Below are 57671 nucleotides of genomic sequence, written 5' to 3' on the forward strand. Positions count from 1 at the left end.
GCTTTGTCGATACGTCCGGCAAAGGCAGACCCGACATCCAGTTCCATGTGACGCCAGCGCTTGTCGGCGATGCGCTGCGCGGACAGATGGAAGGACACGGTGTGTCGATCAATCCCTGCATCCTGCGTCCGCTATCGCGTGGCAAGGTTTCGCTGCGCAGCCCTGATCCGCAGGACCCGATTGTCTTTATCGGCAACAACCTGACGCATCAGGACGATGTCGACACGCTCGTGCGGGGCATCCGGCTGGCCCGCCGCATTCTGGCAGCCCCATCCATGCGTGCCCTGGGTTTCCGCGAATTTTTACCAGGGCCAGGGGCGGAAAGCGATACACAACTGGTGCAACACGCCCGCTCTATGGCCAAGACGGTCTATCACCCGGCTGGCACCTGCAAGATGGGAAATGATTCACTGGCGGTCGTGGACAACAGGTTGAGGGTCATTGGCGTGCCGCGCCTGCGCATTTCCGATGCCTCGGTCATGCCGACCCTTGTCAGCGGCAACACCAATGCCCCCTGCGTCATGATCGCTGAACGTTGTGCCGATTTCCTCCTCGGACGGGACAACGGCCAGTCATGATCCCACGAAGGAGAATGGAAGCATGGCAGCCGGACAGATATTGCATAACGGAAGAATTCATACACTCGATACGGCCTCCAGCGTTGTTGATGCCATCGCCTTCGGCCGGGACGGCAAAATACTTGCGCTCGGCCGACTGCACGACATGCAGTCGTTGATCGATGAAACAACCGAAGTGTTTGACCTGCAAGGCTGTTTTGTGATGCCGGGTCTCATTGATTTTCATCTCCATGCGCTGCCGGGCATGATCGTCAAATTGTACAGCACCCGGCTTAAGCCGACTGACAATTTTGCGGCCGTTCTTGAGCGTATCCGGCTTGCCGCTCTTGAACCGGGGGAACGCGAATGGATTGTCGGCAGTGCGTTCGGGCCATCGGCACTGGCGGACATGCAGCAACTGGGCGCCCAGGCGTTGCATATGCTCGATGCCGTCAGTAATGGACGACCGGTCGTCCTCGAACATGTCAGTGGGCACGGCATCTTTGCCAATTCAGCGGCCTTGGTCCGTGCTGGTATCACCGCGCATACGCCCAATCCGCCGGATGGCGAAATCGTCAAGGTGGCCGGCCAGGTGACTGGCTTGCTGCATGAAACTGCCGCATGGCTAGTACAGGACAAAATTCCAGCCCTTACCCCGCAGCAGATGATCGATGTCGCCGGAAAGGCTGTTGCATTGTTCAACAGTGTGGGAATGACCGGCTTTTGCGATGCCAGCAGCACGATAGACATGCTGAACACATTTCGCGCCCTGGATGATCAGGGCCGCCTCACCTGCTGGGCGGGCTTTACCCTTGCGCTGAGCAGCACGTGCCCGGGCTACGATCCGGCGGCGGCCGAACACCTGCTGGCCGAACACCGGAACATTTGCGGGGAACATATGATCGCCGGCGCAGCCAAGATTTTTCTTGACGGTGTTCCCTCCCTGCGTACGGCAGCCATGATCGACCCTTACCCGTCCGATGATCCCGATGTCCTGCCGGATCATCGCGGTGCCATGGCTCTTTCACCCGAGGAGTTGGAAGAGGAAATTGCGCGCTTCGACAGGCTGGGGTTGAGTGTCAAGGTACATGCAATCGGAGACCGTGCTGTTCTCACGGTTATCGACGCGGTCGAAGCGGTTCGGCGAACAAATGGCCCCAATGGTCCACAGCATCACATCGCGCATGGCCAGTTCATTCGGCCGGACGATATCGCGCGTCTGTCGCAGTTGAATATCCTTGCCGATCTCAACCCACCCTTGTGGTTTCCCAGCAGCGCAAGTCTGACGCATAAAGGGATCGTCGGTGATCAGCGGTACGCCTCAACGTGGCCGGTGCGCAGCCTGCTCGACACCGGTACAGACGTTGCCGTCGGGTCGGACTGGTTGACCATCTTTGCGGATATCAATCCGTGGCTCGCACTTTCCGGCTTGCTCACACGCCGCGACCCCACCGGAAAATTTCCCGGTGTCCACGCGCCGGAGCAGGCTATCAGCCTTCACCAGGCTCTTCCGCTTTTCACCAGAAACCCTGCCCTGGCCATGCGGCTTGGCGAGAAAACCGGCCAATTGGCCGTTGGCCTTTCTGCCGATCTGATTGTGCTCGATCGCGATCTGACCACGATATCTCCCGAACATATTGCCGGCACAAAGGTCCTGGCTACATTCTTTCAGGGGCGACTTGTTCATCCTGCCGATAAGCATGTAAAAGGAATCTTCAGACTAACAACCCATGTATAGTATCAGTTTTCTACATATGGCGCATTCAGGCGTTCGTTTGACAATGCCGATAATAAGCAAATTTCGAGCATTTGAGATGGTAGCTCAAATGTCTACAAACATAGCCGACCATCAAGCGGCAAAAGTCGCATGGTCATGAAGTGGTGTTTTGCAGCGAATTCGCGGGATGGCTGTGAAAAGCTTGAATTGACGGCTTTCAGTGGTGCGGCGACACTTGCAGTCCATAGCAATACACGAGGGAAAACGACGGATGAGCCAAACCGCTGGCGCCACATGGCAAACGCACCGAAAGACGGTAGCCGAATCCTCGTAACGATCCGTCCATCCGAACAGGGGCAGCCCCCAGTGGATGGATACTGAAAGACAAACCATCAGGACAGCAGGATAAAAGCCCAATTTAACCTGGGTACCTCAATTTTACGATATCCGGTTAGCTTTTCTCGCGGGTTGACTTTAGGGATTGCTTACCCAACTATACCGAGATGAAATATACTGCTAAAACCATTTGCGATTATCTATATCGGGTTTTCCCCATCGCGGGATATTAACCCCCGGCTCGGTTGCCCATGCTTCGAGTCGAGGGGCGCCACATAACGACTGCGATCAGGATGAAAGGGGCTTTGGGCTCCCGCGTCCATGACACATTCATAATAAAATAGTTACACTGAAAAGCCGGCACTGAATCCCCACCCTAAGGGCGATGTGCGGATCGAAAAGAGATGAGCATTGAAATGCAGCACATGCGACAGACCAAACGCAAACCCAACATCCGTATATCGCAGACTGATCATTCAAGATTGACTGCGTTAGCGAGTAGCTCGATGACAGAAAATCCGGAAGTTTCCGAGGAATTGCTAGACGAACTTGATCGCGCCAAGGTTGTCGCCGACGGATCCATTGCTGCCAAAGTGGTGCAGATGGGCTCGACCGTCACGTACAAAGCTTCGACCAATGACACAAAAACCGTCAAGCTCGTCTTCCCGGGAGAAGCGGATATAACCCAAGGCAAGGTCTCTATTCTCACGCCGATCGGGACGGCGTTGATCGGCTTGTCCATCGGGCAATCCATTTCGTGGACTGCCCGCAACGGGCGTAGTCATGAACTGACGATCCACGACGTCATTCACCCACTCAGCGTGGACCAACAACCAATCTCGGAAAAATCCGTTAGGCCCTCCAACGAGTAGTAGAGAGGGGATTGCTGCAAGACGAATCCGCACAGACTGTTCTAGCGGCAGTCTGGCAATGTCGTTCCCCGGCTGACGGAGGTAATGGCTACCCGGCAAACCCGGTGCGGTTCACTTGCTCGTACCAGGAACAACTTATTGAGGATCCGCATCTAATTCTGCAGACGCTCGCTCAATCGACAGAGGAAACAAAGCTCGCTATGCACTGGTGCCGTTAGTCCTGCAAAAATGATCGCCCCATCATAGGGCATCAAAATCTCGCTGCCATCCGCACGTTTCCCGATGAGTTCACCCTTGTTGACGGGTTCGCCAGCTGCAAATTGTTTTACCAGATGGTCCTCATCATGATCGGCGAGGATGGCATCGCATATTTCCAGCACACGCGGTGTTTGGGCTCGTGGCCGCGCGTCCGCAACCATACCCAGAGATGCCATGCCATTGACGAGACAGTCATAACCAACCTGTGGTCCCTTTGGGTCCAGATGCTGGCCACATTCAACCGTAACCCCATAGCCGCCGGTAAAGCGCATATATTCGGTTGTGCCTATACCATGCAGTGATGACAGGCCTTCGATTACGCCTGCATCGCGTTTTTGCTTTAGTGCTTTTTCATGCGCAGGCAGCCAGCCATGCACAACGAGCGGAAGATCGAGTGCTTTCGCCAGTTTAGTCTCTGCCGCTTCATGGGCAAAAGGTTCGAGCGATCCGTTGTTATCCCGTGGGCCGATCAGTGCGAAAGCGTCACCTTCCGAGCTGAAAGAATGCAAATCCATCAACACATCATGAGCCCGTAGCAGCGGGCACATGATATTGGCCACGCGATCTTCATTGTCCTGCGGCATGGCACTTTCCGCAAGATTGCGATTAAAGTTGCGATCTCCGATGCGCGTATTCCTGCGGAAGGCAAGCCCGTTGACCACCGGCACAAAAGTAACCATGCCGCATTCCAGTTCTCTTTGTCCTGTGCGAAACTCATTGATCAGACGGCTGATCGCATAAGGGCCGGCTGGCTCGTTGCCATGGACAGAACCTGTAACAATCAAACGCGGCCCAGGTTTCATACCGTGAAACGTAACGCTCTCAATGGATTTTGGCGGCGCGCTAACAAAGGGTGCGAGCAGCGTCACCGGATCGTCAATTGAAGCGATGTCGACGACCATACCGGGGCACAGACGCCGCGCCAGTTCGATCAAATGCTCATGTGCCACGACCACGCAGCCGGATGTGCCGCTGTAATCCGGTCGTGCCGTGTGCATGAAAATGGCTGAACCGCCGCGAGCCTCAGGCAGCGCATCGTTCCAGCCAACAGGTATGATCAGATCAAACAGTCTCTCGCCACGGCGTGAAGCTTGTGTTTCGTCTGTTTCGAACACCAGCTGATTATAGAAGGGGCTGTCGGCATCTTCGATCCAGCGGTAATTTTCAGGCTTGGGCAAAAACGGAAAATCAAAGCCACGAGGCTCGTCACCGAAAACCGTCGGATCATAAAACCCATAACGCAAGGGATGACGGCCACGCGGCGTTTTACCGTCGCCTTCCCGTTTCAACTGCGGATCCACCAGGCCGTTACGGCCGATGGCGCACTTGACGGTCCAGTCACCTATGGTCAGCAGACCAATATGCGGGGTTTGTGGATCATACCCTGTACGCACGACAATTGTGGGTTGTTCGAGTGTTCCGACCATAAACGGGTTTTGACTCATGGGATTAGCCTTGTTCTAACAAATGGCAACGGGCGCGGTGGAAATGCGCCCCGGACGAATTGATAAATGACGGAATATCGCCCTCGCGGCATTTGTCGAATGCGGAAGGGCAACGCGGATTGAACGCACAGCCAGGCGGGGGATTAAGCGGTGATGGTGCTTCACCCTGCATCCGGCGCTGGCGCGCCATGGGGGCCAGTGGATCGGGGATGGCGGCGATCAAGGCCTGCGTATAGGGATGCAGCGGGCTCGTGAAAATATCACTCCATACGCCCTCTTCAACGATGCGGCCCAGATACATCACTGCGATGCGGTCACTCATATGTTCAACGACGCCGAGATCGTGCGAAATCATCAAAAGCGCGATACCGAGTTCGTCTTTCAATTCCAGCAACAAATTGATGATCTGTGCGCGTATGGATACATCAAGAGCAGAAACAGGTTCGTCGCAGACAAGCAGTTTCGGTTGAACAATCAAGGCACGCGCGATGCAAATACGCTGCCTTTGGCCGCCAGAAAACTCGTGTGGCTTGCGATCCGCCGCTTCAGGTTTCATACCAACCTTAGCCAACATGTCCGTCACGCGGACCTCGACCTCGGCACTATCTTTCATACCATGGAGACGCAATGGCGCGGCAAGAGCCTCGCGCACGGAACGGCGCGGATTGAGCGACGCAAACGGATCCTGAAATACCATCTGCACATTGCGGGCCTGAGCGAGTGGATCGTTTTTAACAGCTGTCGGCACATCCTGCCCTGCCACATGCACCGATCCGGAAGTGATGGGGACAAGTCCCATAATGGCGCCGGCAAGCGTGGATTTTCCACAGCCGCTTTCGCCGACCAGACCGAGGCATTCGCCGGCTTTGAGAGAGAGATCAATTCCGTTGACAGCTTTCAGTGTCTTTTTTCGAAAGCCTTCGCGAACAGAATAATGAATGCACAGATCTCGAATGGCGAGTACTTCGGCAGTGCTGCCGTTCTTGCCGCCATCTGTTGGTGGCAACGCGATGCTCTGCTCAGTCATGATGGAAACACCTAATCGAACCCAGCTCATCAAGGGACGCTACGGGCGGCATAGCCTCCCTGCACGCGTCGGTGACACGCGGACAACGCGAAGCAAAACCACACCCGATATCGCGCTCCATCAAGCCTGGAACGACACCTTTGATTTCGGTTAATCGGGAGCGGCCTTCCCGCAAACGACGGCCGAGGAGCGGCAAAGAGGCTACAAGCCCATGCGTATAAGGGTGGCGCGGATCGGTAAAAATCTCACTGGCAGGACGCTGTTCTACAATGTGGCCAGCATACATAACCGCCACCCGATGACACATGCGCGCAACAAGCCCCAGATCATGCGAAATCATCAGAACTGCTGTGCCCCGGGCTGTGCACAAATCAAGAATGAGTTCAACAATTTCTGCCTGAATGGTCACATCCAGTGCGGTCGTCGGCTCATCGGCAATCAGCAACGCCGGGTCGCAAGCCAGCGCGATCGCAATCATCACACGCTGGCGCATGCCACCGGAAAGCTGATGCGGATAATCCTTGATGCGCCGTTCCGGGCTTGGAACCTGTACCTGCTCCAGTGCCTCTATGGCTTTGAGCCGGGCCTGACGAGTGTTCATGCCTTTATGCAGCACGAACATTTCGCCGATCTGGTCACCGATTGTCATCAGAGGATTGAGCGAGGTCATCGGCTCCTGAAAGATCATGGCGACGCGGTCGCCGCGCAGGCGGCGCAAATCTTTGTTGGGCAAGCGGTTTATATCCTGCCCCTCCAGGAGTACGCATCCCTGCGTGACATTCATCGGGGCGCGCAGCAAACCCGCAATCGTCAGCGCACACAGACTCTTGCCGCAGCCGGACTCTCCAACAAGCCCGAACACTTCACCGGCTTGGATAGAAAAATCAATCTGGTTGACCGCCGGAAAGTTTCGTCCTTGAGCGCGCAGCGCAATCGAAAGATTTTGGACCTGCAGAATAGATTTGTCAGCCATCAGCGTTTTGACCTCCCGTGCGGATCAAGCAGGTCACGCAAGCCGTCGCCCAGCATATTGAAGCCAAGCACGGTGATGAAGAGCGCCATTCCCGGAAAAATCGCAACCCATGGCGCAACCATGAGCTGCTCGCGTGCCCGTGCCAGCATACCGCCCCAACTCGGTGCAGGCGGAACAACACCCAACCCCAGAAAGGACAGTGATGCTTCTGCCATAATGGCCGATCCGATACCCATTGTGGCCACCACAATGAGCGGCCCGCCAATATTCGGCAGGATTTCACGCAGCATGATGTAGAATTTACCGAAGCCAAGCGTGCGGGCCGCCTGCACATAGTTTTGTGATTTTTGAGTGAGAACCTGCGCCCGCGAAATACGGCAGCTATAGGCCCAGTCCGTCAAACCAAGGGCTATCAGCAGACTGAGCAGTCCGGGTCCAAGAACCGCCATGAGAGCCAAGGCAAACACAATGGTCGGAATGGATAGCATCAGATTTGTCAGGCCTTGCACAAACTCGTCCCACCAGCCGCCGAGATAACCGGCGGAAAGGCCAAGCAGAACGCCTATGCACGTGTTCATCGTCTGAACAGCAAGTCCGATCATAAGCGAGATCCGCGCCCCATAGGCAATGCGTGAGAAAATGTCCCGGCCCTGCTCATCGGTACCAAACCAGAACTGCGCACCTGGTGCTTCTTCTGCATAAAGAAGATTGGAGTTGGAAACCGGATCGTAATGGGCAATCCACGGCGCAAACAGCGCCACCAGAATGATGGTCACGAAGATTGTGAGCCCTATGACAAGATTGGAGCGGAACATCAGTGCTGCCTGTTCTGTTCAGAATATTTGCATGATTGCAAAGAACGCTTTCCCATAAGCACTCAGCGGTATCGAATGCGCGGGTCGATCGCGAGATAAGCGATATCGACAAGCGTGTTGATGATGAGAAAGAAGAGCACGATCACAAGAATGCAGCCTTGAACCGTTGGTATGTCGCGCATGGAGACCGATTGCGTCAAAAGCGAACCGATACCCGGCCACGCAAACAAGTTCTCAATGACGACCGAGCCACCCAGCATGGAGCCGAATTGCAGGCCGATTGTCGTCAGCACCAATACAAAGGCGTTGCGTGCCATATGTTTGGTAACAATGCGGAATTCCGAGTTTCCTTTTGATCTGGCCGTGCGGACAAAATCAGCATTCATGGTTTCCAGCACAGCTGCGCGGGTCGTGCGCGCCAAAAGCGCCATAGGGGCGATACCAAGCGTCAGGGCAGGCAGCACCAGATTCCTGATATTGCCGTTGCCATAGCCAAAAGTGGGCAACCAGCCCAGTTTGAGCGATATGAAATACATGGCCAGCAAACCAAACCAGAAACCGGGCAGCGAGAGACCGGAAACGGCTGTGATCATGGCCGTTGTATCCAGCCATGTGCCCTGTCGTACGGCTGCCAGAAAGCCAAGCGGCAAACCGATGACGATGGCAAAGGCAATCGCCGCAACGGCGAGTTTGAATGAGGCGACTATGCGGGTGGATAGCATCGTGGTGACAGGGCGTTGTGTGGAAAAGGACGTGCCGAGATCACCTGTTGCAAGCCCGGAAATATATTTGCCGAACCGCTGTGGCAACGGATCTTTCAAACCCAGTTCCTTTTCAAGGCGTTCAGCAACCGCCGGATCAATGTCGCGTTTGTCGCTGGAGAGCGAAGACACAAATGTGCCTGGCATGACGCCGAATAGAAAAAAGATCAGCGTTATTGCAGCAAAAACCGTGACCAGAGATTGTAGCAGTCGCCTGCCAATCACCACCAACATAGGAATATCCATAAATTGTGGTTAGAGGGACCCGGCCGATGTTACGGCGGCTTGGAAAATCGACCCTTGTCGGGAAATGTCGAACCCAGGGTCTTTCAGCTTGTTTCGTGATGTTCTGGCAGTTCGGCATATTGCCGGACTGCCAGAACGGAGCAACAGCTCGATTAACGGCCAGGCGCGTTGGCGTCGAGCCAAAGCGAATCCACTTCGATGATGGCGGCTTCGGTCACGTTGCTGTCAACGCCGTGAATCCACGGCTGGGTTGCCACTACTGCCTTATTGTAGTTGTTGAACCAGACCGGCGCCTTTTCAAAAATATAGGCATCCGCTTTCTTCAAAAGCTCAATGCGTTTGGCCGGATCCGATTCAGCCGAGGCCGCGTCCAGAATTGCGTCATAAGCGGGGTCTTTGAAGGCACTGCGGTTACAGCCCGGACGGCTGATACGGCTGTCGAAGCAGCGCAAAGCGGTGAGCGGATCAGGTCCCGTGCCCGCAGAACGAAACCATGCCATGGCCGATCCCTGATTCATTTCATCAACAAGCGTGTTGGAATCCACGACCTTGGCTTTGGCGGTGATGCCTACCTCTTTGAGAAATGGCATCATGGCTTCCAGAACACCGAGGCTCGATGTACCTTCCGTCACGGATATTGTCACTTCAAAGCCATTGGGATAACCGGCTGCCGCCAGTAGTTCCTTGGCTTTCGCCGGATCATATGGATAGGGCGCGCGGTCTTTGTCAAACGCCGGGGATGTTGTTGGTAGCCAACCCGTCGCCTTATACGCTTTGTCTTTGAGAAGTTTGTGGATGATGATGTCACGGTCAACAGCATAGTTGATTGCCTGCCGCACACGCACATCGTCAAATGGCTTCTTTTCAGTGTTGAGGCCCATATGGCGGGTGAACACCTCCGAAATTTCAATCAGGCCCTTGGAAAGTTCTGGGTCCGCCTTGTAAAGAACATAAGCGTTTTCTGACAGAACGGTGGCGTCCAGCTCGCCAGCGCGAAACGCCATATCAAGCGCGCTGTTATCACCGGATATGGTGAAATCCACTGCATCAGCATAAGGCTTGCCCTGTTTGTAATATTTGTCGAATTTTTTGCCCGAGATTTTCGAACCTTCGACGTGATCCCCAAAGGCAAACGGTCCAAGACCAACAGGGTGGCTGAGGAAATTGCCGCTTTCTACTTCTTCTTTTGGCAGAATAGCTGTGATGGCTTCGAAGAACTGCGTGCCCGGATCGACTAGGTCTTTGAATGTGAGCGAGAAGGTGCGGTCATCGATCTTTTTAATGCCGCCGATTTCTTTGACTTCACCCTTGGAATATTCCTGCGCACCGACGAGTGTACCGACCTGCACTGCGCCCGGATAGCCCTTCGTCGGGTCCATGATACGCGTATAGGACCAGACCACATCATCTGTGGTCAGCTTACGACCATTGTGGAAATAGATGTTGTCAAACAGTTTGTAAGTGAACGTTTTACCGTCATCACTGGTTTTAACCAATTCAGCCAGATCAAGAGCAGGCGCGTTTTTGGCTGAATCCCATGTATAAAGGGAGCGGTGAAACGCTTTGGAGACCACCATGTCCTGTGAGTTGTAAGTTGCATGCGGGTCAAGACTTTTGAGGGCCGCGCCATAGGGCGCTGCCAAATGCAGCGTCCCGCCGGGCTTCGGCTCATCGGCCCAAGCTGAGCTTGCAGGAACAGCCGCGGACAATGCGGCGGCAATCAATGCAGCTTTTATGATCGAGCGATAGTTCATAATTTTCCCCTTTTTCATTGATTGGCTGGTCAGCTTATTTTTGGAAGGCATATCGGTAAAAGTGCTGCGCGAAATTGGGCAGAAAACTTTTGTCATTCGCTGACCATTCCCCATCGCACATCACACAGAGAACAAAACTTTTCCCGTCAGGCGTTTCCCCGTAGACCAGATCGTGCCTGGTCCAGGACGTATGACCCGCTTTCGACCACGTCATGACATCCCGCGGCAAACCCTCAACCAAAAAACCACGGACCTGATCACCCTCAGGATCGCCATCATTGGAATGGCGCTGAAACTCACGGTTCATCAGCCCCATCATCCAATCGGAGCGCGCATGCGCACCGCGCGCAATGTCGTGCATCAAAGCTGCTGCGGATAAGGCGGTGAGACGATTTCCATTTTTGCCATTGCGGATCTGCTGCGCGCGGCCATACGGGCTGTCCTCATATGTGCCATGCAATACGTTGATACCCGCAAATTCCGGACGGTTCTGCGATTCATACCATTGCTGAACGCGGTGGCGCGCCGCGCACCATTCTTCAAGCGCTTTTCCCTGCAATGGCGCGCCATCATCAGCACCGGTCAAACGTCCCACGAGATAAACCGTCGCCTCGTTGGAGGAAATGGCCATCATCTGTTCGGCGGCACGATCATCTTCCGCGTGTTCAGCCAAGCGGCCTTCTTCACGGAAAGCCGCCAACGCATTGAGAAAAAACAGCTTCACGACACTTGCCGGATAAAGCGGTTTGATTGCCCGATGTCCAAACCATGACAAATTCAGGAATGCGCCGGGATCAACCAGGCGCAAGGGAGCATCGAAGAGACAGCCAGCCAGACTGACACGGCTTTCATCACGAGCGCCATTTGTCGATTGCAATGCGTCTGACAGCGCGCGTGACGCCGGATGCGTCTTCGGCATTTGGGCAGTGGCGTTCATTTATGTTCCCTATTTTTAAAACAATTTAGTCATGAAAATTTTTTCGTTGATATAGAAATATCATTGGAACTTCATGCAGCTACGATATGATCTGGCAAAAATTGCAGCAATTTCAGAGGGTAAAAAGGTGAGATCTGGCAAAGATCATATCAGTTTGCGCCAAGTAGAGATTTTTCGCGCGACCATGAAGTTTGGCACCGTCACAGCTGCCGCAGCGGCCCTTGGTTCTTCGCAGCCAACCATTACGCGCGAGTTATCACGGCTGGAGGAACATATCGGCTTTCGCCTGTTTGAACGGCGTCTGCAAAGACTGGTGCCAACGGCCAGAGCGCTCAAGCTTTTTGAGGAAGTGCAAGCCTCATTCATCGGTCTGGACCGTATCAATGATTTTATCGATCGTCTGCGCGATGCTTCGGAAGAAGTGCTGACGGTCGCTTCTCTGCCGGCCTTTGCACAGGCGATTTTGCCTGAAGCGGTCGCGCGATTAAATGCTACCCATCCTGATTTGACACTGCAAATCAGTACGGTCGACCCCCGCAATCAATCAAGTATCTCCGGCTTCAATTTTGATGTCGGCCTGATCGAGGGTGTTTATACCGAAAGAGATGCGGAATCGCGAATATTATGGGTGTTCCAGCTCGTCGCCATCATGCATCCAGATCATCCTCTGGCGCAACGAAACTATGTTGAGCCGCACGACTTTGAAGGCGTCAATTTCATCAGTCTCGGTTCTCAAGACCCGTACCGGCTGAGTGTGGAACGTGTATTCGACACGGCAGGCACGCAAAGACGGCTGTTCCTGTCATCGCAGTCGGCCAGCAGCGTGTGCGAATTGGTGCTAAAAGGGTTGGGTATTTCAATAATCAATCCGCTTACCGCGTTAAGCTATGAAAAACACGGCCTTGTTCTAAAGCCTTTTTTGCCTGCACAGGATTTTGTCCTGTCCGTTTTACGTCCAATCAATCGCCCTGTCGTCGCCAGTTCTGATGCGCTCGTGATGCATCTGTCCCAAATATGTGCGCAAAGACATCACAATCTGGTCCAAAAACGCTTGGCTGTGGACGATAGAGGACGGCATTGATGAATGGCAGGCTGGTGACTGGGCCGAATCCAGGATCCGCCAAGGCAACCGTTGAGACGATAGCAGATCTCCTCCGACTCAGAGGCAAAAGGCCGTTGCATTAGTCGATCGCAGAACTCAAACTTGAATCGGCATATTTCAATAAGCAATTGGCGATCCGGTCTCGATTGTTTGGTGTCTTCAGGACAATGGCGGGCAGATACAGAACGATTTGGTATATTTTTCCAGCCTGCTTGATCCTCCCGCTGCCATCAAGCAGCGTCATGCCCTTGAGGAGCTATAACTGCCACATTTCGTTTCATCCTGCCGTCCATTGTTGTACCAATGTAAAAACAGGCACCTTTAACTTTAGGGACGGACGACCATGATACGCTACCGCCATTTCATAAGCTTCATTGCTGCCGCTTCGCTGAGTGCGTTCATGGCACAGGGTGCCCTCGCCCAATCGAACGGGAAAGCAATGCCAACGAACAACCCCCGTGCTTATCTCGCAGTGTCGAACGGTACTTCGGCAACGCTTGGAGACACAATGAAACTCAGCCGCACCTCTGCACATTTCTCCCTGTTAAAAGGACAAATGATACTTCGGTATTCCGACGTGTGGAAAAGCGGCAGCGATACAGAATTCGGTGGAGATGTCTATCAGGTGCTGAATGCCGACAAGTTTTTTTCACTGAACAAAGGCAAGAACGGCTTTTGTGACAAGCCGGTTCGATGGATCACCATCAAGAATTCAGAAAATACCCTGGGTGAAGGGACTATTCGCCTTGGCATGCTGAGCATCGATGACTGGCGCAAATATAATCCCAATGCACTCGGTGCGTGCAGTGCGGATTCCTTCCAGCTCAAATAGCCCTCGTTCGGCGGGCGTACCGGTTAGGCCGAGCGGCGATTGAGTTTTGCCAGACACAATATGGCATCGGCATAGGCGTGGCCAAGCCGGCTGCCGAGTGCATCTTGCAGTGGGGAAACCACTGACGCACCCAAAAGCACAGCGTAAAGAACAAAGACCCAGAACCAGTCTCTGTGGAACGATCCGTAGTGAAGTCATCGAGTTGTCGAGAAAATATGTATGGCACGATGACCGACAGCGCAGAGCTGACAAAAATTGTGAGCGTGATCATTGCAATAGAAAAGGCAGAGCTGCGCAAATATTGAACCAGTATCGCTTGGAGTGGTTGTAGAACGATCCTCATACTTGGTCGTCCAAAGTGAACACTTAACGGACGGTTACGTAGATCCAATAGAGCGGCAAGAAAATTCGCCGTCTTCTCTCCGGTTGTACGAGCAGGTGCTATATATTTTTTTCTAACGTGGGAAAGGCAAGATCGATTAGCGTCAGACTGCGTCTGCACGAACGCTCCGCAATTTTTGTGTTGTGAGGACTAACTTAGTTATCCTCGAGCATACTTCACCACGGCGGTATTTTAAAGGACAGCGAGTATTTTATTCCCGTCATGCCAATCAGGGTGGTCTTCTTCTCGGCGCAAAAGAGTTTGTCGCCAGTGGAGCGCTGCTTCGGATTTCAGATGGCCTAAACATTACGGTGGCGGCTGTCTCACAGCCTGGTTTCGGCGCTTCTGATGGGCCCCTAAACATTAAAGGGGCACAAATATGCGGTTGAAAGCTCAAATCATAAACATCGGCCCGTTTCGGGCCCCAGTCCCGCGCGAAATCGAAGGGCGCAGAAGGGTGGGGAGCAGCCACTCAATGCGATGAGCACGAAGCGGAAGTTGCTCCAGTCGCAAGCCTCCGCAGTCTTGAAGGCTGTAGCTTCAACCGAGCATTCCGCGACGCCAAAGTCTCAGTCTGAAAGCTCGACTTCCGCCTTTAGTAGGTCACAAACGCTCCAAAAGCAGACCTGCCGCCAAGGCGTGAAAAGCCGCGATCGCCTTCGGCAGCACGCTCTGCGGGTTTTCGCTCGCGGCGATCCAGAGAGCAGCATTGAGAGCCGCGCCACTAAGCAATCGGGCCGCCGCCTCTGCGTCAAGTGGCTTGAGGATGCCTTGTACGATTAGGCGCTCCACAGTGCTCTTGGTCACCTGTAGACAACTGTTCTGGCTCGGCCACTGCGAGGGATCACCTAACTCCGCAGGTCCGTCGAGCAGAACGATGCGTTGGACTTCCGGATTTAGCGCCATCTCGATATAGGCCACCCCCTCGGCAAGCAAGCCCTGCCAATCGTTACCCGCCCGAGCCCCAATCTCTTTAGCGCGCACCGCCATTTCCATGTCAATCTGATCGACAACCGCCGCCAGGAGCCCGCGCTTGTCACCGAAGCTGTGGTAAAGCGCACCCCGTGTCAGACCGACGTCAGCCGTCAACTCGTCCATTGACGCTGCGGAGTACCCCTTTTCCGCAAAAGCCTTTCGCGCAGCCGCTATCAACTTGACGCGGTTTTCCTGCATCGTTTCGCTGCGTGTTTTCGCCATTCAATCCCTCTTATTCATATACGAAGCGTATATGGACTTGACATACGATACGTATGTCGAATACCCAACATACGTATCGTATATCAAATGAGGTGCGAGCTTGTGAAGCGTTACTCCGGGCTCAGCGGCCGTTGCCAACAATAAAGAGAGATCAGAATGACCCAACGCGAAGCAATCTTTCCTGCTAACAGGCACACTCTTTACGAGGAGCATGGCTATTCCGCTGCTATCAGATCCGGTGATCTGCTATTTGTGTCCGGACAGGTTGGCAGCCGTTCCGATGGAACACCCGAACCCCATTTTGAACGCCAAGTACGGCTGGCCTTTGAAAACCTGAAGGCCACGCTGGACGCAGCGGGCTGCACGATGGATGATATCGTGGACGTAACCACCTTCCACACTGACCCTGAAAACCAGTTCGGAACTATTATGGCTGTCAAGCAACAGATTTTCAGCAAGCCGCCCTACCCGAATTGGACTGCGCTCGGCGTAAACTGGCTCGCCGGCTTCGACTTTGAGATAAAGGTCATCGCCCGTATTCCGGTAAATACTTGACATCGCCACACCCCTGCTGCCCGGGAAATTGCCATATTCTGTCGCACGCGCGTTCCCGAAGAAGGCTCTTGCGATGGAGTTTGCGAAAGCTCGATGACCGCTATGGGACTCAATCCAGACCCTTCATTGTGCTTGTCCCGAACGGCGGTGACGGGTCGAAGGCGGCGGCAGCAATCTTGTATTCGCCCTCTGTCATCCGCTCGGCTTCGCATTCGTGCCGCGCATCTCCGATCTCGACGGGCGATGTCTCTATGGCTTCGAACCGGCCAAGCAATATGGAATTCTTCAGAATGTCATGGTCTCCGTATGGCGGCCATGGCCGCTGCCGCGATTGGCTCACCGGGGAATTCCGCGCACTTAGCGCCGGCGCTCGGGTTAATGCGCTGGCCCTGCATCTTGTGTCATGGTTGCAGGGGGAGCAGCCGTGGCTATGGCCTTCCGCGACGAAACTTTCATCCGCAGCGAGGTGGCCGGAATCGAACACTGGCTAACAGCTTTGCCGCACACTACTCCATCCAACTGACCAAGGCGCGTCGATGTTCGTCACCTTACTGAAAATTTGCAACAAAGTCCTATTCTCTACGCGCATATTCAAGTTGGAGTGCAACCAGATCTGCAGTTTCGTGGCCGTAGCGGGCCGCAATCGTTTCAAGCGTGGTGTCGAGAGACTTCGAAGAAGCGGCCTTTTGGTCAAAGAGTAACTCGACATAGCCCTTATTGTTCTCCTTATCCGGCACGAGGACAAGGCCATGCCGCGATTTCACACGGTTGTTTCCTGATATAGCGATCGCTTGTGAACGATATGTTCTCGACCATGCATCGGCACTGAGAGCCAGTGCGATTTCGTCAAAGCCCTCTGTAATGGGAATGGCTAAGATCTCGTGTGTCCAAAATGCGAGGTAGTTTCGAGCAATGAGCCCTGCGCGTCCCACCGTCAGGTGAAATGGCGCGGAAACATGCGCTGAAGTCCAGTCTTCAATACCGAGTTCTGTCGCCGTGGCTTTGGCTCTTGCATATCCCGCCATTGCTTCAACCAGGGCAAGGCTTGCCGGGATAGACGCGGTAACGCCGGTGGTGGTCATGACGTTGTGGTCTACGACATAACGTTTGTCGCGAATCCATCTTGTCTTTGGGAACTGTCGCGCAATACCATCGAACGCATACCAGTGCGTTGTTGCACCCCGTCCCTGCAGAATACCTGCCCGTGCGGCGATCCATGCTCCCTCACAGATAGCGACAACGAATGCTCGCTTTTGCGCTTGCTCCTGCACCCAGTTGACGATGGCGTCACTTCTGTTGTCGTGCATGGCCGGCACAATCAGAACGTCCGCACCTGCAGGGTAAACTTTGTCAAATGTTTCCATCGTCATATCCGATTCAATGGCGAGCGCTGGCATCAGGTTGATTGTGCCCGCTTGCGTGGAGACGATGACGATATCGGCAACGTCAGCTGACTTCAAAACACCGTAAGGCACAACGAGATCAGTCGTCTCCGTGCCCGCATTATCCGCCACAATCGCAACGAGTGGCCGAACCCGTTCAGCCTTAACGGCAGGCAGTTGAATGCGGTCGATATCTGCGGCCGCTGAAGGCCCAGACAAGATGAGGAGACATAGGAGAAAGGTTTTCCAGATTGGCTGACGCATGAAGGTTCCCAACTTTGAAGACGGCATCCCAACATATGCGTACATTGCCTCTGGCGAAAATGACAAATTTATCGCATTTTACGCCAATGAACACGCAATCTGGAACGACAACACGAATCCTCCTGATCGGCTACGAAGGTGTGCAAGCCTTGGATGTAGTCGGTCCTATGGAAGTATTCGCAGCAGCAAATCTCTTTAAGTCCGAACACACTCCGCCATATGAACTTCTGCTCGCATCTCCGACAGGAGGATCGATTAAATGTAGTTCGGCAGGCGGTATTCATCTTGGCGATGCCATCGCGCTCGATGCCGTTCCCAATAATATTGATACGGTCATTGTGGCGGGTGGCAGCGAGGATGCACTAAGGAAGGTAATCTTCGAGACCAGCCTGATCGAATGGCTGAAATTACGTGTCTCAAGCACTCGCCGTCTGGCCAGCGTATGCACTGGGGCTTTCGTACTTGCTGCAGGTGGCTTTCTGGACGGAAAACGCGCAACAACTCATTGGAATTCAACCGGCTTGCTCAAACAGTTGCGACCTCAGATCGAGGTCGAGCCAGACGCGATCTTTGTAGCCGAGCCACCAGTTTACACATCTGCCGGAATTACGGCGGGAATTGATCTGTGCCTCGCTTTGGTTGAAGCCGATTGCGGGGCGCAAACGGCTCTGTCCGTCGCCCGTCAGTTGGTGCTGTTCATGCGCAGGCCTGGAGGGCAGGCTCAGTTCAGCTCGAGCCTCGCGGTCCAAGTCAGAGCGACGCCACGACTGCGAAAGTTGGTCACCGAAATTCTCGAAGATCCCACCGGCGATCTATCCGGCCCTGTTCTTGCTATGAGAGCTGGCATGAGCGAGCGAACCTTTTCGCGCTCATTCCATAAGGAAACAGGCACGACTCCAGCCCATTTTGTCGAGACCGCACGGATCGGGCGAGCAAAAATGTTGCTAGAAACGTCAAACTGGCCATTGGCCCGCATTGCCGAACATTCCGGCTTCGGCAGCCTCCATGCCTTGCACCGCGTATTTCGGAAACGACTCGGAATTACGCCTGCCTTTTATCGTGATTGCTTCAGCGCCATTTAATTTTCCCCAATTACCGACGGGATCCTTAGCGCAGTACCCCCCTCCCGCAAACAACCCCGCCGCCGCCGCACATCCCCGTTGGCAGATTTGGTACCTTGGTCTTTCGCAGTTTGAAATCAACCATCGCAGCTTCGGGCCGGCAGGGCCACGTAAATATCCCATGGTGGTGGTAAGTACCCGGACCGGCAATTCAATTGTCAATCGGTCACTTCGATCATTGATTGAGAATGTTCGGAACGGATGGCGCGAACTCTTACCCTTGAACTAGGCACGTTGTCTAATTGGTCTCAACGTGGGCACTCCGCGTGCTCGTTACCATGACGCGCACTATGTTTCATTGACCGCCAGAAGATAACTTCCTCCGATGCAGATTGCGCCACTGGATCGTAGAAGCCGGTCGGTTTGCTTGATGGCCGTCCCCGTGGAGACGTGCACAAGGACCTGCCTGGCATTGCGTGAACGAGACCAAATCACGATCCCGCGGAGCAATCTCTTGAAGACCTTTGCCGAGAGAAAAGGGCCACATTCCTCGGCATCAACGGCAAGCAGGTGTGTTGTTGTCATCACGCCTCCATCCCCCAGTGCGTATTCTCCTGCGGTAATCCATGCCAGACCGACAACTTTGCCTTTGGCTTCCGCAACGATCAAACACTGGTGTGGGGCTGGATTGCGGGCTTGGTGTTCAATAGCAGCGTACTTCTTCTCGGAAAATGGAATGTCTGCGAATACTGTCCTGGCATGATGTTTGCGCACGAGCTGATAAAAACTCGCCCAATCCTCATCCTTGGGTAACCTGACATTGATCGTGCTTGTTTGCTGTGTCATCAGAACCTCAGTGGATCACGGGATACAATTACAATGAATGCTGTCTTTCTACTGTGGCCGGCAGCATCTCCCCTCACCTTTCCTGCATAGCCTGTGACGAGATTTCGGCGAGCGGCGAGAACAGATATTCGAGAATGCGGCGCTTTCCGGTCTTCACCTCCACGGTCACGGACATGCCGGGGGAGAGCGGCATGGGTTTGCCATCAACGTTGATGATGGTCACATCCGGCCGGATGGTGACGGGGAAGACCAGATTCTGCATGCGCTGGGCATTGCCGGTGGGAATGATGCTCTGCAGCTCCTTGGCGGCGGCACCTTCCAGCGCTTGAGCATCCGGTTCGGGAATGGCGTCGGTGGCAACGCGGGTCACCTTGCCTTCGATGATGCCGTAGCGGGTGAAGGGGAAGGCCTCGACCTTGATGACGGCGGTCTGGCCGCCTCGCACAAAGCCGATGTCGCGGTTGGGAAGATAGGCCTCGATCTCGAGCGCAGCGTTTTCCGGGACAATGCGCATCAGTTCGCTGCCTGCGGTGACGACCTGGCCGATGGTGGTGACGGCCGACGCTTGCACGGTGCCATCGATCGGGCTCAGAATGGTCATGGAGGAGCGGCGCTTGCTCGCCTTGATCAGCTGCTGTTCGAGTTCATCGACGCGGCGCGCCGCTTCCGACTGCTTCTGCACATTGTCGGAGAGGAAGCTGCCCACGAGCTTTGCCGCCTCGCTGACCGCGACCTCAAGCGCGGCCCGCGCCGCGGCCAGCTGGCCGGTCTGGGTGACGAGACTGGCCTCGGCCTCCTGCTGCGATTGCAATGCGTCGATGACCTGGGCGCGGGAACCGGCCGCCGTCGGGATCAGCTCCGTGCGCATAGAGACGCGTTCGGTCAGGGTTTTGACCAGAGCCGTCTGCGCGGCGATCGTCCGGGTCAGGCTGTCGATCTCGGTCTGGCGCTGACGCCGCGTCGCGTCGAGATTGGCAAGCGACGAGTGCAGCTGCGATGTATCGGCCCGGTAGATCAGCTGTTCGCGGCGGCGGATCGGTTCGGAGATCCCATCCGGAAAGGCCAGCGGCCGCTCGGTGATGCGGCCGATGTTCCAGATACCTCTCTCCTGCCATTCGGTAACGGTCGCCAGCACCGCCTCGCGGCGGGTGACTTCGGCGCGAAACGCCTGAAGGCTGACGGCAAATGCCGTTTCCTCCGACTTGATCTCCGTGTCATCGAGCGCAACCAGCATATCGCCCGCCTTGACCTGGCTGCCATTGGTGACCTGAACGGTCTTTGTCCGGCCGAGCTCGATCGACTGCACCATCTTGACGCGTCCCGCTGGCTGCACCTTGCCCTGCGCCGTTGCCACAATGTCGAATGTACCAAAATAGCTCCAGACAAGCGCACTCGTCGCCAGGATGCAGATGAACCAGATGAAGGCGGTGCGGATGGGCGAGGCCGGTGTTTCCAGGATCTCCAGCGCCGCCGGCAGGAACTCATTGTCGGCGCGCTGGCGTTTGATCGCCTTCAGTGCTTTCGCCGTGACTTTTTCCTGTCCGGGTTCTTGCCGCGCGGAAGCGGGTTGATCAGGATCGACCCGACCGGCCTCAGCGCGTTCCAGCTTTACCTGTTCAGGTTTTGAGGGCGCGGCCTCCAGAGGTGCCTCGAGAGGTTTCATGCCTGATTGCTCCCCGACTGCAATTGCCACAGATGGGCGTAGAGGCCATCCTTTCTGGCCACAAGCGTCTCGTGCGTTCCCTCTTCGACAATCCGCCCATCCCTCATGCCGATGATGCGGTTGCAGTAACGCACGGTGGCAAGCCTGTGGGCGATGATGATCACGGTGCGGCCGCGCACGATCTCGCGCATATTGGCAAGGATGATCCGCTCGCTCTCATAGTCGAGCGCACTGGTGGCCTCATCGAGAATGAGGATCGGCGGGTTGGTGGCAAGCGCCCGGGCAATGGCCAGCCGCTGGCGCTGGCCGCCGGAAAGATTGGCACCGCGCTCCTCGATCAGCGTGTCATAGCCGCGCGGCAGTTTTGAGATGAACTCGTCGGCACCCGACAATTGCGCCATGCGCATGGCCGCTTCGCGTGACATGGCGGGATTGGCCAGCACGATATTGTCGTGGATGGTGCGGTTGAACAGCATGTTCTCCTGCAGCACCACGCCGATATTGGAGCGCAGCCAAGCGGGATCGACCTGGGCAATGTCCTGCCCGTCCATGAACACCTGGCCATTGCTGGGGATATAGAAGCGCTGCACCAGCTTGGTCAGGGTCGACTTGCCCGATCCCGACGGGCCGACAATGCCGATGACTTCGCCGGGTCTGACCGTCAGGTTGATATCCTTCAAAACATCCTGCGCATCGGGCGCATAGCGGAAGGTCACCGCCTTGAAGGTCAGGGCACCCTTGGGTGCCGGCAGCGAGACGGCAATGGCCGGGCGCGGCTCCTGCGGTGCATTGAGAATATCGGCAAGGCGCGAGACCGAGACCTGCACCTGCTGAAAGTCCTGCCAGAGCTGCGACAGGCGCAGGATCGGCTGCGCCACCTGACCCGCGATCATGTTGAAGGCGACCAGCGCGCCGACGGTCAGTTCGCCATTGATCACCGCCTGCGCCCCGAAGAGGAGAAGCGCGGCACTCGTGACCTTGCTGACATATTGAATGGCATTCTGGCCCTTGGCGGCCAGCATGGTGGCGGCAAAGGACGAACGGATATAGGCGGCAAGCCGCTCCTCCCACTGCGCCGCGACAACCGGCTCGACAGCGGCCGCCTTCAGCGTCTGCACCCCGACTACCGTTTCCACCAGCAATTGCTGGCTGAAAGCACCGCGGTCGAACTTCTCGTCGATGCGTTCCTTCAAAAACGGCCGGATGAGAAAGCCGATGGCGAGATAGAAGGGAATAGAGGCAACGACGATCCAGGCGAGCTTGGCCGAATAGGCAAACAACACGAAGATGAAGATGATGGTGAAGATGAAGTCGAGGCCGGAGAACAGGCCCTGCCCGGTGAGAAAGTTGCGGATGGTTTCAAGCTCGCGCACCCGCGCCACGGTCTGGCCCGCCGCCCGTGTCTCGAAATAGCTGAGCGGCAGGTTGAGCAGGTGCCGGAACAGCCGCCGTCCCAGCTCCACATCGATGCGGTTGGTCGTGTGCGACAGCGCATAGGTGCGCAAATATTGCAGCACCACGTCGAACAGTCCGATGGCGGCAAGCCCCACCACCAGAACGATCAGCGTGGAATAGCTGCGATGCGCCAGCACCTTGTCGACCACCACCTGGAAGAACAGCGGCGTGACCAGGGCAAACAGCTGGACGAACAGCGAGGCCAAAAGCACATGGCCGAGCGAGCGGCGATAGCGCCACAGCGAGGGCAGGAACCATCTGAAGCCGAACGTGTCGCGCGACACGCCTGCCCCCGCGAACCGCCGCTGCACCAGGATGAATGTGCCGCCGGTCAGCTGCAAAGCTTCCGCAACCGGCACCTCGCGCGAGCGGAAATCCACCGGATCGACCAGCCGGCACATCCCTTCCGCATTCGCTCCGCCAAAGATCGCAAACGAACCGTCGATAAGACAGGCAATCGCCGGCACCGGCAGCGCCGCGATCCGCTTGCCGTCCCGCGCCACAACCTTGCGCGCCTTCAGGCCGATCGAACTTGCCGCCCGCAGGATATCGTCGGCCCCCGCCGCACCCGTCAGCGCATATTCCCGCGCCAGCGTCTCCGGCCGCGACGCAATCCGGTAAAAGCCCGCAATCGCCACAAGCGCGGACAAGCCGATGTCCGCTGCACGCGCCTCAGGCACACCGCCCGCCGCCGGTGGATCCACATCCCCCGAACTTACCCTGTCCATTTCAACGACCACCCCGTGCGGGCCATTCTTGGCCCGTCATTCCTGCCCAATTGCTTCATTCATCCGTCGCGGCAGATCAGGAGGTGCCCTGCCCCCGATCATCGCGCGATTCATGCGGCCGATGCCGTGCGATAGGTCAGCGTTGCATCGCCGACCAGACGGGTTGTCCCATCCATCATCTGGACCGAACTTGTACCGGTAATTGCCGATCCGTCCGGGAACTGGGTAGATCCCGTTGGCGAGGGCAACAGATTGATAAGCTTGATACCCGCCTCCGACATGGTCTTCAACTCGCCGGGATCCGTGATGCCGTTCTGGTTCGCGTCCTGCCAGATACGGAACTCGTTCCAACGCGCATCCCTGTCATCAAGGACGGTGTCGTGGTTGGTATCAAAGGCAAGGCGCAGCCCCTCAAGATCGCTGATCGGACCGCGCTGTGCGATTTCCTCAGGGGTTGCCCACAGGGAGAATGCAATCTCTTTCGCCTGATCGATCAGTCCGTCGCCGCCAGCCTGACCGTTGGCTCCAAGATCGATGACCAGAAAACCATCCTGCGGTCCCGCCCAGGCAGTTGCATCGCGAACACCATCCCCATCCCAGTCAAACATTGGACCAGTATGTGCGGCCGCCTGCGCCGGATCAAATGGACGAAGATCAATGTGATCATCCCCATTCAGATCAATGATGACGGGCTGGCCATGCGTGCCGGGACCGCCCCCTCCGCCGCCACCGCCTTGGGGAATGATCCTGCCTTGCGCATCATATTGTACAGACTGGTAGACCTGCCCCGACGAGTTGTAAAAATACTGCGACCGGGTGCCATTATCATTGTACTGATTGGTCTCCTTGATTTTACCCGCCGCGTCATAAGCATCCACGATTTTCTGCCACGGCTGGGCATTCGAGGGATCGTAGAACGTCTCCGTTCTCGAACCGTCATCGAATGTCGGCTTGTCCAGGGTCAGCCGGTGCTGTGCATCATACCAGTATTCAAGTGTTCGCCAGGACTGAGTGTTGGATGCGTCATACGTGATGTCATAACGCGTGCCGTCATCGAAATCCTGATATTGCGTAACCATCTGGCCGGCAGGATTGAAGGTCTGGCGGAAATGCGACCAGGTCTGCGTATTCGCCACGTCGTACGTATCGACGGCTTTGGAACCATCATCATTGAATTCAACGTGGTAATAGAGCTGGTTGGCGCTGTTGTAATAATATTCAACGCGTGACCAATAGGCGATGTTGGTGGGATCAAGATTGACGTCAAAACGCGATCCGTCGTCATTGATCTGGAATTGGGCGGTCATCTGGCTGGCCGCATTGAAGGTCTGTATCAGCTTCGACCAGGACTGCGAATTGGCCACATCATACCAGTTGTTGATCCGCGTCCCGTCGTCGTTGAATGTGACCTGATAGGTAAGTTGGCCCGACTGATTGTAGGTGGATTCGTAATGGGACCATGTGGCGATGTTGGTTGGATCGAAGCCAAATTCGACCCGCGTTCCGTCGTCATTATAGGTATACTGTGCCACCATGCTCCCCGCCGCATTGAAGTCCTGCCGGACACTCGTCCAGGGCTGGGAGTTATTCACATCATAGGTTTGCGAAATGCGCGTATTGTCGTCGTAGAAGGTGTTTCTATAGGTCAGCTGGCCTGCTGGATTATAGGTTTCCTCGACACGCGACCATGGGGCGGTATTGTTGGCATCGAAGGTAAAGAAAACGCGCGTTCCATCATCATTATAGTTGGTTTGCGAGAACAGAACCCCCGCAGCATTGAAGTCTTGCCGGACGCTCGTCCAGGGCTGGGAGTTATTCACATCGAAGGCTTGCGATATCCGCGTGTTGTCGTCGTTGAAGGTGGTCTTGTAGGTCAGTTGGCCTGCCTGATTAAAGGTTTCTTCATAGCGCGACCAGGGGGCAGTATTGTTGGCGTCGAAGGTGATGAGAACCTGCGTTCCATCATCATTGTAATTGATTTGCAAGAAGACAACCCCGGCTGCATTGAAGTCTTGCCGGACACTCGTCCAGGGCTGGGAGTTATTCACATCGTAGGTTTGCGATACGCGCGTGTTGTCGTCGTTGAAGGTAGTCTTGTAGGTCAGTTGGCTTGCCGGATTAAAGGTCTCTTCATAGCGCGACCATGGTTGTGTTTTGGCGAAGTCATAGGTGATGACATTCGTCACCTTGCCGTTCACATCACAGAAGAACACTTGAGACAGCTCACCCGATGCAGCATCGAAATAGATATCAACCCGCGTTCCGTCATCCTTGGACTGTCGTTCAAAGACCTTCTTGCCATCGGCATTGAATGTTTGCTCAATCTTGCTCCACGGATTGGCATTCAATGGATCGTAAAGCGTCGATGCAGTAAGAATTCCTTTCCGGTTTAGCGTTCCAACCGTCAATGCCTGTCCGCTTGGCCCGTCAAAGGTCGACACAGTCGTTGTACCGTCAGCGGCCAGCAGCGTTTCGGCCGTCTTGCGCCCCTGCGCATCGGTTGTCAGGCTGCGCAGGAGTTTGCCCGACGCCGTGAAGCTATCGATGACTGTCTGTTTCAGCGAGCCATCGGCATTTTTGTCGACGGCTGTCAGTGTGATCGAACCATCCCGGCGGCTTACCGCCGTTTCGATGCGGTCAAAGATGCCGTCATTGTTGGCATCCTTGCTCAAGACCGTGGTGAGACCATCGGCGCTTGTCGTCTGCGTACCGCGCGCCTTGACCGAGCCGTCGGCATTGGTCTCGGTGATCGTCGAAATGACTGAACCATCAATCAGTGTCTTCGACACCATGACGACTTCATAGGTGCCGTTGCCGTCATAATCGGAGCGCGTAGTTGTGGTGAGACCATCGGCCGTTGTCGATGTTTCGACCTTAGCCGCGATGGCCTTGACCCAGTTCACCGAGCCGGACACAAGGTTCGAAACATCCCTTGCTTCGGCATTGTTGACAATCGTTGTCACCGTTGCGCCTGTGGCATCGACAACCCATGTCTCGGTCCGATCGGCAGTGCCGTTGCCGTTCACATCCTTGACCGTGGTGCGGGTCTTGCCATCGGCGCTGACACTGATCGTGGTCTTTGCAACCAGCTTGCCGGTATCATCCGTATCTGTGAGTGTGCTGCGCTGGCTGCCATCGGCATTGTAAACACCGATTGTCGTGCGTTTGCGATCCGTGACACCATCGCCATCGGTATCAAATTCAATGGTCGTGGTCAGACCATCAGCCGACGTCCTTGACGTCGTCCGGTTGGCAATCGTTCCATCGACCCGCAGCCCGGTGGTGATTGATGTCACCGAGCCGTCAATGGCCTGGATGCGCTGTTCGGTCTGATCGACCTTGCCATCACCATCGGCATCCCGCTCGATGGTCACGCGGCGCTTGTCCGCACTTGTTGTGACGGCAGTCTTGTCAAAGAGCTGACCGGCCAGGCTGGATGTGGTTATCGTGTTGACCACGGATCCATCGGCCAGGACATTGCTGACGTTCTTCAGAATGCGCGATGGCTGCCCTGCCCTGTCCTCCTGCGTCGTGACTATGCGCCCGTCCACACTTTGGGTGGTGACGGTCTTTGCGATGAGGCTGCCATCGGCTTTGGTGCTGTTGATGGTTCGCGTCGTCGTTCCGTCATTGTTGAAGGTCGTCACATCCGTCGAGATCTGATCGAAACTGCCTGAGCCGGCCGTGTCCCAGTTGGTGGTCACCGAATAGCCATTGGCGCTTGTGGTGGTGACAAAGCGGTTGACGAGTGTGCTTCCTGAGAAAATACTGACGGTGCGTGTGCGCGTTGCATCGGCATTGAGGACCGTCACATCCGTGCTGGTTCGCCCAAAGCTTCCCGTACCTCCGATATCCCATCTGGTGGTTTTGGTCAGCCCATCGGCCGACGTGTCGGCCACCGTCTTTTCCTTCAGGACCAGTCCACTCCCGCCGGCCGCAAATGTGCTGATCGTTTCGGTTTTGCTGCCATTGGCATTGAGCACGATGATACTGCTCGTTCTCGTATCGGTCGTTCCGTTGCCGTCGGCATCATAGTCAATGGTCTGCGACAGGCCATTGGCACTTGTGGTCGTGATCCGCCTGGCGACAATGGTCGATCCATCGGCCGCATAATCGGTCAGTGTGGTCACAAGACTGCCATCGGCATTCTTCACAGACACCGAACGTTGATCCACCACACCGTCGCCATTGATATCACTCGTGATGGTTTTGGTGAGGGCATCGGCGCTCAGCGTCGTCGTTGTCCGGCTTTCCAGCGATCCATTGGCTCTGAAATAGGTCTGAACCTGAACCGTGCTGCCATCGGCATTGATGGTGGTGGTTTGGCTGAGCGAGCGCAGCGAGGCTCCCGACCCGTCCGTCCAGCTCGTTGTTTTCGTAAGCCCTGTTGCGTTCGTGACAATGACAGTTTTGCCCGTTAGCGCATTGCCGGCGTCAAACTCCTGAATTGTCCGGGTTTGGCTGCCATCGGTGTTCAGCGTGATGATGTTGGTGGTCGTGCGGTCAAAGGTGCCATTGCCGTCGAGATCCACCCTGGTCATTGCCGCCAGACCGTTGGGCCATGTGTCGATCACCGCCTTGCTGTTGAGCGAGCCATCGGACTTAAGTTCGCTCACCGTCCTCGTTGTCGTGCCATCGGTGTTGAGCACGATCGTCGTGCGCACATCGATGACGCCATCGCCGTTCAGATCATCCTCAATGGTTATGTTCCGGCCATTGGCCGAGGTGGTGGTTACGGATTTTGCAATGGTGCTGTTGTTCCACGTTGTCGTCAAAGTGGTCTCAACAGTCGACCCATCGGCATTGATGGCTTTGGTCGTCTGCACCGTCCGATCCATCGTTCCATTGCCGTCAAAATCGGACTGCATTGTTTTGGTCAGGCCGTTGGCACTGATAACCGTTTGGCCCTGGCTCGTCCACACACCCTGAGCTATTCCATACGCCGCAGTTCCACCACCTCTTACGGTTTCACCAGATGAATACAAACCGGTCTGATCCAATGTGGCAGCATCTCGAATACCATCGCCATTGCTGTCAAATTCCGTTGTCCGGAGGAGACCATTGGCGCTGATATTGACCGTCGTCTTGTCGAGAAGCGTGCCATTGCTGCTTGTCGTCGTGATCGTCTGCGTTCGGCTGCCATTGGCATTGATGACGGTCCTGTCGGTGATGGTCCGGTCATAGACACCATCGCCGTCGAAATCTTTCAGCGTCGTCACGGTCAGACCATCGGCGCTGACCGTGGTTGCGGTCCTGGCATAGACCGAACCATCGGCATTTGCCTCCGTGACCGTTGTTGTGGTGCTGCCGTCCGCATTGAAAACGCTGACCTTTGTCTCGTCGGTCTTGCCGTCACCATTGTCGTCCGTTGTCACGGTCGTTGTCTTGCCGTCACCGCTGACAAGCGTCACTGTCTTGCCGAGCAAAGTGCCACTGCCGGCCTTTGTCGTGACTGTCTGGCTGCGGCTGCCATTGGCATTGATAACAATGCTTGTCGTGGTCACCTTGTCCGCAACGCCGTCGCCGGTCAGATCCTCTTCGACCGTCTTCGAAAGTTCATCCGCCGAAAACGTGGTGACAACCTTGCTAACGATCGCGCCCGTGGTGCCGGTGATGGTCGTCGTATTGGTCTTGCTGCCGTCGACGTTAAGGACGGTGACATCGGTCGTGATTGTGTCCACCGTGCCATCGCCATTGACATCAACCGAGGTCTTCTTTGACAGCCCATTGGACGAGGTTTCGACGATCGTCCTGCCTATGAGCAAGCCGTCCGGCGTGAATGTGCCGGTGGTTTCGGTTCGCGTGCCATCCCCTCCCAGCACGATCGATTTGCGCGCATCGATGGCGCCATCGCCATTCAAATCCTGCTCGATCGCGATGCTCTTGCCGTCTGCACTGGTTGTCGTGGTCGACTGCGACAGGAGCGTGCCGTTGCCGCTCTTTACCACCGACGTCACACTGGTCGAGCCATTGGCATTGAGCAGTTTGGTCGTGGTTGCAACCCTGTCAATCGTTCCGTCACCATCAATATCGGTCTGGGTCGTGGAGACCAGACCGTTGGCACTCACCGTGGTGATGGTCCTGGCCGTATTGACCGATCCGGCCTGTTCTTGTGCTGTTGTCGTCAGAGATTCATCGGGATTGATCACCGTCGTCTCGGTCGTACTGGAATCGATTGTCCCGTTGCCGTCGATATCAACCGTCGTTGTCTTGACGAGGCCATTGGCGCTCACCGTCGTCACGGTTTGGCTCAAAAGCGAGCCATCACCATTGGTCTCCGTGATCGTCCGTGTGCGGCTGCCATTGGCATTGATGACCGTCGCATCGACCGTCTTCCGGTCGATTGTGCCATCACCATTCAGATCCTCCGACAACGTTTTTGTCAGGCCGTCGGCACTGACCGTCGCAACGACCTTGCCATAGACCGTGCCGGATGCAGTTGTCAGCGTGGTGGTTGTGGTCGTGCTGCCATTGCCGTTCTGGACCTGGATGACTGTTCGATCGACAATGCCATCACCATCCGCATCCGTCGTAACGGTCGTGGTCTTGCGGTCGGTGCTGACCAGAGTGACCTCACTGGCAAGCAGCGTGCCATCGCCGCTCCTTGTGGTGACCGTCTGCGTACGGCTGCCATCGGCGTTGAGAACAGTCACGTCCTTGACGGTCTCGTCGATCACGCCGTCGCTGTTGATCCACTTGTCCGTGGTCTTGGTCAGTCCATCAAGGGAGTAACCGGTCGCGGTTTTCCCCTTCAGCGTGCCATTGTTGCCCTGCAGGGAGAAGGCGATATGCCGCGTCTGATCGCCAAAGATGTAGATGCCATCGACCGCGATCTGGTCATAGACGCCGTCGCCATTGAGATCGACCGAGATTTTCCGCCCGATCGCATCGGTCAAAGCTTCGGTTAGCGTCTTGCTGATCAGCGTGCCATTCGGATTGAAGGTCTCCACCGTTTGCGTCGTTGTGCCATTCGCATTGATGAGGGTGGTGGTTCGTACATCCACCACGCCGTCGCCGTTCTGGTCCTCCTCGACAGAGATGGTCTTACCGTCGCCACTGGTGCGGGTGACCAGGCGCGAGAGCAGTGTTCCATCCGCGCTCTTCTGGTCCACCGTCTGGACACGACTCTTGTCCGCGCCAACGACTGTGACATCCGTTGTGATGCGATCGGCGATGCCATCGCCAGTCAAATCGCTAGCGGTCGTCTTCGACAGGCCATCGGCGCTGAGGGTCACAACAGACTTGTCGCGCAGCGAACCATCGCTGTTGTAGCGCAGTGTCGTCGTCGTCACATTCCCGGCGCTGTCGACGGTGGTAACAATGCTGTCGCTTTCGTCGAATGTGCCAGTGCCGGTGTGATCATATTGGACCACCTTCGCCCGGTTGTCTGCACTCGTTACGGTTTGCGTCCTCGAAATCAGCGATCCATCCGAATTGCGTGCATCGACCGTCCTGGTCCGGGTGCCGTCGCCGTTCAGCACCGTCGTTTCGCTGCTGACGCGCTCAAAGACCCCATCACCATTCGAATCCGTCCGGGTGGTCTTGGTCAGACCATCTGCACTTGCCGTCACGCTGATCTGTTTGGTGAGTGTCCCATCGACACTGAACGCCTTCGTCGTCGTAACGGTTGATCCATCGGCATTGGTAACAAATGTCTCACTCTGATCGTTCTTGCCGTCACCGTCCTGATCGAGATTGGTCGTGATGGTCTTCCTGTCGGCACTCGTGATGATCGTGGTCTTGTCGGCCACCGACCCATCCTGGCGGACATTGGTGATGGTTCGAGTGCGGCTGCCATCTGCACCAATGACCATATTGTCATATTGCGAGCGATCCGCGACACCATTGCCGTCATCATCATAATAGGTGAATTTGTTCAGCCCATCGGCGCTTGTCGTCACATTGTTGCTGAACGCCAGGCGGCCGTCCCTGTCATAGCCTTGAATGTTCTCGCTCGTCGAACCATCGGCATTGGTGACTTTCGTGCGCTTCAGCACATAACCATCAGATTCCGACACCAGGACCGCATCGCCAACAGTTCCTGTCGTTCCATCTGTTCGTGTATATTGCGACGTGCCCTTGATATAGGAACCGTCAGTAAAGTTTTGGCCACTTCCTTTTGGCGTCAGGTCAATCGAGGCAATGCCAAGCTCGCCCAGCGTCTTCATCACGCCGTCGACCATGACCTTGAATTCGCTCCAGCGCGCATCGCCGGCATCGAGTTTGCCATTGTGGTTGGTATCGAAAACATTGCGAAGGGCTTCCAGATCGCTCGATGCCGTCCTGTCCCATTCGGTAAAGGCAAATTCATTCGACTGGTTGATCTTGCCGTCATTGTTCGTGTCAATGACCAGAACGCCGGTACCCTTGCCCGCCCAGGCCGTGCGATGCAGATAGCCGTCGCCGTTCAGATCGAGGAACTGCGTGGAGGATGAAAGCGAGTCGATGTTTATGCCATTGCCGTCTAGATCAATAAGGACGGGTTTGCTGGCCGAAGAGCCATCTTTTAGATTATTCTCAATATCATTTTTTATCTTACTATAAGGAGAGTCATTGGTAAATTGGTGAATATTGCCCTCTCTATCGACGACGTAGTCATTGTTGTTTCCTCTGCCAAAATCCATGTGCAGAACCCCCCTTTCGGGAGTATTGTATCCAGCGTTAGCGGGATCCTTGGCGTAGTCACTGCCTATGCCACCGCCCGTTACGCTACCGTTTGAAATTGGCCCTCCCACTCCACTTGGCCGGCCGCCGCCATCATATCCATTCTTGCCGCCTCCTTGCGTCCCGCCAGTACCGGTTTTTCCTCCTGTTCCACCTGGTGTTCCTCCACCTCTACCTGGCGTATCGCCGCCACTAGGTGTTCCACCACGATTGCCTCCTGGCATACCTCCTCCACCGACATTGCCTCCATTGTTTTCGCCGCCTCGTCCCGAAGCCGTGCCACCACCACCATCGGCACCACCGCTTTGCCTGCCGTCTCCGCCACCCTGTGGTTTGGATGGGTCGGATGGATGTGCTGGTGAGACCGGTGCGACCGGTCGGGGTGACTCCCCAGGCGTAATTACACCCAGTCCTTGACCCGGCGTTGCTGCCACAGGCATCCCTGGTATGGGTGAAAGCGGTTGAACAGGTACGCCAGGTATGGGCGATTGTGGCTGAACAGGTGTTCCTGGAACAGGTGGTTGTGGCTGCGGGGTTGGAGTAGGCACCGGGACACCAGTTCCCGAGTTGGCACCATAATATCCAGTTCGATATTGTTCATTGCTGACAGGATCCACAGTTGTATAAGGATTTGGATCAATACTGGATTGCGGGTTGAAGCCAAATTTATGCGATGATGCCCCGGGCACCGACATCCCGCTGAAGCTAAATGTAGACTCTGAGAAAGGCGTAGCTGTCGTTGAAAAGGTGTAGAAGTCACTTACTTGAGGCGTAAATGTTGCAGAACTTGTATACCCAATTGCAGCCGGTATTGTGATTGAGCCGTTCGGTGCGTTGGAAATTGTATTGTACTGCGTGCCTTCAATACCTAATTGAACGCCTGTTTTGACACTTGCGTTCAGCTTATTCCCAAAAAAATTTACCGTTCCTTGTAATTGTCCAAACGCCTGTCCATCCGTGTTAAATCCAACACCTGCAAAAGCATCAATCTTTCCTTGCATTAAATTAGCTGGATTGACGCCTACCCTTGGCCCGATATCTATTCTCGGCCCGATATCTATCTTTTTCCCAAATCCAATTGCGAATTCTGATTTCTGATGATTATTCGTTATTGTTGTGGATCCCCTCAAGGAGACGATCCCTGGATTTAAAGTAACACTCATCTTCATGTAATCGGGATCATAAATCCTTCTTTCGATATTCATCGAAAAGTCTGTTAAACCCGTCTGTATTTTAAAATCGCTGAGTTTAAACCCAGTGTTTATCGTTGGATCCAGGGGAGCCTGGCCATTAGGATTCATTTGAGACAAATCAGCCATGGAATATCTCCAAAATGGAATTTGGTGGCAGCCGGATATTAGAGCGTTGGCAGCATTCGCCTAAGTCGGGGTTATTGAATTTTCAGCACTCTATCGATGATCGCTACCCACCACTGGTGGCGCAAATCATCACTCAATTAGGCCACTCGATTTCATTTCGGCTAAGTTATTCTTAGCAGTAACATTACCTCCGGCCGCAGCCTCTCGCCACAATTGCGCCGCAAAGAGCAAGTCCTGTTTGACTCCTCGCCCAGAATAATACATGACGCCGAGGTTGAATTTTGCTTCGATATTGCCGTCTTTAGCCGCCGCATTCCACCAGCGAACAGCAAGCTCATCGTCTTGAGGGCGCCCCTCCCCCTTAAAGAACATCATGCCAAGATTAAACTCAGCTTGTTCAACGCCTTGCAGTGCAGATTTTTCATACCAGTCGGCAGCTTTTGCCAAATCGCGCTGCACACCATCGCCTGTGGCATAAAGAATTCCAACTGATAACTGAGCCTGCGCATTGCCATTGCTTGCGGCTGCTCTGTACCACTTGAAAGCTTGGTTTGCATCCTTGGATACCCCCATCCCGAAGAGGTACAATCTTCCCAGATTAGCTTGTGCAAGAGCATTGTCCTGCTGGGCCGATTTCAAGTACCATTCAGCTGCTATGCCAAGATCCTTAGGAACGCCGAGGCCCGTTTCATAAGCGTATCCGAGACTTGCTTCGGCCAGATCGTTGTCGTGTTGTGCAGCCTTTTTGTACCACTCGACTGCAGCCCCATAATCCCTTTCAACTCCATCCCCCATAAAATAGGCCTTGGCGAGGTTTACTTGCCCCAGTTCGTATCCTTGCTCTGCTGACCTGCGGTAGAGTACGATGGCAGTTTGGTGGTTCTGCACGACTCCGCGACCAGTGCTGTATAATGAACCTAAATTGTTCTGGGCCTCAGCATTGCCTTGATCTGCCGATTTCTGGTACCAAATCGCCGCTTGGCCAAAGTCCTGACCTACGGAACGTCCAGTCTCATATAGGATTCCAAGTGCAAGCTGGGCGCCAGCGTCGCCTTGTTCCGCGATAGCTTTCTGCTGATTAAATTCCTGCGCATCTTGCACAGGATGGTCGGTAGCGACCGTGTTATCGGCTAAGCCAATGGATATACAACTAAATAAAAAATATAAGATTAGTAACATGCTCAATGCAGGCGCCCTTTGAATCCGCACTTGAACAGAATCCGACACTTCTGAACGCATTCGAGCATCCCCTTAATTTATGATCGAATTAATACATAGCCTCGTTCATCTATATATTTCATGCTTACTACCCCACCCGCGTGCATCTAGAATTTCTATATGAGTGCCTGTAGCCTATGCTTCATTATCATGTATTAATCTCGGAAAATAGGTATCACCGCAGCACCTGATTTGTGGAGAAGTCAACGTCAGAAAATGTCAATTCAAGAGTTATATACGGTATTTGTAGGCTCCATATTCCCGTGAAGCGCAACGTGATTGCGCCTTATCATGAGCCAAAATAGGATTGTTTAGCGCTAGCATGCGTTTAAGCTCAATTGGGAGATACATTCATGAGCCCCGTGCTTCGTGCTGCCGCACATATCGGATTTTCCTCCCTATCCTTTCTGGTATCGAATGGAGCCTATGCCCAGACGATGGAAGCACTAGGAGAAGATTTTCAGCTTTGCCTTAGAGCAAGTGCCATCTACTACGGGCAAAATAGCTGTCATCCCCCTTCAGAACTCCTCCCCGCTGTTCACGCTCGATGTCTGAATATTGAGAAAGAGGTCAAAACTACTCTCACCGAGATGGGTAAGGGCGATTTAGCTGAGAAAGTCCTCTTCAAAGTGCGGAGTCGCATTGATTCAGACATAGTCATTCCTACTATCCTTGACCAACAGATAGCCGGCAATTGCCAGAAGCACTGAACCGTCGTAGGCATTTTGTACAAGGTCGGAAGTTGTAAGAAAACGATCGGTTGTGCGCGCCGCAGATGCCTTGGAAATCTCGGTTCATAGATGCCGATAAGAGCTGTTCTGTTGAAACCCTTGAATGGGCACGTCTGGCCTATCTGTTTGAATGTCCGCTTTGCGCAGGAATGTGCCAAAGGTATGTATAAGCCCAAAAAGAGCACACAGTTTGCGGTAGCGGTGGTTTATGGGACAGAGCGCATGCAAAGAGCATTTCGCCATGGCTGTGTGTGGCGAAATGTTCGCTCACTTTGTTAAGGAGCGGATGGATGACTGAATTTTACCATGTGGGGCAATGTCCCAGCTGCCGGCAAGGTTGGCTGATATTGCAGCGAAATCTCACGAGCCAAGACCTTTACGCTCATTGCGAAGAATGTGAGATGGGATTCATCACGCCTGATGATTTGATCGAGCCCCTGAACGGGTTTCTTGCAGTCCTGGATCAATACGACTATGAAACTGAAAACCCGACCAAGGAGGATATATCGCGCACGGTCTGGGCTAACTTTATTGTCAAAAAAGTCCCGTCTAATTAGCGAAAACCAGCTTTATGGCTCTACATTCTGCCATTTGTTTTTACGCAGTTTCCTCTGATTGATTTTCTCGATCTCGGCGTCATCAAGGCTTTTGAAAGGACCAATGATTTCGTTCTCTAAACCCTCGGCCTCAACGACGACGTAAAACAGACCAAGGCTCACAGTTACATGAATGAGAGGTTTGATGGCCTTTTTTTTGCCCATTGATTGAACCTTTCGCACATTTAAAGCCACAATAAGCATTTATGCGGCTAACTAATCAAGGGGCTAATTCTCACAAATGTTACATCCTTTGCGCGCGACAAATCCAGTCCGATCACACAGTGAGCGACAGGTGGAGGCACGATGGGCCAACAAAGGTCGTCAATGTTCTTGGATGGAGTTGAGGCAACCGCACCCTTGAAGATCTGACACAGCTGGAGCAAGGCAAGGACTAACGGTACATCTCCCTTTATAGATGCCGATAATGGCGGGACTGATCAAATCCATTATTGCCCCACGCCTCAGTCATAATTTGAAAGGCCGTTTGGCGCCCTCCAACCATCCATTTCAAACAAGATTGCCTAATGCCCAAAGCGGTCGTTTAATTTGGCGACGACGAAGCCCACTTGCCCTGGAATGCCGACGATCTGCTTTCATTGCGTCTCCTACGCAAAATCAGGCATCCTCAATCCACCCTGATGGTTGGATTGCCAGGTTCAGTATCGGGCGCGCCCATGTCACCTTCAACGTTGGCGGTTTAGTTCCAACGATGGTCGCCCCCATCTTTTGATAGAACCCGACCGAAGGTGGGTGGGAGATGATCTTAATTGAAGGAATACCACGTCGCTTTGCTTCAGCCGCCATGTGTTGAAATAGCTTCGCACCTATTCCTGATCCTTGAGCGTGATCCGCAACAAACATGAGGTCCAATTCCGGTTCGTCGTCTAGCGCCAGGCTGTAGAAGCCAGCGATATCGTCCTGAAGGTCAGCGATGTAGAACACATCAGCGTCTATCTGGTCGGCTGTGATGGCATAGCCATCCAGAATGCTGGCGTAGTTGCCATGATAGGCACTTGATCGATGCATCAACTGGGTAAGCGCCTTTGCGTCACCGCGCTCGGCAGGTCTGATCTTGAGCAACGTGCTCCCCCTATCCACAACTGAGTGTCATACCCCCCCCCCATCACCGACCCAAGCTCTTCGCTCTCAAGTCGTGGACTTGGCGACAATTATTGCCGAGACTGCTGTCAAACATTTGCTCAGCATTGGAGTTGAAATTGAAAGTCTCGCCGATCATGTCTCCTATCGAGCTTCCACCCACGTTCGTATCCCGGTCTTAAACGGTTGAACCGCCGCAGAGGTATACTCGAATTAGTTCGTGAACCCATAAAAGCGAACGGCTAGGTGATTTATGTGATGACGTGCTGCCGATTCATATCGTCGCCGACGGGCTATCCGTAGGAGCAGATTTCAGGGGAAGGCGGATGTCTATTTCTTGTGATTGCCCGCAAAAGCGGCTGTCAATCCAAGGCCGATGTAAACGAAACCGCTGACCCAGCGTTCAGCCTTCAGGTACACGGGACTGCGCTTCAGCCATTTGCCCGCGGCCCCGGCGGCAAGTGCGTAGGAGCTATCCGTCAGAACACCAATCGCTGTGTAAACAAGCCCGAGAAAAGCGATCTGCATAGCCACATGGCCACGGTTGACCTCAACGAACTGCGGCAAGAAAGCCAGAAAAAACAGTGCTGTCTTCGGATTGAGGAGATTAACGATAAAGCCCTCGCGAAAGAGGCGCACGCGGCTTCGTGTGGCTAAACCGCCCTCGAGGTTGGGAATGTCCGACGGGCCGAAAAGCTTTTTGAGACCAAGCCAGATTAGATAGGCCGCGCCAGCATATTTCACTACGCTGAAGGCAAGCGCGGATGACGCCAGGAGTGCCGACAACCCCACAGCGGCGGCGGCGACATGAACAAGCGTGGCCGTATGGATGCCAAGGATCGAAACGAGGCCGGCAGAGCGACCCTGCTCGACCGAGCGCGCGAAGATGTAAAGAACTGCCGGTCCCGGCACGAGAAGCAACACCAGTGTGGCGCTGACGAACAGACCAAGATTCGTTGCGCTGGGAATTACCAAATCCATGATTGTTTTACCCCGATTTCTATTGCACCAGCAATAACATTGGGCTGCGTCAAAGGCTAGGTCGTCTGCAGCTTGGCTGCTGCTGTGCTTTCACATCTCCCCGATTTCTGGCTGAGGCTGAGGAAAGTGGCATTTCCGAAATCCGGTACAGATGCTTCGGATAGGGCCCCGTCGATACGGCTTCCCTCAGCCGATGCTCAACGTTTCACGCGCGTCCGCATCAGCACGACAATCTTGGTAAATGCCGGTTCATGCAGCTCGGGCGCCATTGCAAAAAAGCATGCAGTGGCGACACTTGTCATCTCATAGCAATGACAACCTTGCCCTTCGCCCGGCCTGTCTCGACATAGGTCAGCGCCTCGTTGGTCTTCGCGAACGAGAAGATCCGATCCACTACCGGCCGTATGACACCTGCTTCGATCAGCGCTGTGATTTTGGCAAGTTGTTCGCCATCTGCCGTCATGAACAGAAAAGAATAGCTGACTTGATGGCGTTTCGATTTCCTTCTGATACCAAAGCTTAGCAAGCGCACGACCTGCTGGAGCAACCAGCCAGAACTGTTCTGTTTGGCAAAAGCCGGATCAGGCGGGCCGGAGATTGAAATAAGCTTTCCGCCGGGCTTCAGCACACGGAGTGATTTCTCCAATGTGTCCGTGCCAAGACTATTCACAACGACATCATAGTCCTTCAAGACTTCCTCAAAATTCTGGGTTTTGTAGTCGATTACGACGTCTGCTCCGAGACTTTTGACGAGATCGAAATTTGAAGTGCTTGTGGTCGTTGCCACCAGTGCCCCGAGATGTTTGGCTAGCTGAATGGCGATTGTGCCTACACCGCCGGAACCGGCATGGATCAGGACTTTCTGTCCCTTTTGCAGATTGGCCCGCTCGACAAGCACCTGCCATGCGGTCAAAGCGACAAGCGGAATGGACGCGGCCTCTTCCATGGTCAGATTGTTGGGCTTTATGGCCACGTCGGCCTCATTCATCGCAATGAACTCCGCGAACGTGCCGATGCGGTCTTGCCTCGGACGGGCATAGACCTCATCACCCGGCTTGAAACGACTGACCTTTGACCCGACCCGAACCACAATACCCGACACATCGTTACCGAGGATCAGGGGTAGCCGGTACGGCAGGATAAGCTTGAATTCACCGTCCTTGATCTTGGCATCCAGAACGTTGACGCTGGCAGCGTGGATCTGGACCATGACGTCAGTCTCCCGCAGCTCCGGCTCAGGACTTTCGCCGAACCGCAAAACTGCGCCTTTTGCATATCGATCGACCAAAAAGGCTTTCATGGGTTTGCCCTTATGTATGAGTTAGCGATCCGCCGGAAAATACAATCCAGCGGTAATTGTTCAGGCAGGAAGCTTATTGTATTTGCGAAGGTTTTTATCGACGAATGACTCTGGCAGGAAGCGACGCAGGAAGTGAACTTGTCCTGCAACCTTTCCTACAGTGTAGCGTCTTTTGGGAGAAAACGCGTTTGCCGCCTTCACGACCACATCGGCGACCATCTCTGGCGTGTCCCCTGCTTCCACTATTTCACGCATCAGCCTCTCTGCGTCGGCACGAACGGTATCATATACAGGCATCGGCTGATCTGCTCTGGTGAGGTTTTCCTCAAAAGAGGTACGGGTGGCGCCGGGCTCCACGAGAACGACACGAATGCCTTGCGTGCGGATTTCGTGATCCAAGGATTCGGAATAGCCCTCGATTGCATGCTTTGTGGATGCATAGAGCGCGTTGTAGGGTGCAGGGATCAACCCGAGAATGGAGCTCATGTTGATAATTCTGCCTTTTCGCTGACGTCTCATGATCGGGAGGACCTTATTCGTTACCCGCAGGACGCCGAACACGTTTACATCAAACAGAGCCTTGGCTTGCATAGCTGAGGACTCTTCAGCGCCGCCAAGCAGCCCAATCCCGGCATTATTGACGAGAAGGTCGATCCGTCCGGTAAGGCGCAGAACCTCGTCGACCGCGTGCTGTACAGATTCATCATTCGTGACATCGCAGACCAGCATGGTAATGCCCTCAACGTCAGCAACCTGCTTGCGGCTTGTTCCGAATACCCGGTATCCATCACGTTGAAGCGCTTGTGCGGTTGCCAGCCCAATGCCAGAGGATGCGCCTGTAATCAGGGCAACACCTTTGCTTTTCTCACTCATTTGATTGTCTTTCTTTTGGTATGGATTTCTATCCGAAAGGCATATACTATCATTTTGATACTAAGTCACTATCAAAAAGATACCAACATGAAGAATCTTTCAGACCAGCCATGTCTCATCGCCCGGAGCCTCGCCATTGTTGGGGATGCTTGGAGCATGCTGATCATGCGCGATGCCCATGCGGGCCTCACCCGTTTTGATGAATTCCGCAAGAGCCTTGGCATAGCGCCCACAATGCTGACGTCGCGGCTCTCTGCCCTGACAGAAGACGGACTGCTGGAAAAACACCGCTATTCCATCCGTCCGCCGCGGGATGAATATTTGCTGACAGAAGCTGGACGGGACTTTCTGCCCGTTCTCTTTGCGATTGGTGCATGGGGGCGGAAACATCGAAACGGCGGGAAGGTAACCCAGTTCTTCGACGCTGAAACCGGGACAGAAATCGATCCGGTCACCATCGACCGGGCGACCGGCGCTGAGATCGGAACTCGTCCCATTCGCATCGCTGAACCCGAATGAGACTTAAAGCGCGAATGTTTGTATCCCTGATCGACTTTATTGGCAGCGACCGCCGGGCGATTTATCAGCTCTCAATATGAAGGATATACTCCCTGTTGATTTCTGCATCAAATTGACCCTCATTGTCCTACTGCTTGGCCTGCCTACTCCGCAACTACCCTCCGATTTTGACATAGCCTGAGCCGCATGACATTTCGGATGCCAGCTTTGCTCCGCCTGCAAATCCATCCCTCCTAAAGAAGTATTCTATCTATTCTGCGGCCTTTGGGCTGTTCACTTCCAGTGCACCTGCCAGCACAGCAGGCTTGGGCAACTGATCTGCGGTCGGCTTGATCCGAAACCATGCGGCGTAGAGGGCTGGCAGGAAGAGGAGGATTAGCACCGTACCGGCTGCTGTGCCACCAATCAACGTGTATGCCATCGAGCCCCAGAACACCGAATGCGTGAGCGGAATGAAGGCCAAAACAGCGGCGAGTGCGGTCAGGATCACCGGGCGCGTGCGTTGAACCGTAGCCTCGATGACCGCATGATAATCATCAAGACCGGCAGCCTGGTTTTCCTTGATCTGCTCGGTCAGGATCAAAGTGTTCCGCATCAAGATACCAGCCAGTCCAATCAATCCGATAATGGCGTTGAAACCAAAGGGCTGGTTGAAAACAATCAGCATCGGAACCACACCAGCAAGGCCGAGCGGTGCCGTTAATATGACCATGGTCATCGTTGAAAGGCTTCGAACCTGCAGGATGATGATGATCAGCATAGCGGCGATCATGACCGGAAAGATTTTTACGAGCGCAACGTTGGCTTTGAGAGATTCCTCGATATTTCCGCCCATTTCGATACGATATCCGACCGGGAGCGAGGCGATGAGTGGCTGCAGTGCCGTCATGACCTGCTGTGAGACCTCCGGGGGCTGGGTCGCCTCATTAATGTCCGATCGGATCGTGATGATTGACATTCGATCCCGACGTTTGAGGATCGGCTCTTCAAATCGGATTTCGGAATATCCGATCTGATCGAGGGGAACCTGGCGACCATCACGGCTCATCAGCGAAAAATCGGCCAGCCGTGCCGGATCCAGACGGTTTTCACCGGCACTGCGGGCTGTGACCGGCACGTTGCGGATGTTCTCGCGAACCTGCGTGACGGGAATTCCCGTCAGCAGAAGCTGCATCTGCTGGGCTGCCTCAGAGGGCGAAAGACCAATCAGATTAAGCCGCTCCTGGTCAGGGATATAGCGAAGAACAGGTGTCCGATTACCCCAGTCGCGGTTTGCCTGCCTGACATCCGGAACGCTCTGCATGATGTCGAGTGCTTTTTCCGAAATCCGGTAGAGTTGCTTCGGATCGGGGCCCATAATACGGAACTCGACGGGAAACGGTGTATATGGACCGAAAACCAGCTGCGTGACGCGCACAAAGGCTTCCGGGGCTAACCCTGCCGATACAGCTTCCCTGAGCCGATGCTTCAACGTTTCGCGCGCCTCCGCATCAGGAGTAAGCACGACAATCTTGGCAAATGCCGGGTCAGGCAGCTCGGGAGCCATTGCGAAGAAAAAGCGCGGCGCTCCCTGGCCGATATAGCTTGTAACGATCTTCGCCTCTGGCTGATCCTTCAGCCATTGTTCGAGCTTTTCGACAGAGGCGGTTGTCGTTTCGATGCTTGTGCCCTCCGGCAGGCGGACCTCGATGAGTACTTCGGGTCGATCCGACGTCGGGAAGAATTGCTGTTTGACTACCCCCATTCCAACGACGGAGAGACCCATGATGAAGCCAACGACCGTGCATGTCAGGTACTTATGGCGCACAGCATATGTGACAAGTCCCCGTAGTCGCCGGTAATTTGGAGTATTGTAGATCGCGTGGTGCCCGCCCTCTACCGGTTTGATCGCCGGCAGCATCTTGACGCCGAGGTAAGGTGTGAAGATCACCGCGACGATCCAGGAGACAATCAGTGCGAAGCCTACCACCCAGAAGATATTGCCGGCATATTCGCCGGCCGTTGACCTGGCAAAGCCAACGGGCATCAATCCGATGATTGTAACGAGTGTTCCCGACAACATGGGGGCTGCGGTATGGCTCCAGGCATAGGCGGCTGCCTTGATGCGATCCATGCCCTCTTCCATTTTCACCACCATCACCTCGATGGCAATAATGGCATCATCAACCAGTAGTCCGAGCGCCAGGATGAGTGCACCAAGCGTGATACGGTCGAAAAACCTGCCGGTCTCCAGCATGATAAGGAACACAACGGCAAGCGTCAGCGGAACGGCGAGCGCCACGACGATGCCAACACGCCAGCCGAGGCTGACCAGGCTCACAAACAACACCACGCCAAGCGCCATTGCGAATTTGAGCATGAACTCGCCTACGGCCTCATCAATGTTCACCGCCTGATCGCTTACCTTGGCGAGCGTCATTCCGAGGGGCAGTGTCTGTGCGATCGTTGTCGATCTTTCTTCCAGAGCCTTGCCAAGTTCGAGCCCGTTCCACCCCTGCTGCATCACGGCTCCAAGCATGACGGTGGGCTCGCCGTCATGGCGGATGATATAAGTCGCCGGATCTTCGTAGCCGCGCCGCACATCTGCAATGTCGGAGAGCTTCAACGTGCGTCCGGCAGCGACGATCGGCGTGTCGGCGATTGCCTGACCACTGTTATAAGCACCGTCAAACCTGATGAAGACCTGCGGGCCGCGCGTATCGATCGATCCTGCCGGCGTGACGGTGTTTTGCCGCTGCAAAGCCGCAGCTATGTCCTGGACGGAGATTCCAAGAGTAGCGAGTTTATCATAGGAGAACTCGACAAAGATTTGTTCAGGCCGCTCTCCGAGAATGTTGATCTTCTTGACGCCCGGCACGTGCAGCAGGTCCTGACGGACCAATTCCGCCTGCCGCACGAGCTCTCGCATAGGCATCCCCTTTGCCTTCAAGGCATAAAGAGCGAAACTCACATCTGAGTACTCGTCGTTGACAAAAGGCCCGAAAACACCTTGGGGCAGGTTTCGAGCTTCGTCTCCAAGTTTTTTCCGAGCCTGATAAAACTCTTCCTCGACAGCATCAGGTGGCGTGCTGTCCTTCAGCGTGACTGTCAAGAAGGCAAAGCCCGGACGCGTTGTTGTCTCGACCCGGTCATACCAGGTCAATTCCTGAATCCGCTTTTCGAGTGGTTCGGCAACCAGATCCTGCATCTCGCGCGCCGTCGCGCCTGGCCATGCAACTGTGACCGTCAGGGTCTTGATGGTAAACGATGGGTCCTCTGCCCGCCCGAGTTTGGCAAAAGCGTAGACACCTGCCGCAGCCAGAAGAACGATGAAGAACAGGGTGACGGCTCTCTCGCGAACTGCGAGCGCTGAAAGATTGAAGCTCATCAGTTTGCTGCCTCGGCCTGAAGGGCGGTCCTGACGGCAGCGCCTTCCTTGAGAAGATGTGCCCCGAGCGCCACGACCTCCTGTCCAAGTTCGATACCTGTAACAATGGCGGTTTCCCCGCCGAGCTGTTTGATCTGCACGTGAGCAAAACGCACGGTTGAAGAGCCCCGATCAAAAACCCAGACGCCAGTACGATTGCCGTCATCAAGCAAGGCACCGATCGGTACCGAGACTTCCGACTGCCTTTGGGCGTTGGAGATTGTGATCGTTACCGTCGAGCCCAGGGGTGCCGAAGCGGCATCTCCCTCGAGCACGTAACGCGCCTCGTAGGTGCGGGTCTGAGCATCAGCGGCATCGGAAATTTGTCGCAGGCGTGCAGTCCCTCCCCGCTCGGTGCCACCATATATGCGGGCTTCTGCTTCTGATCCGATCGCGGGACGTATCGTTTCGGGGAGAGCGACCACCGCCTCACGTGGCCCGGCATGCGCCAGTTGAACCACAGTCTGTCCTGCAGCGACGATCTGTCCGGCTTCACCGGGAGCCGCGACCACCGTCCCTGCTGCGCCAGCCACCAAGGTGGAGTAAGTCGCTTCGTTCTCGGCAACATTTGCTTCCGCCTCAGCCGCAGCAAGTTGGGCTTCCGCCGTATCCAGCACGGCCTTGGCCTGCTCGTAACGCTGAGGGGTAGCGGCAACCCTGTCCCTGACAAGGGACGCATAGCGCTTCTCGTCCGCGCTCGCCTGAACGAAGACCGCGCGTGCGGCGACAACCGCGTTATGTTTCGCGGTCAAGGCGAGACGTAAATCCGTGTCATCAATGCGCATCAAGGGTTGACCCACCTTGACTTGCTGGCCGACATCCACAAGACGTTCGACAATCTTGCCGGGAACACGAAATCCAAGATTGCTTTGCACCCGCGCGCCTACCGTGCCCGTGAAGGATCTCACAACGCCGGCCACGCTCGCAGTTTCAACAATCTTGACAAGTTGCGGGGCGACGCGGGGATCGGTTGCGGCTGACGCGTCCGGCTGCGGCCACTGTGAAAAAAGAACGACCGCTGTGACGGCGGAGACCGACAGCACAATTGTGCCAATGAGAAGAAGCCGTTTGTGCCCCATACCTGTAATCCTCGCGAGAATGCGCGCCACGACGCGAATTAGATTGTGATCGAACTCTATAATCAACTTAAAGTTCGAACGCAATCTAAATTAGGAGCAATCCCCGGCAAGGTGACAGTGGCTGCAATGATCAGCTGAGAAAACCTTGCATAGTCACTGCCCAGTGATTATAGAGTTCGAATGCAATCTATAACGAAAGAAGATCACAATGCGTGTAAGTCGCGTTCAAGCTTCGGAAAACCGCCAGGCCGTAATTGAAACGGCAAGTCGCCTTTTCAGAGAGCACGGCTTCGATGGAATTGGGCTGAAGGGTTTGATGGAGGCCGCCGGCTTGACGCAAGGTGCGTTCTACAAACAGTTCACCTCCAAAGAGGATCTCATTGCACAAGCATCAGAAAGAGCTTTGGAAAGTGCAACACAACAATGGGCTGCTGCTGCAGCAGCAAAACCTATGGATTCTTTAGGTGGAGTTATTGCGTTTTATCTAAGCACGGATCATCAATACGAAAAGATGGACGGGTGTCCCGTTGTTGCACTTGGGTCAGATGCCGCCAGGCAAGGCACCACTGTAAAGGCGTCATTCGAAGCGGGAATAAAGACATATCTCGATATACTTGAACGTATGATTTCCGATGGCGGCCACGAAAAGTCAGAGGGTAAGGCCATGGCCATTCTGTCCATAATGGTTGGCGCAATGACACTCGCACGCGCTGTTAACGACCAAACCCTCGCTCAGTCATTCTTCGATTCCGCAATCGAACAGGTCCAGAAGATCGCGGCGTCCTGAGATATGGAAAATGGGCGCTTTTTGGCTTGTAAGCCGAACCTGAACCACGCAGAGTCAGCTCTGAAGCACATTGTCACAGCCGCCGGTTAGTCTACGGCAGAGTTTTCCAGTGTGGTAGAATTCGGCAGAAACGCAAGCAAAAGGTACACCCGTGCGCAACCTCAAGAAACCAATGAAGGTTCATCCAAGAGTGCCGCATCCGGCATTGGCAGAGGCCGATTGGGCGGATTGTTACCAGTTGCGTATCAAAAACCCTGATCTGACAGCCATGGATGCCGCTAGATTGGTGCTTGGGCATTTTCCGCGATGGGTCCGGGTGCTGATGGCGATCCGGAATACAGTTGTTGCGCCCTTCGGCATCAAGTCTTCTGCGGCCCATTCTCCCACCGAGATGGAAATGGTTGGCGTCTTTCCCATTGTCAGCCAGTCCGTGCACCAAGTAGTGCTTGGCTTCGACGATCGCCATCTTGACTTTCGCGCCGTGATCGATGTTCGCAATAATAGTGGTGAAAGACTTGTCAGCGTGATGACGCTGGTAAGGCGCAAGAACCTGTTCGGCAAGCTCTATCTTCCTGCTATCATACCGTTTCACAAGCTCATTACCTTGGCAATGATCGCCAATCTCAATCAAAAACCCTCCCCGTAAAATATTAGTTCCTAACTTCGGTCAGCCGTTCGTACAAATCCGTAAGTCACCAAAAAATGATGGATTAAATAACAAAAACAAAGAGATACTCAGAGAGTGATCATCGCTCACTTTCACAGGATTTTCTTTCTAAGCTGAAAATCGCGCAACGGGATTTATGGAACTAGAGCTCTCTTAAACTCGGGGCCCACGGGTGTTGAGTTGCACATCTTCCATTCTCGGCATTTGTGCTTGTAGGAATTTTTGGGGATCCCGATACCACTTTAGAAGGGCATCTCGCGTCCCATGACAAAGCCCCGCAACCTTAAGATAGGAGTCTGAAGATATAGAAACATATCGTTTCGCTTCGACCTCACTTTCATACTGGTTTTTTAGTTCAAATAGGGATTGTCTAATAAATTCATATTCAGCTTCTTCCAACCACGTTTGTATTCCAGTTTGGCGGGCATCGAGTAAGCCGATCTTCGCTTGTACTTCTTGGATCAGCTTTGGGTTATCTGATCTCGGAACAAGATAGTTGGGTTGGTAGGAGGCCACAATCTGCAATCGTTGCGACGTTGGATACGATGTCCATAAGAATTTGTTGGCGCCTCGGCTGAAATCCAGCGCCCCACACACTTGTCCCAAATCATTAATTAAACTGATAAAGGCAGCGTTCTTTTCACTTGCCCGAAGTGACTCGTTCGCAATATCCACTTGTCGAGAAGTTTGCACTAACGCCAAGATGGAAACCAATAGTGCTCCTGCTGAAAATGCGGCGCTGGCTAGCGTCAAGTTTCGCTCCCAACCTCCGGAAAACAACTCACGAAGATCCATACACGTTCTCCATACCACGCCCTATAGCCTCTCAGCATGGCACATAAACTGATATCTTCGTAGAGCGCTTAAAATGATAAGGTCGCGGGGTTTTTCGCAATGAGCCACTTGATCCACTGGAAAATTCCCCTTCCCGGCCTTGGCGCACGTGACGCGCATATTGTGACGTGCGATGCTCTGCAACCTGATTGGTTGCCGGACATTTTAAGGATTCATGTCGTTTCGTTTCATCCATACCGCTGACATTCATCTGGATTCGCCGCTGCGATCCTTGTCGCTGCGCGATCCGGATCTTGGCTTGCTGATCGGCGATGCCACGAGGCAGGCACTTGTTGCGATTGTGGACCTTTGCCTCGAAGAACAGGTGAATGCCCTGGTGATTGCCGGTGATCTTTATGACGGCGATCAGACTTCGATGAAAACCGCCCGGTTTCTGGCAACGCAGATGCAGAGGCTGCACGAGGCTGGCATCAGCGTCTATACGATCCGCGGCAATCATGATGCCCTGTCAAAGATTACGCAGGAACTGGTTCTGCCGCCTTCGGTCAAGATCTTTGGCGCGAGAGCCGAGGCGATCGAGGTGCAGCATGGAGGTCTTGCTATTGCCATGCATGGTCTGAGTTTTGGCAAACCGCAGGCGCCGGAAAGCCTGCTGCCGAAATTCAAACAGCCGGTGGCGGGTGCCGTCAATATCGGGATCATGCACACCAGCCTTGTCGGAGCTCCTGGCCACGATGCTTACGCTCCGTGCAATGTGGCAGACCTTCACGCATCCGGATTTGACTATTGGGCACTTGGCCATATCCATCTGCGCACGCAGCATCTGGGTACAAAGACAGTTGTTATGCCCGGTATGCCGCAGGGCCGAGATATTAATGAAGCCGGTGAGAAGTCTGTATCGCTCGTCACCGTTAATGATGACAGGTCAATCAGCGTTGAAGAGCGTCTGACCAGCATTGCCCAGTTTGAACGCGTGACGGTTGACGTGAAAAATGCGCGGGAATGGCGGGATGTGGTCACTGCCATTGAAATGGCATTGGACGGGCAACGCGACAAGACAAGATCGGACCATCTCGTCGGCAGGTTAAAACTGGTCGGCAACACACCGCTGGCATGGCAACTGCGCCGTGATGCTGACCTGTTGCAGGCTGAGGCTGAACAGCGCGCCCAGGGTATTGGCCGTACCTGGGTGGAGAAGATCGAACTCGCTGTGCACCCATTTGACGAGACAGCAACTGCCACGACCGCAGATCCCCTGGTCGAGCTCGGACAACTGATGCAAGCCGATGTCATGACCTCGCATGGGTTTCGCGAGGATGTGCGCCAGATGATCAAAGATCTGCTCGATGATCTGCCACCGGAAAGCCGGAAATTTGCCGGCAATTCCGAAACCGAATTTGAAACATTCATCGATGAGCTGATGATACAGAGCGGCGATGACATTATCGCGCGGCTTAAATCCCCCGGCCGGGAGACGCAGTGATGCGGCTGCGCAAGCTTGACCTTACCCGTTATGGCAAGTTCACGGACTACACCCTCGATTTTGGCGAGGCCGTCACTGGTTCACCTGATCTGCATATTATCTATGGTTTGAACGAGGCTGGAAAATCCACTGCCTTTGCCGCCTATCTTGATTTCCTGTTCGGCATTGAAGAACGCAGCCGTTTCAATTTCCTGCATCCCTATACGGCCATGCAGATCGGGGCCACGCTGCAGTTTGACGGACAGACCCATCAGCTGATCCGTAGCAAGGTCAGAACAGGCTCGTTGCAGGATGAGCGCGGCCAGCCGGTCAATGAGGCTTTGCTTGGGACACCGCTTGCCGGCATTGGCCGCGAAGCCTACCGCACCATGTTCTCGCTCGATGAACAATCATTGAAGGACGGTGGTAATGCTATCATCCAGAGCAAGGGTGATCTTGGAGAACTTCTGTTTTCTGCCAGTGCAGGCCTTGCTGATCTCAGCCAGACATTGGCGGCAACGGCTGAAGAAGCCAATCTCATTCACAAGAAGCGCGGACGTAATACGCAAGTTGCCGAGCTGAAACAGAAGCTCGCCGAGCTTAAAACACAGCGGGATGAGATCGATACATTTGCGTCTGCCTATGCCAATCTTGTGACCACGAGCGATCAGGCACAATCAGCCTATGACGCGGCAATGGCGGAGCTTGGCAAAACCCGAACAAGCCTTGGTGATATCTCACGCATTATACGTGCCCTCCCCTTGGCCGGCGAACATTTACGCCTCAAAGGCCAGCTTGCTGATTTTGCCGACCTGCCGCGGCCGCCATCCGAATGGGCTGCGGAACTGCCACTACTGACGAAAGACCAGACGCGGATACAGACACAGATTGACGGAACGCAGAAAGAGCTCGCCCGGCTTCAATCCGAGATTGATGTGATCAAGATTGATGATCAGCTGCAGTCCGTCGCCATTCGCATTCTGGCACTTGAGGATGGCCGCGCACGCTATCGCACGGCTGAAGAGGATTTGCCCAAACGCCGGGCTTCTCTCAACGAACACGACAGCACTGTTTCAGGTCTTCTGAAATCACTCGTTCAAGATGGCAATCGGACACCGGAGGCACTTGTTCTTCCCGCTGCACTCATCGGAGAATTGCGCGGTTTGATCGAGACCCGCTCCGGGATTGATGCAACGCTGCAGACGGCTTCGCGTGAACTCGCCAAAGCAAAACAATTGCTCGAACGCACCGAAGCAGAAGATGCGGCCAATACAAGACGCGGCAAGGTGCTCGGCGAAGAGGATGTGCGTTCCATCGAGACGGCACTTGGTTCCTTGCAGCGCAGTGACCATCCGGCGCGCCTGCGTGTGGCCGAGCGGGATCGCGGACAGCTTTCCCGCAACTACGACGCGCTTCTAACCAGCCTGCATCCATGGATAGGCGACGGAGCAGCATTGCTTGCCCTTGATCTGCCTGAACCGCGCCGGATCGAAGCCTGGCGCAGTGAAGCCCTGCTCATTGAAAAGCGTGTCCGGGAACACAAGGACAGCATTCGCAAGTTTGTGACGGAAGAGGCGAACGCGCGGGCGCATATTGAAGCTATCCAAGCGGCGGCCGGGCACATAGACGATGTCGAAGCACAGCGATCACGTGACGAACGAACGCGTGCCTGGGAGCAACATCTAGGCCAACTCGATCTGCAAACAGCCAAGGCATTCGAAGAGAAGATGCGGGTGTTTGATGATCTGAGTGAGACACGCCTTGCACGATCACGCGATCTGGCCGAACTGCGCCAGGCGGCACAGATTGCATCGGTGAGTGCCGCATCCATTCAGCGTGAAAAAGAATTGCTGGCCGAGGCTTCAGACGAGCTCTTACAGCTTCACACCCGCATTCGTGCCGCCGTCTCCAACGCTATTGAATTGCCGGAGAATGCGACGATCGAGGATTGGCTGTCACGGCTTGAGCGCTGGAATGCCAACCGCAAGGAAACCCTCGCCGCATGGAATGCGCTTCGTGAGGTGGATGAGGACATCCGTCAGGCAAAATCCGAGCTTGATCATGAAGTTGCGGCCCTTGTGATTGCAATGCGCGTTACTGCCATTGGTGGCATTGAAACCATGTCACCACCGGCATTGATGCAGACTGCGAGCGCACTAGTGTTAGACGCAGTCAGTGCCCGCAATGAAGCCGAGAACGCTGTTGCAAATCTCGCCAAACAAAAGCGGGAAATTTCCGAGCGCCAAGAGGAATTCGCGCAGGCCGACGCACAGGCAAAACAATGGGACGGCCATTGGAACGAGGCCCTCTCCAAAACCTGGTTCGGAGCCACCACATCAGAAGTGCCGCAGGTGCGTGAAATCCTGAACATTCTTGCTGATCTTCCCGCCGCCTTGCGAGAGCGTGATCAACTGGCGCAGCGCATCGCCACCATGGAGAATGATCAGACTGTCTTCAGCAAAGAAGTGGCTGGCATTCTCGAAGCTCTCGGCGAGACCTTTGACACCGCACAGGTCCTGCAGCAGGCCGAAACTCTCATAAGGCGATATCAGCTGAGCCAGAGTGCACGAAACATCCACGCAATGAAACTGGATGAAGCCGAGCGTCTCGCAGACATCAGCCGCAAGCTCGAACAGGAACTTGCCGTGCATGAAGCACGCAAGAGTGAACTGACCGCCTTCTTCGGCGTCGAGACATTAACTGAGGTCAGCGCCAAGCTCGAACAGGCCGCCGACAAACTTCGGCTTGAACGCCGCATTGCCGAAATCGCCGATCAGGCAGCAGAAGAATTGCGCGTGGCGACTTTCCTTGAGGCTGAAGCCTTGCTTGCCGAAGTCAACGTCACCGAGATTGAACAACAGGCGGCAGAACTCTCCGGCCGTTCCAGTGATCTCGAAGAACAAACCCGCATACTCTTTGCCGACCTCACTCTGGCCCGGAAAAAGCTCGAGCAAGTGGGTGGAGACGATGCCGTTGCCAGGATCGAAGCGCAGCGGCGCACGATCTTCCTCGAAATAGAAGAGCTTGCGCAAAAATACCTGCGTCTTAAAACCGGTGCGCTTGCCGCCGAAAATGCCTTGCACCTCTATCGCGACAGACATCGCTCCTCGATGATGAACCGGGCATCAGACGCCTTTCGTCTGATTACCCGCGGCGAATATTCCGGTCTCGCTGCCAAGCCGGAAAAGGACAAGGAAGTCCTAATCGGCGTTTCCAAAAGCGGCGCTTCGAAAATGTCAGATGCCATGTCAACAGGAACACAGTTTCAGCTCTATCTCGCCCTGCGTCTTGCCGGCTATCAGGAGTTCGCTGAGGTCCGCCCATCCGTGCCATTCATTGCCGATGACATCATGGAGACTTTTGACGAGCCGCGTTCCGAAGAGGTGTTTCGTCTGCTGAGTGAAATGGCCTCCATCGGCCAGGTGATTTACCTGACCCACCACAGGCATCTTTGCGAGATCGCACAAAAGGTTCTGCCAAGTGTGCGGATACATGAACTGAACGCTTAAGGCACCATACGCGTAATACAAGCTACTTCCCACCAAATGGCCTCTTGAACTCGGTTGAACTTCAGTTGAAGCTGCAACCTGTGGTGAGGGCACTTCACGCGGCGGTTTTTGTACTTGGAGTGGTTAAAGGTATCAGTTGCGTATCCTATTGTGTGCACTGGCCCTATACTTATCTTGTGAAGTAAACTCGACGTGCTATTAGTCTCCCGGGGGAATTGTCGTTTTAGCTAGGGGGTATAACCATGACCTTGCTACTTTCCGAGGTCATTGGGTCGCTTCTTTCAGGCGAACAGATTTCTTGGACAAAGTCAGGCTCCAATAAGGCCGGCTCAATTCACTTAGATGCTGCTGGGCCTCGCCGGCTTTTCAAGTATCTTCTTGCCTCCGACCCGGCCAAAGTGGCCGACGCCGACGAAAGCCTTTTTGCTGGGCTCGTTGAAAGTTGGGAAGCAGAAACAGATCCGGCCGACGATGTAAGCGCCCAAACAGATTTCACTACAGGATCGCCATGGCGATTGTACCGGTTGGAAGCAAGCTCTTTTGGGGGACTATCGTCCCATGAGGGCAAAATCTTTGACCATCTATTCAATGGGGAGAACTGGTGCCTAGAAGGACAGAACGGCTCCGGAAAGACTTCTTTTGCCAGCGCCATCCTTTGGGCAATGACTGGCAAGCGAATACGCGAGCAAGATGGTCTCGTCAGGGACAACGGTTTTCGCGAGGCGGTTTTTGATTCCAACGGTACAAATATAGGTACATGGCCACCGTTGGCTGCGTACCCGGCGGACCGAAGCAAGTTGTTCGACACTGCGACTGTGTGGGTACGCCTTACCTTCAGAGATGCCACGGGCGCGGAAGCGATCGCGTTTCGAAAGGTCGTTTCTTCTCCGTTGGATGAGCCCGTTGTCGAGGAGGTGATCGATCATCGTCTTATGCAGGCACCCCAGCTTATAGAAACGGGCTTACTCATGCCCGCTCGATTGGCGACCATCGGTTTTGGCCAACAAAGCCAGCCTTTGTTCGTGGCGGTACGGTCTCTTACGGGTCTTGATCAATTGGCAGACATCGCTGATGGTGCGGCCAACTTCGGTCACGCTGCAAGACGTTTTCTGAAGTTCGCAAAAGATAGTGGGATCGAAGTTCAGAAGGTAAAATTTGAGAATGCGGCCAAGAGTGCTACGGCAAAAGCTGTGGAAGGTGGCGTCACTAATTTCAAGATCGGCAAGTTGGGCGACCAGGGCCTTTCGGCCACGCTTGCTGGTCTCGCCGACCAGTACGCCAAAAGTGCTGCGGAAAGCCTTGGCCGGATAAAGGACGAGATTTCTGCTTCTGTTGACCTGTCGACGACCGATGGCCGAAAGACCGTCGCCGCAGCGATAAATACCGCCCGTTCGATTCTAGGACAGGGTGGAAAGGGCATCGATCTTTTCTCCGCGTGGGGGGCATTGACCACTGCCGCTAACGATGTGTCATTTAACACTCTGCCAACGAAGTTGGCAGAGGCGAAGATTGAGCTATCAACCGCTTTGAAGTGGCACGCACGCCAACAAGAAGACCAAAAGCTTCGGTTGAAAGCAATTGGTGCGCAATTTTACAATGAGATCCCCCATGATCACGCGGATGGCATCTGCCCACTTTGCGAAGCAGGCCTCTCCACCAACCAGCAGAAGCTTTTGGCAGCCGAACTTCGGGAGCTTAAAGTTCACTCGGCCGATGCGGAGCGCAAAATCTCTGATGTCTGTGCGACAATAGAAAAGCGACTTCTGGGACTGCTTACGCCGGACCTTGCAAAACACCGTGAAGCACTCTCGGAGATGCAGCCGAAAGATGCCTACCGAGATGCGGCAATCATCAGATTTGCAGGTGAGGCGCCCTTCGTCGACGTACTGATCGGCATTGCGGCCTCCGCAACAAAAAGGATTGAAGAACAGCATGGCGCCCTGAACAGCTTCAGCTTTGCTGCGCCGCCGATCATCCCCTTGGTTTCCCCTGCCGATGTTACTAGTTTGGAAGGACTGTTCCACTCACTCGGACGCCTGCATGCCCTTGTTGGTTGGTGGAAAGGTGAGCGTGTAGCTTTCAGAGAGGCTTGGAGTAGGCTGTGCGGCGTTAGGGACGAAGCAGGTTATCCTCCTGAAAGCTTGGAAGGCCTGCTCAAGGGGCTCGAGGATGCGAACAACCAGGCCAAGCCGTTTGATGAGCTTTCCGCGGAGCTCACCACGGCTTCAAAGGCCGCCGTGGCATGGCAGAAAATTCAGGATCATCAGCTGGTGCGTGAGAACATTGCGGACGCTTTGGCGCCGCTGAAGGAACTCAGAGCGCTAGTGATGTCCGAGACCTCATCTTCGATCGCCGTTCTGTCAGGCCGCATAAAGGCGATCCTCGAGCGCCTCTATTACCAAGAGAAGCTCTCTTATCAGGATGCCACCCTGACGAAGAAAACCGTTGAGGTAACTGGGAGCTTCTACGAGGGCATGCACATCCATGCGGGTCTTGTGGCCAACACGTCTTGGCTTCGAGCGATACTCTGGGCCTTCATTCTGGCTCTACGCGAACAGACCGTCGCGTCGCTCGGCGGCAATCCTTTCCCTCTAATTGTCCTAGATGACCCCCAGGCTACGTTTGACCAACGAAACAAACGCCGCTGGGCGGCTGAGCTTGTTGGATTGACACCCACGACCGACGACACCTCGAATAGTTCCCAATTAATAGTTACCACTCACGAGCGGCAGTTTTTCCAGTTCCTAGTCGATGTTGAGAAAATTGCGGGCCAGCAGGGCATCATTTCTGGGCTCAACAAAGTGTCTACCGTCGCAACAGTCGTGAACGGTAGCTCGTTACAACGGACCCTGCAGGCCGCCAAAGACGGAAATGACGATGCGATTGGCTATCGATATGTGTCCGACGTTCGGGTCTATTGCGAAGATCTGCTGAAAATCATGCTTCGGAGCGAAGATCCAGATGTTGCGAATTTTACATTAGATAAACTTGGCAAAGAATTGAACCGCCTAATTGAGGGAAGCGTCCCTCCATACAACCGGAATCCGTTTAGGGAGCTGTCTAAAAGTCTCACTGGCGGTGGAGGTGGCAACGCGATCAAGTTGATCAATGACTCCCACCATAAGAAGGACGGTACGATAGGCGTTGCTCAGGCCATTGAGGTATCGAAGTTTTGGGAGAAACCTCTTCAGGCCCAACTGTCCGCTTGCTTTGCTACCTACAATGCTTATGTGGCGTATACTGGGGACCCCCGCATTTTTCCCTGGCCAGAAAATGTGGTGTCGTTTCCGCCTAGCCAGAGTTCCAACATCAAAACGGCGGTCCTACTACAAACCGGTGTCGCAGCAGCTGCTAAGACTGACGGTAGAGCTGGCGATGGGCAGATCTCGATCGAAGAGTGGCAAACTGTGCAGTCGGTTCGACTCGTTAACCATGAAGTGTATCAGGTAGCAGCCGGAACCTTGGATCCCGTTGCCGGCGTCGGGGATGTTGTTATTGTCAGCAACTATGCTCAGGTGCACGAGAAAAATCTCGTTGTAGCAGCTTATGGTCAGCAGCTTCTGGCCCGGCGATACAACGAATCTGCCGTTCATCCTGACATTGCAGTCCTCACCGGCCATGCGGTCGATCCAAGTGCACTAGCACAGCCTGTAATCGCGCCCCGTGAACGGGTTACTCAACGCAAGATTGTCGGTACGCTTTTTCTGGCAAATCGGCTTTCCGTACCACTGAAGGATTCAGATAGCGAAGTTGTCGGCTTAACCGACACTACCATTGTTGAGGCTGTGCTTAATGGAGCCAAACTATTTCAGGTGAATGGGCGAAGCGCCGAGCCAATCGCCCTCGACGGGCAATTCCTCATTACGCACGAGCTACCCTTCGACTCCCAGACCCTTGCGCGGATGGAGGGTCGTTTAGTTATCGCGATCGACGACAGCGGCGCTCGGTACTTCAAGCGCTTGCGCCTGCACGGGAAAATTGTCGTTCTCGAGAGCCTCAACCCTGACGGCACAACCAGGTCGGAATTGCTTAGTCTCGATTCTGATGCAGGCCACCCAAAACTGTGCGGTCTCCTTGAAGTCGCTGGGATCTTGTTCGAGTTGCCGGGATAAGTTGAAGGAGCACAAAATCTTGTGATTGTTCAGTTTTTCGGCCATTTTGAAGCTGATTTCTGGCTAAGGATTTCAATTTTCTGATTAAGCATTTCAATTCACTAAATCATTGAAAGAATTGTGAAATTACTGATTTATGGCGCCGTGATCTGCTGACGTTTCGGGTATATTTGCAAAAATATGGGATCGGCAAATATTATAGCATCGGTTCCGAAAAACCCATTATTCTGCAAAGGCTTACGCCATGCTGACGCGCCAAAAATTGAAACGCTTAACCAGAAATCAGCACCAGATTTCTGGTTAAGCGTTTCAAATTGAAGTCGTTAGTCAGAAGCCACACACAGCGGCTGTGGCTTCTACGCTGCGGGACCAAACTCCATCATTGGTAAGAACATATGAAGCATTGTTTTTATTTATTTTAATTGAGTAATGTGTAGCTATTACACAGATAACTTCCGCATTATGGACTAATAATCTTCTCTTAACCATGATCCATATCCGATAATCACCTGAAGGGCCTGCCTTATGAGGCGAATTTCGTTCTGTGGCCGTGCTGAAGGCCGATTTGTTTGATTTTCCAGCATTTGCTGGACGTTTTAGGCCTCCCCTGCCCTATTCATGCAGCCGACTTTGACCACCAAACACATTATCGGCATTTATAACTGTTCGTTTTCTTGTGTCTTGCGAGTTTGTACAAACCCACTCCGTCATGCGATTGCCTAAGTCGATTTCGGTAGTTCCTTTAATGGATTCCACCATTTTACACCCATCGGCCGAAAATGCCTTTCGTTGGCAGTCAACACTGTCAGACCGTTAGCATCTGCCGTAGCGGCAATGGCTATGTCAGCGAAACCAGGCTCATGCGCGCGAGCACGATCAAGGATCGCACCGGCTGCGTAGGCTTCTTTGTTGCCAAAAGACAGAATCCTGTTTCCGTACAGGTTCTCAATCAAAATCACCCAGTTACGGAGCCGGCGCGCCTTGGCAACGGCTTCAAGCCGCTCGGCACGATGGATACCATGCCAGATTTCGGCAATGGTAACAGACGACAGATAGATGTCAGACCCGTGAAGTTCGAGCCAGCTCAGAAATGGCGGACGCGTGTTTTGAGCCGCCGCCAGAGGCGAGGTTGCGGATACGACATTGGTATCAAGCAAGAACAAGCTCAAAACTCCGAACTATACGATCGAGATGGCTTCTGACTGCGTTCCGGAATGTCGTCGGCTTCGCCTGGGAATGCGGCAAGGAGCTCACCAAAGGTTGGAACCTTAGATAGCCGCTCGTATTCCTCGAAGGAAAGAACTACAGCTTCTTTGCGACCGTGACGCGTTACAACCGTCGGTTCCCCAGCGATCGCTTGATCGACGACCGCGGAAAACGTTGCTTT

General features: G+C 54.5%; 41 protein-coding genes and 2 pseudogenes (2 of these 43 running past the window's edge). 17 read left to right on the forward strand and 26 right to left on the reverse strand.

Going from position 1 to position 57671, the window contains the following annotated elements; translation table 11 throughout:
* The 3 genes from C5750_RS24270 to rnk form a co-directional block, all read left to right on the forward strand.
* On the forward strand, window positions 1–578 hold the 3' end of the coding sequence (locus C5750_RS24270) for a GMC family oxidoreductase (RefSeq protein ID WP_105737654.1). The gene continues 1018 nt to the left of window position 1, outside the view; the window shows 578 of its 1596 coding nt (coding positions 1019–1596); the start codon falls outside the window, past its left edge; its stop codon occupies window positions 576–578.
* Between the two features lie 202 nt (window positions 579–780).
* A complete protein-coding gene (locus tag C5750_RS24275; protein ID WP_245421243.1) occupies window positions 781–2295 on the forward strand; it encodes an amidohydrolase in 1515 nt (504 codons plus the stop codon).
* A gap of 719 nt (window positions 2296–3014) precedes the next feature.
* The gene (rnk, locus tag C5750_RS24285; protein WP_245421237.1) at window positions 3015–3482 is read left to right on the forward strand and encodes a nucleoside diphosphate kinase regulator; all 468 of its coding nucleotides are present in this window, start codon (window positions 3015–3017) and stop codon (window positions 3480–3482) included.
* Between the two features lie 152 nt (window positions 3483–3634).
* On the opposite strand, the gene C5750_RS24290 is transcribed toward rnk, so the two are convergent.
* From C5750_RS24290 to C5750_RS24320, 7 genes are all read right to left on the reverse strand, one after another.
* Window positions 3635–5185, reverse strand: a complete 1551-nt coding sequence (locus C5750_RS24290; protein ID WP_105737662.1) for a L,D-transpeptidase family protein — start codon at window positions 5183–5185, stop codon at window positions 3635–3637.
* Between the two features lie 4 nt (window positions 5186–5189).
* Entirely contained in the window at window positions 5190–6212 is a 1023-nt protein-coding gene (locus C5750_RS24295; RefSeq protein ID WP_105737664.1) for an ABC transporter ATP-binding protein, read from the reverse strand.
* Window positions 6205–7185, reverse strand: a complete 981-nt coding sequence (locus tag C5750_RS24300; protein ID WP_105737666.1) for an ABC transporter ATP-binding protein — start codon at window positions 7183–7185, stop codon at window positions 6205–6207. The genes C5750_RS24295 and C5750_RS24300 overlap by 8 nt, the downstream gene beginning before the upstream one ends.
* Entirely contained in the window at window positions 7185–8003 is an 819-nt protein-coding gene (locus tag C5750_RS24305) for an ABC transporter permease (protein ID WP_105737668.1), read from the reverse strand. Before C5750_RS24305 ends, C5750_RS24300 begins: the two co-directional genes overlap by 1 nt.
* Window positions 8004–8062: 59 nt before the next feature.
* On the reverse strand, window positions 8063–8995 hold the full coding sequence (locus C5750_RS24310) for an ABC transporter permease (protein ID WP_105737670.1): 933 nt from the start codon (window positions 8993–8995) through the stop codon (window positions 8063–8065).
* A 164-nt stretch (window positions 8996–9159) separates the two neighbouring features.
* Window positions 9160–10857, reverse strand: coding sequence for an ABC transporter substrate-binding protein (locus C5750_RS24315; protein WP_245421238.1), 1698 nt, complete (start codon window positions 10855–10857; stop codon window positions 9160–9162).
* Window positions 10796–11698, reverse strand: a complete 903-nt coding sequence (locus C5750_RS24320) for a serine hydrolase (protein WP_105737674.1) — start codon at window positions 11696–11698, stop codon at window positions 10796–10798. Before C5750_RS24320 ends, C5750_RS24315 begins: the two co-directional genes overlap by 62 nt.
* 73 nt (window positions 11699–11771) lie before the next feature.
* Between C5750_RS24320 and C5750_RS24325 the strand changes: the two genes are divergently transcribed.
* From C5750_RS24325 to C5750_RS26865, 3 genes and pseudogenes are all read left to right on the forward strand, one after another.
* The gene (locus tag C5750_RS24325; RefSeq protein WP_105737676.1) at window positions 11772–12779 is read left to right on the forward strand and encodes a LysR family transcriptional regulator; all 1008 of its coding nucleotides are present in this window, start codon (window positions 11772–11774) and stop codon (window positions 12777–12779) included.
* Between the two features lie 364 nt (window positions 12780–13143).
* The gene (locus tag C5750_RS24330) at window positions 13144–13632 is read left to right on the forward strand and encodes a hypothetical protein (protein ID WP_105737678.1); all 489 of its coding nucleotides are present in this window, start codon (window positions 13144–13146) and stop codon (window positions 13630–13632) included.
* Window positions 13633–14235: 603 nt separating this feature from the next.
* Window positions 14236–14385, forward strand: a pseudogene (locus C5750_RS26865) (S9 family peptidase); the annotation flags it as partial.
* Window positions 14386–14617: 232 nt separating this feature from the next.
* Here the strand turns inward: C5750_RS26865 and C5750_RS24340 are convergent.
* The gene (locus tag C5750_RS24340) at window positions 14618–15211 is read right to left on the reverse strand and encodes a TetR/AcrR family transcriptional regulator (RefSeq protein ID WP_105737680.1); all 594 of its coding nucleotides are present in this window, start codon (window positions 15209–15211) and stop codon (window positions 14618–14620) included.
* Between the two features lie 156 nt (window positions 15212–15367).
* On the opposite strand from C5750_RS24340, the gene C5750_RS24345 reads away from it, so the two are divergent.
* Window positions 15368–15766, forward strand: a complete 399-nt coding sequence (locus C5750_RS24345) for a RidA family protein (RefSeq protein ID WP_105737682.1) — start codon at window positions 15368–15370, stop codon at window positions 15764–15766.
* A 154-nt stretch (window positions 15767–15920) separates the two neighbouring features.
* Window positions 15921–16064, forward strand: a pseudogene (locus tag C5750_RS26430) (Tn3 family transposase); the annotation flags it as partial.
* Window positions 16065–16338: 274 nt separating this feature from the next.
* Here C5750_RS26430 and C5750_RS24350 read toward each other — a convergent pair.
* Window positions 16339–17412, reverse strand: coding sequence for a DJ-1/PfpI family protein (locus tag C5750_RS24350; protein WP_105737684.1), 1074 nt, complete (start codon window positions 17410–17412; stop codon window positions 16339–16341).
* A gap of 86 nt (window positions 17413–17498) precedes the next feature.
* On the opposite strand from C5750_RS24350, the gene C5750_RS24355 reads away from it, so the two are divergent.
* The gene (locus C5750_RS24355) at window positions 17499–18494 is read left to right on the forward strand and encodes a GlxA family transcriptional regulator (protein WP_105737686.1); all 996 of its coding nucleotides are present in this window, start codon (window positions 17499–17501) and stop codon (window positions 18492–18494) included.
* A 327-nt stretch (window positions 18495–18821) separates the two neighbouring features.
* Here the strand turns inward: C5750_RS24355 and C5750_RS24360 are convergent, their stop codons facing one another.
* The 7 genes from C5750_RS24360 to C5750_RS24390 all read right to left on the reverse strand — a co-directional run bounded on the left by C5750_RS24360 (window position 18822) and on the right by C5750_RS24390 (window position 34387).
* Window positions 18822–19319: a GNAT family N-acetyltransferase gene (locus tag C5750_RS24360; protein ID WP_105737688.1), complete on the reverse strand. Its 498-nt coding sequence runs from the start codon at window positions 19317–19319 to the stop codon at window positions 18822–18824.
* A 73-nt stretch (window positions 19320–19392) separates the two neighbouring features.
* Window positions 19393–20982: an HlyD family type I secretion periplasmic adaptor subunit gene (locus C5750_RS24365; protein ID WP_105737690.1), complete on the reverse strand. Its 1590-nt coding sequence runs from the start codon at window positions 20980–20982 to the stop codon at window positions 19393–19395.
* On the reverse strand, window positions 20979–23165 hold the full coding sequence (locus tag C5750_RS24370; RefSeq protein ID WP_105737755.1) for a type I secretion system permease/ATPase: 2187 nt from the start codon (window positions 23163–23165) through the stop codon (window positions 20979–20981). Before C5750_RS24370 ends, C5750_RS24365 begins: the two co-directional genes overlap by 4 nt.
* A 110-nt stretch (window positions 23166–23275) precedes the next feature.
* A complete protein-coding gene (locus C5750_RS24375; protein ID WP_105737692.1) occupies window positions 23276–31789 on the reverse strand; it encodes an adhesin in 8514 nt (2837 codons plus the stop codon).
* An 80-nt stretch (window positions 31790–31869) separates the two neighbouring features.
* Window positions 31870–32121 (reverse strand): hypothetical protein, encoded by a 252-nt coding sequence (locus tag C5750_RS26950; protein WP_105737694.1) that lies wholly within the window; start codon window positions 32119–32121, stop codon window positions 31870–31872.
* A 108-nt stretch (window positions 32122–32229) separates the two neighbouring features.
* On the reverse strand, window positions 32230–32430 hold the full coding sequence (locus C5750_RS24385) for a hypothetical protein (protein ID WP_130272812.1): 201 nt from the start codon (window positions 32428–32430) through the stop codon (window positions 32230–32232).
* Between the two features lie 847 nt (window positions 32431–33277).
* On the reverse strand, window positions 33278–34387 hold the full coding sequence (locus tag C5750_RS24390; RefSeq protein ID WP_105737698.1) for an SEL1-like repeat protein: 1110 nt from the start codon (window positions 34385–34387) through the stop codon (window positions 33278–33280).
* A 332-nt stretch (window positions 34388–34719) separates the two neighbouring features.
* On the opposite strand from C5750_RS24390, the gene C5750_RS24395 reads away from it, so the two are divergent.
* Both C5750_RS24395 and C5750_RS24400 read left to right on the forward strand, forming a co-directional pair.
* Window positions 34720–35076 carry a hypothetical protein gene (locus C5750_RS24395; protein WP_105737700.1) on the forward strand — a complete coding sequence of 119 codons (357 nt, stop codon included), beginning with the start codon at window positions 34720–34722 and terminating at the stop codon, window positions 35074–35076.
* Window positions 35077–35387: 311 nt separating this feature from the next.
* Window positions 35388–35654, forward strand: coding sequence for a hypothetical protein (locus C5750_RS24400; RefSeq protein ID WP_105737702.1), 267 nt, complete (start codon window positions 35388–35390; stop codon window positions 35652–35654).
* A 12-nt stretch (window positions 35655–35666) separates the two neighbouring features.
* Here C5750_RS24400 and C5750_RS24405 read toward each other — a convergent pair whose 3' ends face one another.
* From C5750_RS24405 to C5750_RS24425, 5 genes are all read right to left on the reverse strand, one after another.
* Window positions 35667–35858: a hypothetical protein gene (locus C5750_RS24405; RefSeq protein WP_130272810.1), complete on the reverse strand. Its 192-nt coding sequence runs from the start codon at window positions 35856–35858 to the stop codon at window positions 35667–35669.
* Window positions 35859–36311: 453 nt separating this feature from the next.
* Window positions 36312–36776, reverse strand: coding sequence for a GNAT family N-acetyltransferase (locus C5750_RS24410; protein WP_199538069.1), 465 nt, complete (start codon window positions 36774–36776; stop codon window positions 36312–36314).
* 348 nt (window positions 36777–37124) lie between these two features.
* Window positions 37125–37775 carry a LysE family translocator gene (locus tag C5750_RS24415; protein ID WP_105737706.1) on the reverse strand — a complete coding sequence of 217 codons (651 nt, stop codon included), beginning with the start codon at window positions 37773–37775 and terminating at the stop codon, window positions 37125–37127.
* A gap of 298 nt (window positions 37776–38073) precedes the next feature.
* A complete protein-coding gene (locus C5750_RS24420) occupies window positions 38074–39075 on the reverse strand; it encodes an NADP-dependent oxidoreductase (RefSeq protein ID WP_105737708.1) in 1002 nt (333 codons plus the stop codon).
* 60 nt (window positions 39076–39135) lie between these two features.
* Window positions 39136–39948, reverse strand: a complete 813-nt coding sequence (locus C5750_RS24425) for an oxidoreductase (protein ID WP_105737710.1) — start codon at window positions 39946–39948, stop codon at window positions 39136–39138.
* 87 nt (window positions 39949–40035) lie between these two features.
* Between C5750_RS24425 and C5750_RS24430 the strand changes: the two genes are divergently transcribed.
* A complete protein-coding gene (locus C5750_RS24430; RefSeq protein ID WP_105737712.1) occupies window positions 40036–40467 on the forward strand; it encodes a winged helix-turn-helix transcriptional regulator in 432 nt (143 codons plus the stop codon).
* A 250-nt stretch (window positions 40468–40717) separates the two neighbouring features.
* Here the strand turns inward: C5750_RS24430 and C5750_RS24435 are convergent, their stop codons facing one another.
* Both C5750_RS24435 and C5750_RS24440 read right to left on the reverse strand, forming a co-directional pair.
* Window positions 40718–43834, reverse strand: coding sequence for an efflux RND transporter permease subunit (locus C5750_RS24435; RefSeq protein ID WP_105737714.1), 3117 nt, complete (start codon window positions 43832–43834; stop codon window positions 40718–40720).
* The gene (locus C5750_RS24440) at window positions 43834–44952 is read right to left on the reverse strand and encodes an efflux RND transporter periplasmic adaptor subunit (RefSeq protein ID WP_105737717.1); all 1119 of its coding nucleotides are present in this window, start codon (window positions 44950–44952) and stop codon (window positions 43834–43836) included. Before C5750_RS24440 ends, C5750_RS24435 begins: the two co-directional genes overlap by 1 nt.
* A 208-nt stretch (window positions 44953–45160) precedes the next feature.
* Here C5750_RS24440 and C5750_RS24445 point away from each other — a divergent pair, with 208 nt between their 5' ends.
* Both C5750_RS24445 and C5750_RS24450 read left to right on the forward strand, forming a co-directional pair.
* Window positions 45161–45739: a TetR/AcrR family transcriptional regulator gene (locus C5750_RS24445; RefSeq protein WP_105737719.1), complete on the forward strand. Its 579-nt coding sequence runs from the start codon at window positions 45161–45163 to the stop codon at window positions 45737–45739.
* A gap of 151 nt (window positions 45740–45890) precedes the next feature.
* Window positions 45891–46385 (forward strand): DUF2867 domain-containing protein, encoded by a 495-nt coding sequence (locus tag C5750_RS24450; protein WP_245421239.1) that lies wholly within the window; start codon window positions 45891–45893, stop codon window positions 46383–46385.
* A gap of 174 nt (window positions 46386–46559) precedes the next feature.
* Here C5750_RS24450 and C5750_RS24455 read toward each other — a convergent pair whose 3' ends face one another.
* A complete protein-coding gene (locus C5750_RS24455) occupies window positions 46560–47201 on the reverse strand; it encodes a hypothetical protein (protein WP_105737722.1) in 642 nt (213 codons plus the stop codon).
* A 214-nt stretch (window positions 47202–47415) separates the two neighbouring features.
* Between C5750_RS24455 and C5750_RS24460 the strand changes: the two genes are divergently transcribed.
* From C5750_RS24460 to C5750_RS24470, 3 genes are all read left to right on the forward strand, one after another.
* A complete protein-coding gene (locus C5750_RS24460) occupies window positions 47416–48684 on the forward strand; it encodes a metallophosphoesterase family protein (RefSeq protein WP_105737724.1) in 1269 nt (422 codons plus the stop codon).
* Window positions 48684–52172, forward strand: a complete 3489-nt coding sequence (locus tag C5750_RS24465; protein ID WP_105737727.1) for an AAA family ATPase — start codon at window positions 48684–48686, stop codon at window positions 52170–52172. The genes C5750_RS24460 and C5750_RS24465 overlap by 1 nt, the downstream gene beginning before the upstream one ends.
* Before the next feature lie 242 nt (window positions 52173–52414).
* Entirely contained in the window at window positions 52415–56284 is a 3870-nt protein-coding gene (locus C5750_RS24470; protein WP_105737729.1) for an ATP-binding protein, read from the forward strand.
* 719 nt (window positions 56285–57003) lie between these two features.
* Here C5750_RS24470 and C5750_RS24475 read toward each other — a convergent pair.
* A complete protein-coding gene (locus tag C5750_RS24475) occupies window positions 57004–57447 on the reverse strand; it encodes a PIN domain-containing protein (protein WP_105737731.1) in 444 nt (147 codons plus the stop codon).
* Window positions 57448–57449: 2 nt separating this feature from the next.
* Window positions 57450–57671 carry the 3' portion of a type II toxin-antitoxin system Phd/YefM family antitoxin gene (locus tag C5750_RS24480; RefSeq protein ID WP_105737733.1) on the reverse strand. 27 nt of this gene lie beyond the right edge of the window, so the window shows 222 of its 249 coding nt (coding positions 28–249); the start codon falls outside the window, past its right edge — the gene reads right to left on this strand; it ends in the stop codon at window positions 57450–57452.

This window comes from Phyllobacterium myrsinacearum (assembly GCF_002980555.1).
GTDB classification, from domain to species: domain Bacteria; phylum Pseudomonadota; class Alphaproteobacteria; order Rhizobiales; family Rhizobiaceae; genus Phyllobacterium; species Phyllobacterium myrsinacearum.

What these genes read in the sequence shown, in the direction of transcription:
- C5750_RS24420 (WP_105737708.1), bottom strand. Translation starts at nt 39,075, where the DNA reads ATGAAAGCCTTTTTGGTCGATCGATATGCAAAAGGCGCAGTTTTGCGG.
- C5750_RS24375 (WP_105737692.1), bottom strand. Translation starts at nt 31,789, where the DNA reads ATGGATTTTGGCAGAGGAAACAACAATGACTACGTCGTCGATAGAGAG.
- C5750_RS24350 (WP_105737684.1), bottom strand. Translation starts at nt 17,412, where the DNA reads ATGCGTCAGCCAATCTGGAAAACCTTTCTCCTATGTCTCCTCATCTTG.
- rnk (WP_245421237.1), top strand. Translation starts at nt 3,015, where the DNA reads ATGAGCATTGAAATGCAGCACATGCGACAGACCAAACGCAAACCCAAC.
- C5750_RS24395 (WP_105737700.1), top strand. Translation starts at nt 34,720, where the DNA reads ATGAGCCCCGTGCTTCGTGCTGCCGCACATATCGGATTTTCCTCCCTA.
- C5750_RS24400 (WP_105737702.1), top strand. Translation starts at nt 35,388, where the DNA reads ATGACTGAATTTTACCATGTGGGGCAATGTCCCAGCTGCCGGCAAGGT.
- C5750_RS24390 (WP_105737698.1), bottom strand. Translation starts at nt 34,387, where the DNA reads ATGCGTTCAGAAGTGTCGGATTCTGTTCAAGTGCGGATTCAAAGGGCG.
- C5750_RS24275 (WP_245421243.1), top strand. Translation starts at nt 781, where the DNA reads ATGCCGGGTCTCATTGATTTTCATCTCCATGCGCTGCCGGGCATGATC.
- C5750_RS24360 (WP_105737688.1), bottom strand. Translation starts at nt 19,319, where the DNA reads ATGACACAGCAAACAAGCACGATCAATGTCAGGTTACCCAAGGATGAG.
- C5750_RS24310 (WP_105737670.1), bottom strand. Translation starts at nt 8,995, where the DNA reads ATGTTGGTGGTGATTGGCAGGCGACTGCTACAATCTCTGGTCACGGTT.
- C5750_RS24455 (WP_105737722.1), bottom strand. Translation starts at nt 47,201, where the DNA reads ATGGATCTTCGTGAGTTGTTTTCCGGAGGTTGGGAGCGAAACTTGACG.
- C5750_RS24405 (WP_130272810.1), bottom strand. Translation starts at nt 35,858, where the DNA reads ATGGGCAAAAAAAAGGCCATCAAACCTCTCATTCATGTAACTGTGAGC.
- C5750_RS24415 (WP_105737706.1), bottom strand. Translation starts at nt 37,775, where the DNA reads ATGGATTTGGTAATTCCCAGCGCAACGAATCTTGGTCTGTTCGTCAGC.
- C5750_RS24460 (WP_105737724.1), top strand. Translation starts at nt 47,416, where the DNA reads ATGTCGTTTCGTTTCATCCATACCGCTGACATTCATCTGGATTCGCCG.
- C5750_RS24445 (WP_105737719.1), top strand. Translation starts at nt 45,161, where the DNA reads ATGCGTGTAAGTCGCGTTCAAGCTTCGGAAAACCGCCAGGCCGTAATT.
- C5750_RS24290 (WP_105737662.1), bottom strand. Translation starts at nt 5,185, where the DNA reads ATGAGTCAAAACCCGTTTATGGTCGGAACACTCGAACAACCCACAATT.
- C5750_RS24470 (WP_105737729.1), top strand. Translation starts at nt 52,415, where the DNA reads ATGACCTTGCTACTTTCCGAGGTCATTGGGTCGCTTCTTTCAGGCGAA.
- C5750_RS24345 (WP_105737682.1), top strand. Translation starts at nt 15,368, where the DNA reads ATGACCCAACGCGAAGCAATCTTTCCTGCTAACAGGCACACTCTTTAC.
- C5750_RS24365 (WP_105737690.1), bottom strand. Translation starts at nt 20,982, where the DNA reads ATGAAACCTCTCGAGGCACCTCTGGAGGCCGCGCCCTCAAAACCTGAA.
- C5750_RS24295 (WP_105737664.1), bottom strand. Translation starts at nt 6,212, where the DNA reads ATGACTGAGCAGAGCATCGCGTTGCCACCAACAGATGGCGGCAAGAAC.
- C5750_RS24440 (WP_105737717.1), bottom strand. Translation starts at nt 44,952, where the DNA reads ATGGGGCACAAACGGCTTCTTCTCATTGGCACAATTGTGCTGTCGGTC.
- C5750_RS24330 (WP_105737678.1), top strand. Translation starts at nt 13,144, where the DNA reads ATGATACGCTACCGCCATTTCATAAGCTTCATTGCTGCCGCTTCGCTG.
- C5750_RS24355 (WP_105737686.1), top strand. Translation starts at nt 17,499, where the DNA reads ATGAACACGCAATCTGGAACGACAACACGAATCCTCCTGATCGGCTAC.
- C5750_RS24435 (WP_105737714.1), bottom strand. Translation starts at nt 43,834, where the DNA reads ATGAGCTTCAATCTTTCAGCGCTCGCAGTTCGCGAGAGAGCCGTCACC.
- C5750_RS24425 (WP_105737710.1), bottom strand. Translation starts at nt 39,948, where the DNA reads ATGAGTGAGAAAAGCAAAGGTGTTGCCCTGATTACAGGCGCATCCTCT.
- C5750_RS24325 (WP_105737676.1), top strand. Translation starts at nt 11,772, where the DNA reads ATGCAGCTACGATATGATCTGGCAAAAATTGCAGCAATTTCAGAGGGT.
- C5750_RS26950 (WP_105737694.1), bottom strand. Translation starts at nt 32,121, where the DNA reads ATGGTGGTGGTGGCACGGCTTCGGGACGAGGCGGCGAAAACAATGGAG.
- C5750_RS24340 (WP_105737680.1), bottom strand. Translation starts at nt 15,211, where the DNA reads ATGGCGAAAACACGCAGCGAAACGATGCAGGAAAACCGCGTCAAGTTG.
- C5750_RS24315 (WP_245421238.1), bottom strand. Translation starts at nt 10,857, where the DNA reads ATGACAAAAGTTTTCTGCCCAATTTCGCGCAGCACTTTTACCGATATG.
- C5750_RS24430 (WP_105737712.1), top strand. Translation starts at nt 40,036, where the DNA reads ATGAAGAATCTTTCAGACCAGCCATGTCTCATCGCCCGGAGCCTCGCC.
- C5750_RS24465 (WP_105737727.1), top strand. Translation starts at nt 48,684, where the DNA reads ATGCGGCTGCGCAAGCTTGACCTTACCCGTTATGGCAAGTTCACGGAC.
- C5750_RS24300 (WP_105737666.1), bottom strand. Translation starts at nt 7,185, where the DNA reads ATGGCTGACAAATCTATTCTGCAGGTCCAAAATCTTTCGATTGCGCTG.
- C5750_RS24385 (WP_130272812.1), bottom strand. Translation starts at nt 32,430, where the DNA reads ATGAACAATATCGAACTGGATATTATGGTGCCAACTCGGGAACTGGTG.
- C5750_RS24370 (WP_105737755.1), bottom strand. Translation starts at nt 23,165, where the DNA reads ATGGACAGGGTAAGTTCGGGGGATGTGGATCCACCGGCGGCGGGCGGT.
- C5750_RS24320 (WP_105737674.1), bottom strand. Translation starts at nt 11,698, where the DNA reads ATGAACGCCACTGCCCAAATGCCGAAGACGCATCCGGCGTCACGCGCG.